Origin of the sequence: Pseudarthrobacter sp. AL07 (genome assembly GCF_029960665.1) — a bacterium.
Lineage (GTDB): Bacteria > Actinomycetota > Actinomycetes > Actinomycetales > Micrococcaceae > Arthrobacter.
On the sequence record NZ_JASBRB010000015.1, the window covers coordinates 1 to 55,888 of the forward strand.

Here is a 55,888-nt window from a genome sequence, read left to right on the forward strand (position 1 = left end):
CGAGATCGACGGCCGCACGCCCAGCGGCAAGCTGATCCGCCGCGGCGGCGTCTGAAGCGCAGCGCGATGGCCGTAAACGTCCACGCCCCCTACCCGCGGCCGCGCGCTGGCGCCCGCGTCGGCTCCAGCCCGGGACCTGGCACGGGCTATCTTCACCCTCACACGCTCAGCCGAAAAGGTGCCATCCTGAAGGCCGCCCACCATCCCATGGTGTGCAGAGGACTTCTGACATCTGGATGTCAGAAGTGCCGTGCACGGTCATCCAAATCTTCAGAAGTCCCGTGCACCAACCACAGCAGCTACGGAGTCGAAACCTTGGCCGGTCTTCGATGCCGGGACCCAGCGGTAGAGGGTAGGTACAGGGTCCAGTGCTTAAGCGAGGCCGGGGCGCGTGGCTTGGTTCCGCTGATGGTGATGACCTCGCGGTGCCCGGCACTGAGTCGGGCCAGTGCTTCTTCCATCAGCACCTTCATCAACAGCCCGTCCACGTGCTCGACCGTAACCGCCATCTGCTCCAGGTCCTCCGTCTGCGTTTGTTGGGGCCGGCGCTGCTGACGGCGGAAATTGTCGATGTCGATGTTTCTGGCCTTCCGGAAAAGGTAACCGCGCATACTGGTGGTGATTCCGGGGGCCTGCTGCCAGATGCGCAGAATCGTCTCCTGCACGACGTCTTCGGCCTGCTCCGGGCTCGATGTTATCCCGATCGCGAAGCGTCGCAGCGCCGGCGCATGCTCCCGGTAGATCTCTGCGACTATCTGCTCATCTAATGGCATGGACGCCCCTGACATCTCGATGGAACGGGCCCTACCCGCTAAGACGCCCAATGACCGGGAAAAGTTCAGCCGTAAAAAATTCTGCCCCCGGTTGAACCATTCTCACCACCTGCGCCGTCTTAAGGCATAGCGGCAAACCCGCGCCGTGCAGATCCACCGCAACGACCTGCTGAGAGCAGGCCGGGTGAATCTGTCCCAAAGATCTGTTTTTAGAGGAGTCATATTTCATGAACACGAGACTGAGCATAGCCATGGCGGCGCTGTCCCTTTCCGCTCTGGCACTGACCGGCTGCGGCGCATCGACAACGACCTCCACCGGAACCACGTCAGCCCCGGCCGCGCCCGCCACCAGTGCCGCCCCGGCAGATCTGACAACTGCGAAAACCTCCCTGGGGACCACGGTTGTCGACGGCAAGGGCATGTCCGTCTATGTTTTCGACAAGGACGTCAAAGACTCCGGGAAGAGTGCCTGCGCCGGGGCCTGCCTGTCCATCTGGTCAGCGGTGACCGCCGGATCCGGGACCCCAGTAGTGGAGGGTGTCACCGGAAAGGTCGGCGTGATCACCACCGACGCCGGGACCAGGCAAGTCACACTCAACGGGATGCCCCTGTACCTCTACACCAAAGACACCGCCCCGGGCGACGTCAAGGGCCAAGGCTTCAACAAGATCTGGTGGGTCATCAACCCCGCCGGGGAAAAGATCAGCACCCCCGCCGGATAACAGCTGCAACGCAGGGCCCCGGCCGCCGCCGGCCCATTAGCTGGCCGCCCGAGGAACGTGTGTCGGCAAGAACGGTTGCCAACAGTTACCAGACCATGGCCCCTCGGCCCCTCTGTCGGTCCGCGATACAGCGCCGCGCCAATCCCGCCCGCTTAACTCAGCAGCCGACGCGGCGAATTCCCAGCCAGCGAGGAAATAGTCCCCTACTGCTGTCGGGGGTATTGTGTTCTCTCCTCCGAACCCGTGTGCCTGCGTAGCTCCACGGGCCGCCGTGCCGGTCACGCAAAGCATTAGAATCGCGCCGGGTTTCATGCCTTCCGGCGGGTGCTGGTTCCCGGAACAGCTCTGGCGGCGATGGCTGCCAGATCCCGGGCCGGCCCCGGCGGGGGTGTTGGGCCGGTTTGCCACAGGGCGGTCAGGGTGCGGCGCAGGGGCAGCCCACGGACGGGGATGGCGATGAGCCGGTGCAGGGCGAGGTCGTCACGGACGGCCGCCGTCGTGGATAGTTCCACCAGCGGCTCTGCCAGGGGCGGGGCCACTGCGGTGGTGAGCAGGTGCTCGAGGGCGTCCCGGGTTCCGCTGCCGTGTTAGCTGGTGACCAGCGCGGTTGCTGCCAGTTCGCCGGCCGTGACCGGGGTCCGGCGCCGGGCCCAGGGATGCTCAGGTGCGACGACCAGGACCATGTCATCGTCCTGCACCGCCGCGATCCAGGTATATCAGCAGCAGTGCTGCGGCTAGGGTCCATAGGGATTCGTAGAGGACGGTGGGCTGGAAGTAGCCGAGGATTGCCGGTGTGCCGTCGGGTGCGGTCAGGGCCTTGCCGGTGGCCTGGTTCATGGCGTGGATCTGGAGTTTCCACGGCAGGTGCGTGGATTCGCCGTAGAGTTCGTTTGTTGAACCAGTTGAACCAGTTGCCCCAGCGGCCCAGGCCTTGGGCCAGGAGCAGCCCGGGGGCGGCCGCGTCGGCGAAGGCCGCGAAGGGTACCCCGGCTCGGCGGGCACCGATCCCGGAGCCGACGAGCCCGAGGGCGACGGCTCCCCAGATCCCGAGGCCGCCTTCCCATATCCGCAGTGCACCCCACGGGTCTTTTCCGGGGCCGAAGTAGAGCTGGTTGTCGGTGATGACGTGGTAGATCCGGCCGCAGACGATACCGAAGGCACCGCCCAGATCACCATGTCCAAGGTCTGGGACGTGGTACCGCCCCGGGCCCCGGAGGCGGCGGCCGTAAGCCACACGCCGACCACGATGCCGGCCAGGATGCAGAGGTCATAGAACAGCACGCTCAGCGGCCCAAGCTGGAACGCGTGTCCGCGGAGGTGCATGTGAAGCTGTATCAGGAGCATCCCACAGACCTAACAACCTAAGTAGTTTAGGTCTACACTGGGGAGGGGCTGCCGCCGGTTCCCCCAACCGGCGGCGGCCTGTCACGGCCGGACCCGGCCGATAACGGGAAAACCGCCGCTAGGCGCGCGGGCCGCGTGGCCAGCAGGAGAGGAAGCTGATGAAGCTGGACAGAGGCCGGGCTGCCAGGCGGCGCCCACGCAGGTCGCTTCTGGCCGCGATCGCTTCAGCGTCGGTGCTCGCCGTTTCGCTGGCGGCCTGCGCGGCGCCGGATTCGCTGGCCCAGCAGGCCCGTGCGGGGGATAACAAGAACTACATTGCAGGCGACGGCTCAGTCAGTGAATACACCGCAGCCGCCCGCCAGAACCCGGTGACCTTCCATGCCCAGTTGTTCGACGGCCGGACGGTGGAGTCCCGGTCATTCCCCGGCAAAGTCGTGGTGCTGAATTTCTGGTATGCAGCCTGCGGCCCGTGCAGGCTGGAGGCAGGAACGCTGCAGGAGCTCAGCCAGTCATTCCAAGGCAAGGGAGCCGAGTTCTATGGCGTGAACATCCGGGATGAGGCCCCGACGGCCGCTGCCTATGAACGTACCTTCGGAGTGACGTATCCGAGTTTCTATGACAGAGACGGCGGCATTCTTCTGGCCATGGCCAGCTTTGTGCCCCCTCAGGCCGTTCCGACCACCATCGTGCTCGACAAACAGGGCCGGGTCGCGGCCCGGATCCTGGGAGTTGCGGACAAATCCACGCTGAAATCGCTTATCAGCGATACCCTGGCCAATTGAATGGCGTGGTCCGTGGCCCAGTGAAATACAGACGGGTTCCGGCGTGCTCTACATGTTGTGGTCGTGGCCCGGTCCGTCGATGGCCGCCGGTTCCCCGCCCATCATCTGGAGCATCCCCGCACCTCCGGTGCGGATGAAGCGGATGAGGAGAAAGGCGCCGAGGATGAGGAAGGCGATGTCGGCGAAGATGAAACTGACGACCCGCCGAAGCTGATTCCGCCGTTCCACAGCACCGCCGCCAGGGGCACGTTTCCGATGGAGCAGACAAAATTGACCATGGCCAGGAGCGGCCCGATGACCGGGCCCCAGAGGCCGGAGGCGACCGGGTTGCCGGTAAGGAACAGGGCCTGCAACCAGGACTGGGGTACCCAGGCCGCGAAGGCACCGGCGAGCAGCAGGCCGCTGCCGATGTCCTTCCAGACGGAGGCTCAGTCCATGACGAAGTATTGCGCGACGGCGGTCAGCCCGTCCCGGGAGCGCAGCCGCTGCCAGAAGCTTCCCTCGCCGTGGACGGACGTGTCCATGGCTGCGTGGCCTTCCATGGATCCGGCGAGGCCTTTGTAGGCCTGGTGGCGGGCTGTCTCGAGGATGCGTCCGCGCATCCACCACCGGAAGCCGAGCGCGATGGCAATGATCATTACGGGTCGGCCGATGAATTCGGCCAGGGTGAACTGCCAGCCCATCAGCACGGTCAGGATGATGCCCAACTCGATGACGAGGTTGGCGGAGGCGATTTCAAAGGCCATCGCCGCGGTGAAATGGGCGCCCTTGCGGAACAGGGACCGCGCCAGGGCCACCGCGGCGTAGAAGCACTAGGAGGATGCCGCACCAAGTCCTGTTGCGGCACCCAGGGACCGGGGCGAGTCATCGGACACCAACGCCGCAATCCGCTCCCGGCTGACGAGAGCCTGGATGACGCCTGACAAGGCGAATCCAAGGAGCAGTGGCCACAGGATTTCCCATCCCATCCCATCGCCCCGGCCATTGCCAGCGCCCGACCCATTTCCTGGAAAACGTTCACGATGTTTCCTTACCTGGATCGGTAGGTGGGACAGGACCCGGCGGCGGGGCCGCTTGAAGGCTTGCCGCGGTGCGGGAGCCGCCCGGTGATTGTCCCGGTCCGGCTCAGGCCTCCTGAGTCCGCGTCAGGGGACCGCCCAAAACGCTATCCCAGCGTTTCGCGCCGTTTGCGGTATTCCTCGTCGTCGATTTCCCCGCGCGCGTACCGCTCATCGAGAATGCTGCGGGCAGAGCCGGACCGGCTGGCCGGGGACTGTCCACCGCCCCTGGCCAGGCGGACGATCACCCAGACGAGCGCGGCCAGAGCGGCGATGAGAAGCAGCGACCATCCCAGCATCCACAGCCACATAGGTCCCATGTCGCCGTATCCATAACCCATCATTGGTCTTGTTCCTTACCTCAGTTGTGCGGGGGCGGTTGGTGCGGGCGGCTGGTTCAGCTGCCCGTCTGGCTACTTGATCTTGCCTGGGCCGTCGAGTCCGCCGGTGCAGGGGGCGCCGGGCTCCGGGGCCGTTTTTGCGCTCCGGTATTTGGCGATGAAGTCTTTGATGCGCGGGTCATCAGCGCCCGATGCTTTCAGCTGCACGCCCCAGGCGGAGGCGACGACCGGGGAGGGAAGCCCGCTGTAAGGGGAGAGGATCGCGTAGGTCGAGGGGATGTCCTTGCGGAGCGTGTCCAGCTGCGCACCGCTGACCGCCTGCGGGTCATAGGTCACCCAGACGGCCCCGTGCTCCAGGGAGTGGACCGCGTTTTCGTTGGGCACCGGCTCGCTGTAGACGGCGCAGTTGAGCGGGACCGCCGAATGGTCCCCGCCGGCGGGCGGGGACTGGGCGTACTTGACCGGTGTCGTCACATGGTTGGAGCTCAGCCCCGAAAAGGTCTGGACGCCGTCAATGGCCGCCGGAGGGCTCTTCGGCTGGGCGCTGATCACGGCGAAGACGACCAGGCCCGCCGCCAGGGCAATGCCGACCGTCCAGGCACTAATAATGAGGATGAGGCGCTTGCGCCGGTTTTTCTGGTGTACGCGCTTGAAGCCGGCCATCTTTTGGGCGATGTCCGCGGCCCGCTGCTGCTTGAGGGTGGGATTACTCCCGGCAGCCGGCCCTGCCTCCTGCGAGTCCTTGCCGGCGGCCCGGCCCGGGTTCTTTGATCGGGGCATTCCCTGAATCCTTTGCTTGACGGGCACCGGGGATCCGGCGCTGCGGTCAACGCCGGCGGGCCGGCATTCCTGCCTCAAACCTAACTTACTTAGGTAATTAGGTGCAATGCGGGGGCCTATCTCCTATCCTTGATAGGACACCACACGGCCGAGGAGGCAGCATGCCAAAGTTTGGCGATCTGGAGAGCGCCATCATGGAGCAGATCTGGCGTGCCGACGGTCCGCTGCTGGTCCGGGAGGTCCTCGACGGTCTGGACCGGCGCCTTGCCTACAACACGGTGCACACCGTCACCGAGATTCTGCACCGCAAGGGCTGGCTGACGAAGGAGCGAGAGGGCAGGGCGTTTCGTTATGGTGCGGCTGCGGGCCGGGACAAGTACGTTGCCGGACTCGTGACAGAAGCGCTCTCACTCACCGATGACCGGACCGCGGCCCTTCTGGGCTTCGTCGAAGGGATGCGGCCCGAAGAGGCCGAGGAACTGCACCGGCTCCTCAGCGCGGCGAGGGAACAGGACGCGACCGCATGATCGTCGCGTTGTCCCTCCTCAGTTACGCCCTGACCCTTGCCGTTGCCGGCCCCCGGCTGCTGCGGGCAGGATCCTGGGCCGACAGGTCGCCCCGGCTGGCCATCGCGGCGTGGCAGGCACTCACCGTCACCGTCCTGGCCTCCGCAGCCCTCGCCGGACTGGCCCTGACCTTCCCGACCATGACCGTCAGCGCCGACCTCGCCGAACTGCTGCGGGCCTGCGTCATGGCCATCCGCGAGCAGTACGCTTCCCCCGGAGGGGCGGCGGCCGGTGCCACCGGCGCCGTCCTTTCCCTGGCCATCCTCGGCCGCACCATGTGGTGCCTCGGCTCGGGCCTGGCCGGCATGGCCCGGGAACGCACCCGCCACAGCAGGATCCTGGACGTCGTCGGCCACACCGACACACACCGCGACGTCGTTGTCCTGGACTCGGCGGAACCGGCCGTCTACTGCCTCCCCGGCCGGCGGCGGCGCACCGTCGTGACAATAGGGGCACTGCAGGCCCTGGACGAGGCACAGCTGGACGCGGTCCTGGCCCACGAACACGCCCACCTGACCGAGCGGCACGACCTGATCCTGGGCCTCGCCCGGGCCCTGGCATCGGCCTTTCCGGCTGTTGCGCTCTTCCGGACCGCCGCCGAGGAGACCGCCCGGCTGATCGAACTGCGCGCCGATGACGCCGCGGCCGCCCGATCCGGACGGCTCACCGTGGCCGCTGCGCTGCTGGCCGTCGCCACCGGCAGCATTGCGCTGGCCCCTGCCGTGGCGCTGGCGGCAGGAGGTGCCGGGGCCGCGGCCCGCGTGCGCCGGCTCATCCCCCCGCACCAGCCCCTGGGCAGCGCCAGGACCGCCGCCGGCTCCCTGGCCGTGGCCGCACTGTTCGCCCTCCCGGTGCTGCTGCTGGGAGGTCCGGCAGCGGCCGCGGCCGGACAGAACCTCTGCCCCGACGGATACGTCTCCACCAGCACTACCGCCCTCTAAAGCCGACCCCGCTAAAACCAACCGTCGGCTCCCGCCGCTGGACACCGTCCGCCTATTCTCCTAAACTCCTTAGGAGAATAGTTTTTGAAGCGTCGAGTGGTGCGAAGGGCGAACGTCCATGGAAGATCTGCTGTTCGGCGGGACGCTGCTGACCGCGTTCCTTGGCGGCCTCGTGGCCCTGCTCGCCCCGTGCTGCGTCTCGGTCATGCTCCCCGCGTACCTGGCCACCGGCTTCCGCCGCCGCACCGGCATTCTCGCCGCAACCTTCGTCTTCGCCGGAGGGGTGGCCACCGTCATCGTCCCGATCGGGCTGGGAGCAACCTTCCTTGTCAGCCTTGTCTCGGGCCAGCATGTGCTGGTGTTTTTGGCCGCCGCCACCGCGATGCTGGCCGGCGGAACAGCCATGCTGTTCGGATGGAAGCCGCGGCTGCCGATGCTGCCGGGCCGGGCCCCCACCGGGGCAGGGTTCGGTTCGGTCTACGGGCTGGGAGTGTTTTCGGGGGCGGCCAGTTCCTGTTGCGCCCCGGTGCTGGCCGGCGTCGCTGTGCTCTCCGGGGCGAGTGCTTCGTTTCCCGCGGCGCTGGCGGTGGCACTGACGTACGTTCTAGGCATGGTCGCGCGGCTGGCCGTCCTGGCCCTGGTCTGGGACCGCAGGGACTGGAGCAGGAGCCGGTGGCTGCAGGGACGGCAGGTCACCCTCCGGCTCGGCCGCCTGCGCCGCACGATGGCGTTCGGGACGGCCGCGTCAGCCTTCCTGCTCATCGCCATGGCCTTACTCACCTACGTCCAGGCCGCCCTGGGACCCGGCATGGGATCGGACGGGGTATTCCTGCAGATCACCGCCGAACTGCAGCACGCCGCCGCCGTCATCGCCGCAGCAGTGGGCTGGCTCCCCGGCTGGGTCCTAGCCGCGATCCTCACCGCCGGTCTCCTCTACCTGATCACCCAGGCCCGCCGGCATGCCGGACCCCCGGCCGTCCCGGAAAAACCCGTCAATGACGCCCCCGTCGATGACACTGCAGCCGACCCCAGAATCGGCTGCTGCGTTCCAGACACGACCGCCGAGCCCATCCCCGCAAAGGACAGCCGATCATGACCACCCCCAAAAGCCGCGACTCCAAGGCCGGCCCGGCCCGTGGAACGAATCGCCGCTGGCTCCTCTGGACCCTGGCGGCGGCAGCCCTTGTCCTCATCCTCGTCGGCCTTTACGCCATCTTCTCCGGATCCACAGCCCCGAAGAACACAGGGGCCGGGAAGAACTACGATGTCGGCCAGCCCGGTCCCGGCCAGGCCGCGCCGGCATTCACCCTCCAGGACAACAGCGGGAAGCAGGTGTCCCTGGGCGACTACAAGGGAAAGAATGTCCTCCTGTACTTCCAGGAAGGCCTGACCTGCCAGCCCTGCTGGGACCAGATGACCATCCTTGAAAAAGACAGCACCAAGGTCAAGGCCGCCGGCATCGACGCGGTCCTGTCCATCACGACCGATCCTGCCGACCTCATTGCCCGAAAAACCCGGGACATGGGCCTGAGCACCCCCGTCCTGTCCGATCCCGCGCTCACGGTGTCGGAGAAGTACAGTGCGAACCGCTACGGGATGATGGGCGCCATGAGGGACGGGCACAGCTTCATCCTCGTCGGACCGGACGGCACCATCCGGTGGCGGGCAGACTACGGCGGCGCCCCGGACTACACGATGTTCGTTCCGGTCGACAAGCTGCTCAGTGACCTCAATGACGGAATCAGGCCATGATCGCACTCACACTGCTGACCCGGACCGACTGCACTTGGTGCAGCGACGGCAAGCAGTTACTGGCAGGGCTTTCCCGCGAGTTCGGGCTCAGCGTTGACGAAGTCGACCTGAACAGCGACCAGGGACGCGTCCTCGCCGCTGAGCACCGCCTCCTCTTCGCCCCCGGACTGATCGCCGACGGCAAGCTCATCGCCCATGGCCGGCTCTCCGCACGCGCCCTCCGGCGCGACCTCACCCGGCTCCGCCCCACCCCTGACCGCTAAGGACATCCCATGGAACAGTTTTTTCTCATCCTTCCCGCCCTGGTCTGCCCCGTCGGCATGGGCCTGATGATGTGGCTCATGATGCGCGGCCGCAGCCGCAACGAACAGCCCGCCACACCCGACCAGGAACAGGAACTGGCCTCCCTGCTCGCCCAGATCCAGGCCCTCCGCCCGGCGCCGGCAGACTTCGACGGCCGCCACCCGGCACCACGTCCCGGCGGGAACCCCGCGGCGTGAACACGGTCCTGATCGCACTGGCGGGCACGGCGGCGGCCATCGCCCTGACATGGTTCTTCTGCCTGCGCCCCATGCGCCGGGCCGGCACCACGGCCGTCGGGTGCTTCGCGGCGCCGGCGCAGAACATAGATGAACGGATCCGGGCCGCCCGGGAAGAACTCGCACAACTGCAAAGCGGACACCCCGGCGCCGGCACCGACGTCATCCCGCCGCCCCGGCGTGACGCGTAGGGCCCCCCGGCGGCCGCACCGGCTCGGCCGTGCCGCCGCGCTGCTCGCAGCCACGGCGGGGCTCGTCTTTGCCGGTCTGCTGTCGGCGGTCCCTGCTTCCGCGCACGCCAACCTGCTCTTCTCCGCACCGGCCGCCGATTCGACCGCCGCCACCGCCCCCGAGACCCTGACGCTGCTTTTCGATGAGCCGGTCACCACCGCCGGGACACCGGTGACACTGGTCGGCCCCCAGGGCAGCCGGAGCCTGGGCGCGGCACGGCTCTCCCATGAGAACCGTGCCCTGGAAATACCCGTTCCCGGCCCCGGCGCCCCGGGCATCTATACCGTCCAATGGCAGGTCACCGCCGGCGACGGGGACGTCATGAGCGGGTCCTACCGCTACGCCATCGGACCCTCCGCCACGGCCCTCGGCGGGGGCCAGGCCACCGACACCCAGGGGTCGTGGCAGACAACCGTCCTTCGCCTCCTGATGTTTACCGCCCTCGCTCTGGCCCTGGGCGAGCAAGCCGGAATCCGGCTGCTGGGCCGCCTTCGGGGCGCCCTGGCCGGGCCGAGGACGGTCACCGTGTGGGCCTGCCTGCTCGGTGTGGCCGCCGCCACCGGCCTGGCCGTGTTGCTGCTGGGTAACGGCTCCCTGACAGCAGGGCTCACCCGTCCCGTCCCGGACGCCCTGACCGGCAGCCGGCCGGGAATCCTGGCCCTTGTCGAGCTCGGCGGCTTCGCCCTGGCAGCAGCGGTGGCCTTAACACGGCGCCGTGCCTGGCTGTGGCTGCCGCTGGCTGCCGTGATCGGCGCCGAGGCCCTGCGCGCGCACCCGCAGCTGGCCGACCCGGCCCTGGGCATCCCGCTGACGGTCGTGCATCTTGCCGCGGCCATCCTCTGGACCGGGATGCTCGTCCACATCCTGCGCACCCTCATCCATTGGCGCCACCACCGGGACCTGTCCCGGGAAGCCCTCCGGGCCTATTCCCGGACTGCCGTGTGGCTGTTCACCGCCGTCGTACTCACCGGCCTGGGAACGGCCCTGATACTCGTCCCGCCCGACGCCCTCCTCACCACCGACTACGGACGGGTCCTGCTGGCCAAAACCGTGCTGGTCGCCGCCGCAGCGGGCCTTGCCCTGGCCGCACGACGGCTCCTGCGCCGGGAATCTGTCTTGGAAAGAATCAGCCGCCCCGCCCGGGCCGAAGCAGCCGCCCTTTCCATCGTCCTTGTCGTCTCCGCGGTGCTGACCGTACTCCCGGTCCCCGGCAGCGCTGCCGCGCCCCTGGCGTTTCCGCCTCCCGCCACGGGCCCGGTCGTCCCGGCGGCGGCCCTGGCCGGAGAGATAGGCGTCAACGCCCGCGCCAGCTCCGGTCAGCTCGTCATCCAGCTCACGGTCCCGGAGCTCACCGACGCCTCAGGAACAATCGTCTCCACGCAGACTGGCCTCACCGGCTCCCTCGCCGGACCCGCCGGGGAGACCGCCGAGCTAACGTTTCGACGCTGCGGGGAAGGCTGCTTTTTCAGCCCCGCCACATGGACCGACGGGACCAGCCGCCTCACCCTCACCCCGACATCCGGCACCTGGAACGTCAAACCCGCCGCACTGGCCATCACCTGGCCGGCCGTTCCGGCCGAGGACCTGCTGCGCGAAGCGGTGACTGCCATGAAGGCCGTCCCGGCCTTCACCCTGCACGAACTGGTCACCAGCGACACCTCCCAAGGCCTGGGAACACCCCGGTCCTTCCAGAGCAACGGCCAGGACTTCATCCGGCGCGCCCTCTACGCCAGCGGCCGGGCCACTACGGCCACCCGGCTTGACGACGAGGACGGCAACCGCCGCCTCGTCCTGTCCTACCCGGCCGAAAACGCGGTCCTTGAACTCACCCTCGCCCCGGACGGCCGGATCCTGCGCGAGAGTCAAACCGCACCCCACCATCTGGTCACCCGCACGCTCATCTACCCCGAACCCGAGGCCCATCATGACTAAGTGCCCCGCCCCTGACAGACCTTCGCCGATACGACAGCCCAATGCAGCACGCTGCGAACCACGAACGGAGGTCCTGGCATGAGCATCGGCGGCTTTTTCGCGGAAACCGTGCAGAGCGGCATCCTGCTGATTGCGCTTCCGCTGGCCATGATCGCCGGCCTCGTATCCTTCCTGTCACCCTGCATCCTGCCCCTGGTACCCGGATACCTCGGATACGTCTCCGGCCTGACCAACCCGACCCAGCACGGCAACCGCCGCCGCGTGCTGACAGGAGTCGGGCTCTTCGTCCTCGGTTTTGCCGCCGTCTTCACCCTCTACGGGGCGGCCTTCGGCGCCATCGGCACCTGGATGGCCCGATGGCAGGACACACTGATCCGTGTCCTGGGCATCGTCGTGATCCTCATGGGCCTGGCCCTGGCCGGGAAGCTGCCCTTCCTTCAGCGCACCGCGAAGATGACATGGAAGCCCGCGTCCGGTCTGGCCGGCGCACCCGTCCTGGGAGTCGTTTTCGGCCTGGGCTGGACCCCCTGCATGGGCCCGACCCTGGCCGCGGTCCTGGCCCTGAGCACCACCACCGGCGACCCTTGGCGGGGTGCACTGCTGGCCTTCGCCTACTGCATGGGCCTGGGCATTCCCTTCGCCCTGGTCGCCCTGGGCGTCAGCTGGGTCACCCGCGCCCTGGCCTTCGTCCGGCGGCACATCCGGACGTTCAACATCGCCGGCGGCCTGCTCCTGGCACTCCTGGGCGTGCTGATGGTCCTGGGAGTGTGGACCTCATGGATCTACCAGCTGCAGAACCTGGCCGGAACCTTCAAGACACCCGTCTGAAAGACAGCCCCCTGCAGCGCACTGCCAACACACCGCCGTTTATACCCTAGGGGGGTAGGGTATAGTTGAGTGAAAAGGAGAGGTCATGAGCGAACAGACTGATGAACACCTGGGCCACGGCTACACCTCGGACAAGGAGGCGTATCAGCGCCGGCTCAAACGCATCGAAGGCCAGGTCCGCGGCATCGCCCGCATGATCGACGAGGACCAGTACTGCATCGACGTCCTTACCCAGGTCTCGGCCGTCACCAAGGCACTGCACGCGGTGAGTATCGGATTGCTTGAAGAGCACATCGGGCACTGCGTCGTCGGAGCCGCGAACGAGTCCCGGGATACCGGAAACCCCGCCATCGTTGGCGAGAAGGTCAAGGAAGCATCCGAGGCCATCGGCCGGCTGCTGCGCTGACGCCTGAACTGCCTGCACGAAGGAGGAAAGGAATGATCATGGAAACCACCGTCAACATCTCCGGCATGACCTGCGGACACTGCGTCGGCTCTGTCATCGAGGAACTCACAGCCATCGACGGGATCAACGGCGTCGACATCGCACTGAACAAGGGCGGCATCTCCCGGGCCGTCGTCACGTCCTCGGAAACTCTCGACCCTGCCGAGGTCAGCGAAGCCGTCGCCCAGGCCGGCTACACCGTCGTCTCCGCCGACGCCTGAACGAACAACCACGCACCAGGAAAGCAGCCACAGCATGGATACCCAGACCGTCTTCACCACACCGGACACCCGGATCGTGGACCTCGACGTCGAAGGCATGACCTGCGCATCCTGTGTCAGCCGTGTTGAACGCAAACTCGGCAAAATCGGCGGCGTCACCGCCACGGTGAACCTGGCGCTGGAAACCGCCCGCGTCACCGCCCCTGCCGACGTCGCCGACGAACAGATCGTCGATACGGTCAACGCCACCGGATACAAGGCAATTCTCAGGCCAACGCCGGGCCGGCCGGCCCCCGGGCCCGCACAAACCCCGGCCCCGGAAGCCACCCGCAAGGGCCAGGCCGGACGGCCAACCGGCCTGCTTCCGCGCCTTGTAGTCGCGGCAGCCCTGACCGTCCCCGTGGTGGTCATCTCCATGATCCCTGCCGCCCGGTTCCCCCACTGGGGATGGTGGGTCTTCGCACTTGCCCTGCCCGTCGTGACCTGGGCAGCCTGGCCGTTCCACCGGGCCACGGCCGTCAATGCCCGGCACTTCGCCTCGACGATGGACACCCTGGTTTCCATCGGGATCTCGGCCGCGTTCCTCTACTCGGCGTGGGAGCTCATCAACAACCCCGGGCTCACAGCAGACCCGGGAGCCCACGGTGAAGGCCCCGGACTCTACTTTGAAGTCGCCACAGTCATCGTGACGTTCCTGCTGCTGGGCCGCCATCTGGAAGCCCGCGCCAAACAGCGGGCAGGCGATGCACTGAAGGCGCTGCTGAACCTCGGCGCGAAGGATGCCACCGTCCTGCGCGGCGGGGTCGAAACGACCGTCCCCGTTGACTCCCTGGTCGCCGGAGACGTCTTCGTCGTCCGCCCCGGCGAGAAGATCGCCACCGACGGCGTCGTCACCGGCGGGCAAAGCGCCGTCGACACCTCGCTGATCACAGGCGAATCCCTGCCCGTGGAAGTCGGACCGGGCGACAAAGTCACCGGAGCCACGATCAACACCAGCGGCCGCCTGTTCGTCACCGCCACCCGCGTGGGCAGCGAGACCACCCTGGCGCAGATGGGCAGGCTCGTCAGCCAGGCTCAAAGCGGGAAGGCACCGATCGCCAGGCTCGCGGACCGGATCAGCGCCGTGTTCGTCCCCATCGTCCTGGGCATCGCCATCACCACCTACACCCTGTGGTCGGTCCTCACCGGCGACACCCAGGCGGCCTTCACCGCCGCCGTGGCCGTGCTCGTAATCGCCTGCCCCTGCGCCCTGGGCCTGGCGACCCCCGTGGGCCTGCTCACCGGCACCGGCCGCGGGGCGCAGCTGGGCATCCTGATCAAGGGCCCGCAGGTCCTCGAGGACACCCGCACCGTCGACACCATCCTGCTGGACAAGACCGGAACCGTCACCACCGGCCGGCTGTCCGTCAGCAGGGTGACACCCTTGTCCGGGCTCCCCAAGGAAGACGTGCTGGCTCTGGCCGGCGCCGTTGAAGCAGGCAGCGAACACCCGCTGGCCCGTGCCGTCGTGACCGCAGCCTCCGCCGAAGGGACGCTTGCCGAAGTGACCGCCTTCGCCAGCTCGCCCGGCGGCGGCGTACGGGGCACAGTCAACGGCCAGGTGATCACCGTCGGCCGCACCGCCTGGCTGGAAGAGAACGGCATACACCCTGCAGCGAACGAGCTGGCCCTCCTCCAGGCAGAACAGAACGCGGGAGCGACAGCGGTCTGGGTCGCCGTCGACGGCGACCCGGCCGGACTGATCAGCCTCCGCGACACAGTCAAGGACGGATCACACGCAGCCATCCGGCGCCTCAAGGAACTCGGGCTTCGTCCCATCCTGCTCACCGGAGACAATCTGCCCGTCGCGGCGCAGGTCGCCGCCGCCGTCGGCATCGACCCTGAGGATGTGATTGCCGAAGTCCTGCCGCACGAGAAGGTCGAACAGGTCAAACAGCTGCAGACCTCCGGGGCCACGGTTGCGATGGCCGGAGACGGCGTGAACGACGCCGCTGCACTGGCCCAGGCGGACCTGGGCATTGCCATGGGATCAGGCACCGACGTGGCAATCGAGGCAGCAGATCTGACCGTGATGGGAAACAGTCTGGGCCAGGTCGTCCAGGCCATCGAACTCTCCCGCCGCACCCTGGCCACGATCAAAATGAACCTGTTTTGGGCCTTCTTCTACAACGCCGTCGGCATCCCCGTGGCCGCCCTGGGACTCCTGAACCCGATGATCGCCGGCGCCGCGATGGCAGCCAGCTCAGTGCTCGTGGTGGCCAACTCGCTGCGCCTGCGCAATTTCGAACGCTGAGGTGCGTTCGACTATGGGCTGAGGCTTCAGAACCCCACTCGAAGGTAGGCTTTAACCGCCCACCCCGGCGAGCAGTCGCAGCACCCGGGACTGGTGCCGTCGACTTCTGATATTCCGTGCAGTCGAGTTCTGAAACGGACACTCGGCGTGAAACGATGGGCTCTTAGGGTTTCCCTGACACTACAGGGTGGGAAACAATGACCGGCCAGACTTTCGGCTACGTACGGGTCAGCTCGCTGGACCAGAACACGATCCGGCAACTCGACGGCGAACAGCTCGACCGGGTTTTCATGGACCGGGCGTCGGGGAAGGAGCAAAACCGCCCGCAGCTGGATGCGTTGATCGATTTCGCCCTCGACGGCGACACCGGCCTGGTGCACTCAATGGACCGCCTGGCCCGGAACCTCGATGAGCTGTGCGCCATCGTCCGCCGGCTGACCGAGAAAAAGGTGCGGGTCCGGTTCGTGAAGGAGAAGCTGACGTTCACCGGAGACGACACCGCGATGGCGACGTTCCTGCTTTCGGTGATGGGGGCGTTCGCCGAGTTCGAACGGGCCCTCATACGGGAACGGCAACGTGAAGGGATTACCCTGGCCAAAAAGGCCGGCGTCTACAAGGGCAGGGCAAGGCGCTGAACGCCGGGCAGGCGGCCGAGCTGGTACGATGTGCCGCCGGCGAGGCGAAAGCCGCACTTGCCCGGGAATTCGGGGTCAGCCGCCAAACCGTCTACCAGTACCTTCAACCAGGCCCCCAGTAGATTGCTACAGAAGAATCATGAAGGCGGGTGCTGAGCAAATGGACGCCTTGTGCAGATGAGTAAGGAAAGGCCGCCGCTCAACACTCGCCTGCACAACCTCGGAAAATCAACCCACCGGTGCAGAAGACTTTTGAAAATGACACCCGCCCGCTGAAGCAAACTTGGCGCTCACCACACCTTCCGGAGGACCGAACCCTCTAGATTGCCCCTGACGACACTCTCAGGAGTACCGGGCCTAATCGCGGTTGGTGCCGTTTGACCGATCGCCGCGGTCAGGTTCGGCAACCTAAACCACCGACGCGCGTCAGCGCACCCGGATGTTAGAAGGCTTCCCTGGAACGTCCAGGGGCTTCATGCCCGCGGCCCGAGCCTGCAGCACACACCACTTACGCAGCGGCATACCCAGCACCTTGGGCAGCGAACCGTGGTGCCGCTTCACCAGCGGCGTCCCCACGGACCCGAAAAGGGAGATGCTGATACCGGTCTCTCCATGGAGCAGCGGATCCGCAAGCACCAGCTTCCATGCTTTCGCCAGTGCCTTGGCTGCGGCGTCGGAGTTGCCGTTGACGCCTTGGAAGCTTTGCGCCAGGTGGGCGTTCATTCGCTGGTGCTCGGTCAGGGTAGGGGATACAGGCGCCGGGGCGGTCGTTGTCGCGGCAGGCCGCGGCTGGACGGTAACGGAGCCCCGGGCGATCAGTGTGAGGTCGGCGAGTTCGACGTGCAGCGCGGCGATCTGCCGGCGAATGGCGCTGATCCGTTGGACGAAGTCGGTGTCCCCACCCGCCAATGGACCTCGCAGCTTGGCTTTAACTTCGGCAGATAATGTTGTGCGGAACAGCGCACAAAGCGCGGTCGCTACGCGAAGCCGGGCGCCTTCTTCTGACATCACCAGCGGCGACCGGCTGGCCGAGTTCGAAATCACGGCAGCCAAAGCCGGAAGGCTGCCGTACACCTTGCCCCAGCGGATCCGCTCGATGGCTGTCCCCCCGTCCACCTGCGGCGAGTAGACGCTCTGCATAAGCAACAGCTGCTGCGGATCGAAGGCGGGGAAGTGCTGCGGAAGGATCTCGGCCCGCAGGACTGCGCGGACCGCATCGAGCTGCCGCGAGACCTGCTCTATCGGATTGGGGACCGCCATGCCGCCGTCAAGCCTCCACGGTTCACCCGTATCGGTTGCCGACGCCACACGTTGAGGGAAACCCTTCCACTCGCTGACCATAAGTGTTCCGTGACGCACGTTGTAGAAAAGCCAGTCAATTTCGGCAACAGGCTTGCCAGGGGCATCCACCCGGCAATTGCTGAACCCCCACACGTCATCGTCCAGCAGCCCACACAGGATTGCGACGTCGCGGTCAGAGGGACGGTGCGCCGCCGAATTGGCGGAAGGAAAATGCAGCAACGAAGGCCTTCTGGGGCGCTGGAACCGGCAGAGGGGACCCCACACCCACAGCCCGCAGCGCGACGTGCGCTACGCCATCATGACTGGGCACACGTTCCATCCGCAAGTATCTCCAGCCGGGGAGTGCGGCCCGGCGCCATGGGGCCCGGGGAGTGCGGCCCGGAGGGATGAAACCCGGAGTTACTGCGCCGGCTGGCGGGCAGGAGCGAGGCGGGCGGCCAGGCCACTGAGCAGGATGGTGATTCCCTCGTCCAGTTCTGCCATGCCGTCGTAGTCGACCAGGACGGGGGCGAGGGCGCGCAGGTGCGGGAACTCCTTTGGCGGCAACCGGTGCAGGCCGAGGCGGAGCAGGGCTTCATTTTCGTCCGGATCCACAACGAACTACTGCAGCTCGTTGAGGATGTGACCGTACAGGTATCCATAGTAGGCGCGGTAGACATGGAGGGTATCGGCCGGAGAAAAGCCGGCGTCTATCAACAGCGACAGGATCTGCTCCAAGGGCCGCGGCGTCCCCAGGGGGCCCTTGACGCCGTGTGCGCAGTCAAGCACAGGCCGCCGCAACAACGCGGAGGCATGCCCCCTCAAGCTGAAGAGACTTTCATGAAAGGGCCTGCTGCCACCGACTACATCCTGTCCACCTATCCCGAGATGGTGTGAGGCAGATGCGCTTCGCGGCAGGCGCCGCGGCATTCCTGGCATCCCGCTTAGCCCGCCGGCAGGCGGCTTAACCGGTTGGCAGGCCGCCCAGCGCCGTCCACGCGAGCCCCGCTCCCACCCCCACAACCAGGACCAGTACGGCCCCGGCAACGGCGGTCCGGCCGGCCCACCGCCGCGGGGTGAACTCTCCGGCGCCGGGGGAGTCCGGTGACGCGGCGCGGAACGCGGGGGCGAGCCAGCGCAGGTAGTAGAAGAGGCTGATCACGGTGTTGACCGCGGCCGCAAGCGTGAGCCACCAGAAGCCGCCGTCCCACGCGGCGGTGAAGACTGTCAGTTTCCCCAGGAAGACAGCGGTGGGCGGGGTCCCGACCAGGCTGAGCAGCGCCACCACCAACGCCACAGCATGCCATGGGCGGGCCGCCGCCAGGCCCTCATAAGCGCGGAGCTCTGTCCGGTCCGGGTATGCCGCGATCACGGCGAACGCGGCGAGGTTGGTGACCGCATACCCGGCCAGGAACACCACGAGCGAGGGCAGGGCAATCGGTATGGATCCGGCCACCGCAACAGGCATCAGCAAATACCCGGCCTGGCTGACGGTGGACCAGCCCAGCAGCCGCCGCGGGTTTGTCTGCGTGTACGCGGCCAGATTGCCCAGCGTCATGGTGAGCACGGACAGCAACGCGATCAGCAGCGGCCAGCGCACCGTGCCGGGCATCATCTCCAACAGCCGGTAAGCGGCCAGAAAGCCGCCGATCTTCGGCACCGTCGTAGCGAACGCCGCCACCGCAGTTCCGGACCCTTCCGCGGCGTCGGGAACCCAGAAATGACCCGGTACGGCCCCGGCCTTGAACATCAGCCCGGCGAGGACCCCCACCAGCCCCACCCCGACGACGGCGGGCGCGGCCGCTGCCAGCGCGCCGCGGAGCCCGGCGTACGACGTCGTCCCCGAGACCGCGTACAGCACGGTCACGCCGAGCAGCAGCAGGATCCCGAACAGCGCCCCGAGCAGGTAGGTCTTCAGGGCGGCCTCGGCACCGGCCTTGGTGCCGCCGATCCCGATCAGGGCGTAGAGCGGGATGCTGGCGAGCAGGAAGCCCACCGCCAGCACCAACAGGTCCGAGGCGCCGGCCAGCACCACCGCGCCGAGGGAGGCGAGCAGGATCAGCACGTACGTTTCGCTTTCCCGGGCGGTACCGCGGAGCTCGTCGACGCCGAGGGCGATCACCAGCAGCGCCGAGACCGCCACAATCAGCCGCCCGGCGGCGGTGCCGCCGTCGAGGATATAGCTGCCGTCATAGACCGACATGGACTCAGCCACCGGCCCGGCGGCGGAGGCAACAGCGGCGAAGGCCACGCCCGACGCCACGGCGCTCGCGGACAAGGCCACCACAGCGATCACCCTGCTGATCCACTGCCGCTCCCGGGCTGTGAACGATCCCGCCAAGAGCGCAAGGACAGCCCCGGCCAGCAAGAACAGTTCCGGCAGCAGGGCCAGCGCGTCGGCTCCTGAGTTCATCGACTCCACCGGCGGCTAGCCTCCTGCCACGCCGACGAGCGCCGCCGAGGCCGGGGCGATGACATCCAGCAGCGGGACAGGGAACAGCCCGATCAGCACCGAAAGCACCAGCAGGCCGCCCACGGACCACGCCTCGGCCGGGAGCAAATCCTGGAAACCTGTGGACTTACCCTTGGTGCTCCCGGTGAAGACCCGCTGCAGCGCGCGCAGGAACAGCGCCGCGGTGAGGAGGATGCCCGGCAGCGCAATCGCCGTCAACGGGACGGTACCGATGCTGCCGGCGAAGATCTGGAACTCGGCGATGAACCCGCTGAAGCCCGGGAGCCCCAGGGATGCAAACGCGCCCACGGCGAAGAACGCCGCAAACCGCGGGGCGGGCGCGGCGAGGCCTCCGAACGCTCCCATGCTGTAGGTCCCGGCGCGGCTATGCAGGACACCGGCCAGGAGGAACAGGGCCCCGGTGATCAGACCGTGGCTGACCATCTGCGTCACGGCACCGGTCATCGCCGTCTCCCGCGCCGCCGTCGCACTTTCCCCCGCGGCCCCCGCGGCACCCAGCGCGAGGACAATGTAGCCCATGTGGTTCACCGAGGTATAGGCGATCATCCGTTTCAGGTCGCTCTGCGCCAGGGCCACCAGCGCACCGTAAAGGACGGAGACCACGCCGACGGTGATCAGCACCGGCGCCCAGGCCCGCCACGCATCGGGCAGCAACGGCATCGCAATCCGGACGAAACCGTAGGTGCCCATCTTCAACAGCACCCCGGCCAGGACAGCCGAGCCGGTGGCCGGTGCGTCGGTGTGCGCGGGCGGCAGCCAGGTGTGGAACGGCACCGTGGGTGTCTTGACCGCCAGCCCCACCACGATCGCACCCAACACCCACACCCCGGCAGGGTTGTTCCGCAGCGCGTCGGCGCGGAGCAGTTCCGGAATGTCGAAGGTGTGCGGCTCGGCGCCGAGGTAAAGCCCGATGAACCCGAGCAGCAGCGCCAGCGAGCCGAGGAACGTGTAGAGGAAGAACTTCAGCGCCGATCGGGCCCGGTCCCCGTGACCCCAGCCGGCGATGACGAAGTACATCCCCACGATGGACAGGTCGAAGAACAGGAAAAACAGGATCAGGTCCTGGGCGGCGAACAGCCCCACGCTGGTGGCCTCCAGAAAGAGGAACAGCGCCGCCCGGGGCCGCGGCCGGTCCGTGGCGTTCCAGTCGTAGATGGCGCAGGCCAGGAAGATCACGGCCGTCAGGACGATCAGCGGCAGCGAGAGCCCGTCGACGCCGACGTGGTAGCTGCTGCCCACGTTCGGGATCCAGCGCAGCTGCTCCTCATAGGCCAGCCCGCCGGCACCCGGGTCACGGTACCCGGCCCAGAGCACCGCGGTGAGCGCCACCTCGACGGCGGTCACCAGGACGAAGGCCAGGCGGGCGGCCCGTTCGGCGCGGGGCAGCGCCAGGATCAGCGCCGCCGCGGCCAGGGGGAGAAGGATGACAAGACTGAGCAAGCAGGCTCACCTCACGAGGATCAGGAGGACGGCGGCGGCCACCAGGACCAGGGCCGCCTGGACGTAGTAATGATGGACTTGGCCGGTCTGCGGACGCGGGGCGGCGGAACCGGCGCGCCGGACCGCGAGGGCGAGGGTCTCGACGCCGTCGTCGATTCTCGTGTCGACGACCGCCGAGCTGCCTGCCGCCCGCGACGTCGCGGTGGCGCTCGCCTCCACGCCCCTGTCCAGGACGGCGTCCGCGGCTGCGGCACCCCCGGCGGCCCGCAGCGCCAAGACAGCGGCCCGCTCGACGCCGCGGTCCAGGACCGCATCGTCAAAACGGGCCAGGTGCTGCGCGGCGGCCAGGACCGGGCGGACGACGACGGCGTGCGCCGCGGCTTCCATGCCCAGCCACCCGGTCGCGGCGCCCAGGACGGGGAGCCGGGCGGTGAAACGCCAAACAAGGACGACGACGGCGAGGGCCAGTGCGGCGGATACGGCCAGTTCCAGCGGCCCGGACTCCACACCGTCTCCCGGGGCCCTGCGGCCGAGCGTATCCCGCAGCGCGTTGCCGCCGGGGCCGAACACCAGCAGTCCCGCCACGGCCGCGCCCGCGGCGAGGATCAGCACCGGGACTGTCTGCCCGGAGGTGATCCGGCGGCTGCCGGGCTCCTCGGCGTCGTACAGGGAGAAGGTCTCCGGCAGCACCGGCTTCCAGACGAGGGCAACGGCCTTGGCGGCGTAGGCGGCGGCGAGGACGGCGCCGGCCAGGCCCGCCACGTACAGCGGCACCGAATGCTCGAGCGCGGCGGTGAGGACGTTGTCTTTTGTGGCCCACAGGGACAGCGGAGCAATCCCGGCCAGGCTCAGGGCGCCCACGGTAAACGCGGCACCAAGGACCGGCCAGCGGCGTCCCGCCCCGCGCAGCCCGGCGAGCTTCTTGGTCCCGAGCGCGGCCAGCCAGGCCCCGGCGGCGAGGAACAGCCCGCTCTTGGTGGCGGCGTGGGCCATCAGGTGCGCCGCGCCACCGGCAACGTTCCCAACCCCGGCGGCCATCACCACATAGCCCAGCTGCGCCGCGGTGGAGGCGGCCAGAAGTTGTTTCAGGTCCGTCTGGGCAACGGCCACCACGCCAAGCACGACGGCGGTGGCGGCGCCGGCCCAGGCCGCGGCAGCCGCCGCCCACCCGGTCGCAGCAAGCAGCGGCTCGACCCGCAGCAGCAGATAGCCGCCCATCGCCACCATGGCCGCCGAGTGCAACAGGGCGCTGACCGCGCTGGGACCGTCCATGGCCCGGGACAGCCAGAAGCTGAACGGCAACTGCGCGGCTTTGCCCAGCCCGGCGGCCAGGAGCCCGGCCGCGGCGATGTCCCGCCAGGGCTCGGGCAGCCCGGCGAGTCCGGCCAGTGCCAGGGACCCGGTTCCGGCGGCTGCGCCTGACCCGGCAGTGCCTGATCCCGCTGCGCCTGACCCGGCTGCGCCTGACCCCGTCTGGGCAGCACCGGCCAGGGCCGCGCCGGCGGCGATATACAGCCCGAGGTCCGCCGTGCGGGTGGTGAGGAACGCCGTCAACCCGGAGGACATCCGGTGCTCTTCGGACCAGTGGAAGCCGATCAGAGCATAGGAGGCCGCGCCCATGATTTCCCAGGCGAAGAGCAGTGTGGGCAGGGTCGTGGCGGTCAGGGTGATCAGCACCGCCGCGGTGAAGATCAGCATGAGGCCGTGGAACCTGGCCGGATTCGTGGTTCCGGCGGCGGAGGCAAAGAGCAGGACCAGCAAGGTGACGCCGGCCACCGCAGGGAGCAGCACCGCACTCAACGCGTCGGCCTCGACGCCGAACGCTGACCCGGCCATAAACGGGGCCTGAAGCGCGGGGCCAGCGGCCGCGGCGGCCGCGGCGGCGGTCAGGCCCGCCAACGCGAGCGCCAGGACGGCGACGACGACGGCGACGGCCGGCGCCGCACGGTCGGCCCGGCGTCCGGCGGTGGCCAGGACCGTCCCGGCTACCGCCGGGAGTACGATCAGCCACAGCAGCAGCGCGCTCATCCGGAAAGCTCCGAGGCCATCTCGGTCATGTCGGTATTCCGGGCGCGGTGCAGCAGGGTTGCCACCGCGAAACCCATCGCCATTTCCACGGTCATGGCCGCGATCACCACCAGCAGCAGGACCTGGCCGTCAGGCGCAGGGGCGAGGAACCACCAGAACCCGGCCGCGGCGAGGATGACGCCGTTGATCATCAGCTCCAGGCCCATCATCACCATGACCACCACCTGCTGTGACAGCGCACCGTAGAGGCCCACGCTGAACAGCCCGGCGGCCGCGATCAACACCATTTCCAGGGTCATGAGTGGGCGCCGCCCGGGTGCTGGTGGTGGCCGTCATGGCCACCGCCCTGGTGACTGCCGCCGTCGTCGTTCTCCGGTTCAACCGGAACCACCGGGGACGGCGCGTAGCGGCCGCGGGGATTGGCGAGCACCAGCGCGGAGACCAGCGTTGCGAACAGCACCGGGCTGACGGTCAGCATCACCAGCATCTTGGGCCCCATGATCGCCTCACCCAGGGATGCCGTCAGGTCAACCGCCGGGACGCCGTGCCGGGCCGGCCAGTCCGCCAGCAGGATCCCGGCGGTCAGCAGCGCGAAGACGCCGGCGGCGATACCGGCGGAGGCTTTTTTGTTGTGGACCATGTCCATCGGCATCAGCGCCGGATTCATGCCCATGAACATGACCATGAAGATCGCCATGATGGCCATTTCCATCACCATCATCAGGATCGTGATGACGCCGATGTACTCCAGCTCGAACTGCAGCAGCATGATTCCCACGGACACGAAGGACACCGCGAGGGCGTACGTGGCCCGCGCCATCGAGTCAGTCCGGAAGACAATGACGCCGGCGGAAATGGCCACCACAGCGAGGACGACGAACAGAACGGCACTCAGCACGGCTTAACCTTTCCCAGCGACGGCGGCCACCGCGACAACGAGCACCTGCAGCAGGATCAGCGGCAAGCCGACCACCCACGCCGGCGCCATGAGCTGTTCGGGCCGGAGCGCCGGCACGCGGCGGCGGATGGTAAGTAGCAGCCAGAAAAGCACCAGCGTCTTGGCCAGAAACCAGGCCCAGCCAGGCAGGACCGGCCCGGCACCGCCGCCCAGGAACAAGGCCACTCCGAACCCGGAACCGGCGGCCAGCAGCAGGTACCGCCCGGCCAGCAGCAGGAGCCGCTCCACCCCGGAAAGCTCGGCCAGCACACCGCCGGCGATGTCAGGGGAGAGCGGCGCGGTGAACGGCCGCTGCAGGGAAAACGCCAGCACTGCGGCGCAAAATACCAGGAACGCGACCGGCATCCAGACCACAAACCACAACCCGTCCTGGGCGGCAACAATATCGGCCATCCGCAGGCTTCCCGCCGCGACCGCCGGCGCCGTCAACGCGAACATCAGCGGCAGCTCATACGCCAGTGCCAGCGCCAGGAAACGGTACCCGCCCACCAGCGAATGCACGCTGTTCGGGCCCCAGCCGGACAGCCACACCAGCGCCCAGACCATCACGTCCATCGTGTTGAACCAGACCAGCCCCACGGCCAGGTCCGAGACCACCCACGCCCCCACGGGCAGCACGGCCACCTTCAGCGCCGCGGCCACCGGAAGACCGACGACGCCGACCCTGCGCAGCAGCGTGTCCGCCGCGACCGTGCCGCGCGGCCGTTGCCGGAGCAGCCTGGCCGTTTCCGCCACCGGTGCGAAGCCGCCGCCGCGGCGCCTCTCAGCCCGGGCCGTCACGAGCCCATCCGCGGCCGCCCCGCTCAAGGCCACGAGCACCAGCACGGCGAGGGCGGCCACCGCACCCCAGGCCGGGAGCTGTTGCACCAGTGAGCCGTTCATCCGGTCACCCCAACTGTCCGCGCCGCGGGGGCCAGATCGAAGCTGGCAACGATCAGGCGCACCACCGAGAGCTCCTGGCCACGGACGAGGTCCGGGAGCTTCCTTGCCGGATCTCCCGCCCCGCGTGGTCCTGTGGTGTGGGCAGCTGCCGTGGTTCCGGTGGCCGCTGCAGTGCCGGCCGCTGCCGTCTCGAACATACCCACCAGCCTGTCCCAGACGTCGGTCCCTTCGATGCCGGGCAGTCCTGAGCCGTCCGGGATGTGGCCGATGCCGCGCAGGGTGCGGCGCAGCAGCCCATTCTTCCGGATCCGGGCCAGTTCGGACTGCAGCTCCGTTCGGCACTGGTCCAGTGCTGCGCCGTCCAGGGCGGAATCGCGGATCATGCGGGTCCGGGTGGCGCTGGCGGCGGCTCCGGCGAGGCGGAGCAGCCGCAACGCCAGATCCAGATGATGAATGACAGATGCGCGCCCATCGGGGCCGGGCGCCGGTCCGGTCTCTGGCGCCCCGAAGGGAAAATCGATGGCGGAACCGAACACGACATCGCCCTGCAGCTCACAGTGCAGCACCAGTCCCGCAGGCCAAAGCGGCAGGTAAGGGCCGAGCGGTACCTTCAGGACATCCAGGTTCAGGCCGTCGCGGTCTGTCCCTTCGCCAGCCAGCGGAATGCCGCCAGGCATGGGCATGTCCATCTGCCCGTGGTCCATCTGCCCGTGGTCCATCTGCCCGTCGTCCATCTGCCCGTCGTCCATCTGGCTGTGGTCCATCTGGCTGTGGTCCATTCCGGAGTGATCCATCCCCCCGGCGTCGCTATCGTCGTCGTCCGGCTGCACCCAACGCTCCGCTTCCTGGGCGCGTTGACCGGCGGTATCCAACAGTTCGGCGACGCAACCGTCCAGGCGGGCGCCGGCGTCGTCCGTTTGCTCAACACTCACCCGCGCCCGGGGGCCGGGGAGCTGGTCCCAAAGCCGGTGGATCGCGTCCGCCTGCCCGCCGGGGACCTCGCCACAGACGCAGAGGATGTCGGCGTCGGCCGGGGACAGGGCTTCCACCCAGCCGCGGCGCGCCAGCTCCCGCTCCACGGCCATCCGCGGCGCGGCACCGTCCAGGGCCTCCGCCAGGAAAACGTGGCAGCGGGTCACGGCGGCCCGCGCCAGGACGCCGTTCAAGCCCATTTGAACGCCCCTTCCCGCCAGGCCCACAGCACACCGGCCATCAGCACGCCGAGGAACACAAACATCTCAATCACGGCGGACGCCCCGAGCCGGGCAACCACCACGGCCCACGGGTACATAAAAAGCATCTCGACGTCGAACGCCAGGAAAATCAGCGTCACCGGATAGTAGCGGGCGTGGTAGCGGGAGAGCGCATGCTGCTCAGGGATCCAGCCGCTGGCGAAGGGCTTGCTGATCAAAGGGTTGTTGGCGACGGCATTGAGGCGGTGCAGGGCGTAGAGTCCGGCCACGCCGGCCACTGCGACGAGGAGCGACATCGCCAGGCCCAAATACGCCGACATGTGTCTCCTTCCTCCCTGGAACACCCTGCCGGTGCTCACGGTTATCAGTCTGCTTACCTTATCGGCGTTCCGTGCCGGGGTGAAGCTTGAGGACGACGATCAGTCCGTCACCACGGCCTGTTAGGCCTCAGCGCTCGTCTTGCTCCAGGGTGACGGGCCCGGGCGGGGGCACCAGTTCGTCGCCGCCCAGGTCTGCGGCTTCACGCGGCAGAGGCTCGGCGTGGCGCATGCGCTGCAACCGGACCAGAGCAGTGATGGCGATGGCGCACCAGGCAATGTTGGTGGCCACCGAAGGCCACGCGCCATGCCAGGCGCCGTTGACGAGCAGGGCCAGGGCGCCTATCAGGTTTGCGCTTTGATACGTCCTGCCGTTGGGGATCCGGCCCAGGGAAAAGAGCAGGTAGCCCGCGAGGACGGCCAGCGCACCGAACCAGCCGGACGTTTCGGCCAGATATTCCATCGCACTGAGCTCCTTTTTGCAGAGGCGGGGTGACCGGTGCCGCGGGGTGCCGGCGGCCGTGTACCGGTCCGGTGTACTGCAAGTGCGGTGTCGGGCCCCCGGGGCATGGATCAGGGTCATCGTGCGGTGAAAGCCGGTTCGGCCAGCTCCGACACTCGTAGCTCGCGTCCCCTCAGCACCACTTCGGCGAACTGCCACAGGATGGCGCCTGTTGGAGCGTGGATGACCATGCCCCGGCGCAGCGGCATCTGGAGGATCGGGCCACCGTCTGGCCGGGGGTGCCATCTCGGGACGCCGTCGGCAGTCAGCGCCTCGAGTGGCAACGGATGCAGCGAGGCCACTTCGGCCGGATGCCGGCGGGGCCGTTGCGGCTCATCAAGCAGGACAATTACAGGGGTAATGACTATGCCTCGGCTGGCCGGGAAATCGTCCAGCACACCCACCACGTCGGTGCGCGACGCCATGATCCCGGTCTCCTCGTGCAATTCGCGCAGCGCAGTGTCCACGAGGTCTTCGCCCGGATCCATGCGGCCGCCCGGCAGCGCCCACTGCCCGGCGTTGGAGCCCCTGGCTGCACGTTTAATGATGAGGACGTGCAGGGAGCCGGATTTTGCGTAAACGGTGATGGCGACCGCGGCACGACGCACTCCCGGCTGGTCTTCGCCGGCAATATGGCGGGCCCGGTGCTCCAGACGGGAACGCCACAGGGAACGAAGCTCGCTGTGCGGCCCCGCCACCTGCGCCACGGTCAGGCCACGCTTGCGGACAGGGTGAGCTCCCTGTCAACGATGGATACCAGCATGGTCCGCATGCCATCAATGGACATGTCAGGGGCTCCGGTGAGGATCTTGATGGCCGCGCCGTCAGTGGCGGAAGTCAGCAGGCGTGCGAATCCGACGGGATCGAGGTCGCGGAAGATACCTTGGCGCTGGCCGCGGCGGACGATGCTGACCACCGCGTCCATCCAGCGGGCATAAAAGTCGTTGTGGATAGGCCGAAGGGAAGGGTTAAGGCAGGTTTCGGACCAGAACTGGAGCCAGATGGACCACTCGTTGCGAACTTGGGTGCCAATGGGCAGTTGGAGTTCAATCAGTGCCAGCAGCCGCTTGTGCGCGTTATCAATCTGGCTCAGCACCGCACCCTGGCGGTCGAAGGCCTGGTCCACGCAGTAGCGCAGCGCTTCACGCAGGACATCGTCCTTGCCGGGGAAGTAGTAATGGATGGTGCCGGTACTGGTGCCGCAGATCCTGGCTATGTCCTGCACCCGGACGTGATGATATCCACGCTCAGCGATCAGCTGCCAGGCGGCTTCGAGAATGGCGTTCCTGCGTTCCTGGGATCCCTTGGCATCGCCCGAATCAGTCATGGCAGTTCCTTCCGCGGACTGGCGCATCATTTGTACCGATGACTATAGCTTAGCGGTAAAACTGACGCGCCAGTCAACTTTATCGCTCGAATTTAGGTTCTCAGGTCAGTCCGCCAGCTACCTGTGCCGGATTGTGACCGGGTCAGATTTTCCGCAATCCAGGCGTTTTTTGGGCCTTACGTGGATTGAGTCTTGACAGACTGTGATCCGAGACACGAAGCTTGGGTCAATGACCGACGCGTCAGTCAACGCGTCAAGGTCCCCATTCTTCCTTCATCGCCGCAGGAGGCACACCATGACCGCCCACCGACGTCACAAGAGTTCCCACCTCATCACCGCTTTGGCCTTGGGCTCGCTCATGGCTCTGTCCGCATGTTCTTCCGGAGCGTCAGCGGTCCAGGCCGGGGCAGACTCCGTGTCTGACCCCAAACCCGGCGGTAATCTGCGCGTGGGCATTGTGGGTGGATCGGCCAAAGATAGCCTGGATGCCCACGCCCCGGTGACCCATCCGGACCAGGCGCGTGTCATCCAGCTCTATGACACGCTCGCCAGCTACGACAACGAGCACAAGATCCAGATGGCGCTCGCCGACTCCATCACGCCGTCCGCGGATGCCACCACCTGGACCGTCCATCTTCGGGACGGGCTGAAGTTCAGCGACGGCAGGCCGCTGACGGCAGAGGACGTCATCTTTACATTTCGCCGCATCACGGATCCTGCCTCCCCGCAGAGCGGAGCTTCGGCACTGTCCACGCTCAACCGAGATGCTTTGAAGGCCACCGATTCCCAGACCGTCGTCTTTAGCTTTAACGCTCCCAACTCGACCTTCCCGGACACAGCCGCCCAATACTCGCTCGGTATTGTGCCGGCCGATTACGATCCTAAGAAACCGATCGGCGCGGGGCCGTTCATGATGGAAACTTTCACGGCGGGCCAGCAGAGCGTATTTGTGAAAAACCCGCATTACTGGCAGGCCGGGCAGCCGCTCGTGGACAAGGTCACCATCATCGACTTCCCGGACGACACCGCCCGCGTCAACGCTCTCCTGGGCGGCCAGGTCGACGCGATCGACCAGCTTCCCCTCGGCCAGGTCAACGTCGTCAAGGCCAATCCGGCCATGAAGGTCCTGGAATCGGCCACCGGGTCCTGGCTGCCGTTCACCATGCGCGTGGACCAGGAACCGTTCAACGATCCCAAGGTCCGTCAGGCCTTCCGCCTGATCGTTGACCGCCAGCAGATGGTGGATCAGGTCCTTGGTGGCCACGGCACCGTTGGCAACGACATGTACTCACCGCTGGACCCGTGCTATCCGTCGGACACCCCGCAGCGGACCCAGGACATCGAGAAGGCCAAGCAGCTTTTGGCGGAGGCCGGTAAGAGCAGCCTCACCGTTGACCTGGTCACGTCGCCAGTGGCCGCGGGACTCGTGGAGGCTGCACAGGTCTTCGCTCAGCAAGCCAAGGCCGCCGGCGTCACCGTCAATGTCAAGAAGGTTGATCCGGGAGAGTTCTACGGCGACCAGTACCTGCAGTGGACCTTCGCCCAGGACTTCTGGTTCACCCGCGACTACCTCTCGCAGGCATCGAACTCGGGATTCGCCAAGTCGCCGTACAACGAAACCCACTGGGCGGACCAGGAATGGACAGAGCTCGTCACCCGGGCACAAGCCACCACCGACTCCGAGACGCGCTGCGGACTCATCAAGAAAGCACAGCAGATCGAATTTGAGCGCGGCGGCAACATCATTTGGGGTTTCCCGAACAGCGTGGACGCTTACAGTGCCGCGGTCCAGGGCCTGACCCCGGACAAGAGTGGCATCCCGCTGACATCATTCGGGTTCCGCAACGCCTGGCTCAATAAGTGACGGCCGCACAGGGAGGGGGCATGCGCCGGCTGCTGTTCAGGCGCACCCTGTTCGGGCTCTTTACCCTCTGGGTTGTGTCGCTGGTGGTCTTCCTCGCAACGCAGGCGCTGCCGGGTGACGCTGCCCAGGCCATCCTGGGTCGCGAAGCAACTCCGGAGCGGCTGGCCGCCCTCCGCGAGCAGCTCAACCTTGGGGGTTCGCTCCCGGAACAGTACTTCGGCTGGCTCGGCCAGCTCCTTAGTTTCAATCTCGGAACCTCCCTGGCCGGGGGGACTCCGGTGGTCTCGGCCGTGGGACCCATGCTCCTGAACTCGAGCATATTGATGCTGTGCGCGGCCGTCATAGCGATCCCGCTCGCCATCGGCATCGGCACGTGGACCGCGCTGCGGAAAGACTCCGCCGTGGACCACGTAACCGGCATCATCACCCTGGTGCTAGCCTCGCTGCCGGAATTCGTGGTGGGTGTGCTGCTGGTCCTGCTTCTGGCCACAGGGGTGTTCCACCTCTTCCCGGCTGTGTTTGTCCTGGTTCCCGGAGAACAGGTATGGAGCAACCCGGCCCAGCTGGTGCTGCCCGTGCTGACCCTGGTGCTGGCCGTGTCCCCGTACATCATCCGCATCATGCGGGCCACCATGCTCGAGGTGCTGGAGAGCCAGTACGTACAGCAGGCCCGGCTCAAGGGTCTGCCGGAGCGCACCGTGGTCCTGCGCCACGCCTTGCCGAACGCCATCGGCCCGGTAGCCCAGGTGATCGCCCTGCAGCTCGCCTGGCTGATCGGCGGCGTGGTGATTGTGGAGTTCCTCTTCCGGTTCCCGGGAGTCGGCTTCCAGCTCATTGACGCCGTCACCAACAGGGACCTGCCCGTGGTGCAGGCACTGGTGATCGTCATCGCCATCTTCTACGTAGCGGTGAACCTTCTTGCAGACGTGGTCACCCTCGCCGCCAACCCTAAAGTAAGGACGGCATCATGAGCATCGGCATGAGCACCCGGCCAGCCGGAAACTCCGCCCGGGCAGGCCGCACCCCCCGGAAGCAGGGGCTCCTCCGGCGGGCACTTCAGTCCAAACGCACCGTTGTGGGCCTGGTGCTGACCCTGGCCGTCCTGACCGTGGCATTCCTCGGCCCCTACCTGGCACCACATTCCGCCACGGAATTTGTGGCGGCACCCTTTTCGCCAGCTGGTATCGGTGGGCCGTTCGGCACCGACAACCTCGGACGGGACGTACTTTCCCGCTTCCTTGCCGGCGGGCAGACCCTGATGATCCTCGCGATCATCGCCACCGCCCTCGGCGTGGGCCTGGGCGCCCTGGTGGGAGTGCTGGCCGCGTACCGGCGGGGTTGGCTGGATGAATTGCTGATGCGTGCCGGCGATGTGGCACTGGCATTTCCCCAAATTGTGCTGGCTCTCCTGTTCCTGTCCATCATCGGTCCGGAGCTGTGGCTGCTGGTACTGATGGTGGGTTTCGGCCACCTTCCCCGGGTTGCCCGGGTTGTCCGGGGAGCCGCGTTGTCGGTGGTGGAGCGGGACTTCGTCAAGGCCGCCGAATCTGTCGGAATTCCCCGTTGGCGCATCATGATCGGCGAAATAGTCCCCAATATCAGCAGCACACTGGCGGTGGAATTCGGTCTGCGCCTGACGTACTCGATCGGGCTGGTTGCAGGTCTGAGCTTCCTGGGACTCGGAATGCAGCCGCCCGCCGCGGACTGGGGCCTGATGATCAATGAAAACCGGATTGCTTTGACAATTTCCCCGTGGTCCGTTGCATTACCCGTGATCGCGATCGCCCTCCTGACAGTCGGCACCAACCTGGTGACCGATGGCCTCGCCAAGGCATCCATTGGCAGCGACAAAGGAGTCACGGTATGAGCACCGCCGCGCCCACCCTGGAAGTGGAGGATCTGAAAATCATCGGCATCCCGTCGATGGCCGCCATCGTCGAGGAACTCTCCCTTGAAGTCCGTCCCGGCGAGATATTGGGGGTGGTGGGAGAATCGGGATCCGGTAAGACCACACTTGGGCTGGCCCTGCTGAATTACTGCAAGGAAGGCACCCGGCTCGGCGGTGGCAAGGTGAGCGTCGCCGGCCAGCAGTTGGCCGGATTGAACTGGCGGCAGGTGCGTCAGCTCCGTGGGCGCACCGTTGCCTACATCCCGCAGTCGCCGGCGTCGGCGCTGAACCCCGCCCTTCGCATCAGCACCCAGCTGAAGGAATGCCTTTCAGGCCCCGCGGCCCAGGTGCTGGAACGGGTCCGGCAGGTGCTGCGGGAGGTGGCATTGCCCGACGACGATGCCTTCCTGGCGCGATACCCGCACCAGCTTTCCGGCGGCCAGCAACAGCGGGTGGCCATCGCCATGGCATTCACCGCGCGGCCGGCCCTGATTGTGATGGACGAACCCACGACCGGTCTGGACGTCAGTACCCAGGCCCATGTGCTGGCCACAGTACGCTCCATGTGCAGGACCTATGATTGCGCCGCGGTCTACATCAGCCACGACATGGCCGTTGTGGCCGAGCTTGCTGACCGGATTGCCGTGATGTACTCAGGCCGTATCGTGGAAATGGGCGGCACAGCTGAGGTATTGTCCAATTCACGGCACCCATACACCCGGCGCCTGCTGCTGGCGGTACCGGATCTTCTGGCCAAGCGCCCCATGATCGGTATTCCCGGCCACGCCCCATCACCGCTGGCCCGGCCGCAAGGCTGCGCCTTCGCGCCACGCTGCCCGCTCGCGGACGCCGGCTGCGGCACGGTTGCCCCCGCTGCTACCGAGGTTGGTCCCCGGCACACTGTGCGGTGCTTCAAATCCGAGCAGCCCCTACCTCCTCTGCAGCTCCGGAACCCATCCATTTCGTCGGCCCCGGCCGCCGGACGGAAACCGGTGATAAAGATCGAGGGGCTGACCGCCGGCTACGGCAGCAAAACTGTCCTGGAAGGCATAAACCTGCAGGCGTATGCCGGAGAATGCCTGGCGCTGCTGGGAGAATCCGGATCCGGGAAGACCACCTTGAGCCGGTGCATCGCAGGGTTGCATCATAACTACACCGGCGACATCTCACTGGACAACAGCACCCTGGCACCGAGCAGCTTCAAGCGCACCAAGGATCAGCGACGCCGCGTCCAATACATCTTCCAGAACCCCTACGAGTCACTGAACCCGCGGCGAACGGTGGAGGAACTGATCCTCCAGCCCGTCACCGCCGTACGCGGCAAGGTCAGCAATGCCCGCGAGATCGTGGCCACGGCTCTGGAACGTGCATCGCTGCGGCCGGACCACGCCAGACGCTATCCGGACCAGCTTAGCGGCGGGGAACGCCAGCGCGTGGCGATCGCCCGCTCCCTGGCCACCGAACCCGAGGTCCTCATCTGCGACGAAATAACCTCGGCCCTGGACGTGTCGGTGCAGTCCACGCTGGTGGATCTGCTGCGCGGGCTGCAGGCCGAAATGGGGCTCACTCTGGTCTTTATCACCCACAACATTGCCCTGGTGCGCAACATCGCGCAGCAGGTGGCCGTCCTTGAGCGCGGCCGGATCGTCGAATTCGGAGAGGTGGAACGCGTGTTCGCAGACCCCCAGCATCACTACACACAATCACTGCTCACCGCGACGCCCAACTTCCAGCTTCCCGACCGTCTGAGCACCCCGTGAACGGGGCACCGGTACCCGGACCCAGCTTCCACCCAGAAGCACTGGCAGGACAGGTTGTCCTGATCACCGGCGGCGGCACCGGCATCGGCCGGGCCACGGCCCTCGCCATGGCCGGGTGCGGCGCGAAACTCGTGCTCGCCGGCAGGCGGGAGGTCCTCCTCAAGGAAACCGCCGAGCTGGTCCGCCGGTCCGGCAGCGAGGCCATCGCCGTCGCAGGTGATATCCGCGAGCCGGAGCACGCCACTGAACTTGTGGACGCCGCGCTCGCCGCCTTCGGCCGGATCGATGTCCTGGTCAATAACGCAGGAGGCCAGTTCCAGTCCCCGGCGGAGGACATCTCGCTCAACGGCTGGCGCGCCGTGCACCGGCTCTCGGTGGACTCTGTCTGGAACCTCACCCGCGAAGTGGCCACGCGGACCATGATTCCCAACCGCTCGGGCCTGCTGGTCTTTATGGCTTTCTCGCCACGGCGCGGTATCCCGGGCATGGTCCATGCGACGGCCGCACGTGCCGCCGTCGAGAATCTCGCCTCCGGGCTGGCGCTGGAGTGGAGCCGGTTTGGCATCCGCTCGGTGGCCGTCGCCCCGGGCAGCATCCTGAGCGAAGGCCTGGAGCAGTACTCCGCCGAGGCACGTTCCGAATGGGAACAGGGAGTTCCGCTTGGACGTCTCGGCCGTCCGGAAGACGTGGCAGACGTTATTACATTCCTGGCCACCGACGCTGCGCGCTACATCACCGGAACCACCATCACCATCGACGGCGGGGCGGACGCCTGGGGCTCAGGCCGTCCCGTCCCCGCAAAGGAGCTCTCATGACCTCAACCACGGACCTGCCGGTCCTCCCCGCCGCCGAGGCCTGCGACCTTGCCGCGCTGTTCGCCCCCAACGCCGTGGCCATCATCGGTGCCAGCGATGACACCCGCAAATACGGAAACTGGATCGCCGTCCAGGCGCTCAAAGGCGGCATCCCGGTCCATTTGGTGAACCGGACCAGGTCCACAGTGCTGGGCCGAACCGCCGTCCCCAGTGTCACTTCGATCGGCAGCCCCGTCGAACTGGCGGTCATCGCCGTTCCGGCAGCCGGATTCGAGGATGCCGTGGACGACGCCCTGGCCGGAGGCGCCAAGGCCATCGTGGGAATCAGCGCGGGCCTGGGCGAGGCCGGGGGAGATGGCCTGCTGCTGCAGGAGCGCATCACGGCCAAAATCCGTGCCGCAGGCGCCCGGCTCCTGGGTCCTAACTGTCTGGGAGTGCTGGATCACAGCAGCTCGCTGATGCTCGCCTCCAACGAGTTCCCGGTCGGCAACATCGGCGTCATCTCCCAGAGCGGAAACCTGGCCCTGGAACTGGCCACCCTCCTGGTGGACCATGGGCTGGGCGTTTCCCGTTTCGCGTCGCTGGGCAATCAGGCGGACCTCGACGCCGCAGATCTGATCGACGCCTTCGTGAAGCATGAGGGCACCGCGGCCATCGCCGTGTACTGCGAGGATTTCCGCGACGGCCGCCGTTTCGCCCGAGCAGCCCAGCGCGCCGCCGAGGCCGGCAAACCGGTTGTCCTGCTGACCGTCGGAGCCACGGATGCCTCGGTCCGCAACGCGAAGTCCCACACGGGCGCCATGGTGTCCTCCGGGATTGTCGTTGAGGCTGCGTGCCGAGCCTCCGGGATCGAACAGGTCTCCTCGCCTGCCCAGATGGCGCATCTGCTCCAGGCCCTCGTCCGCAGCCGGGTACCCTCCGGCGCCCGCACCGCCGTGTTCGCCGACGGCGGCGGGCAGGCATCCGTAGCCAGCGACAACGCAGCCGAACAGGGCCTCGACGTGGTCGAGTTCGGCGCCGCCCTGCAGTCGGCTATCGCAGCGGAACTGCCGCCGACCGCGGCGGTCAGTAATCCGGTGGACGTCGCCGGCGGCGGTGAGCAGGACATCATGTGCTTCCAACGGGTCCTGGGTCACCTAATGGCAAGCGACGACGTCGATGCCACCCTCATGAGCGGCTACTTCGGCGGATACGGAAGCTACGGGCCCGAACTCGCGGCACGTGAAATAGAGACCGCCCGACGGATGGCCGCGGAGACGGCCGCGGGCGGCGGCACGGTACTCGTACAGACGATGAACTGGCAGTCAGCGGCGGCCTCCGCCCTCCGCGATGGGGGCATCCCCGTCTACCGCGGCATTGAGGAGGCCGCATGGGTGCTCGGACGGCTCGCACGCCGCCGCACCGAACCGGCCACCGGCATTCCTGCCCTGCCACCTCCGGCGAAGCCCGTTGAAGATACGGGCTACTACGCCTCACGCCAGCTCCTGGCCGACGCCGGCATCCCCTTCGTAGGGGCAGCCGAGGTGTCCGGCGAGGCCCAGCTCCTGGCCGCGGCGGCCACACTGCGCTACCCGCTCGTCCTCAAGGCCCTTGGGGACGAACACAAATCCGACCGCGGCGGTGTCATCCTCAACATTGCCGACGAGGCAGCCCTGCTCGCGGCCTGGCGGGACGTCGACGCGAGGCTCGCGCCGCCGTCGTGCTCCATCGAAGAGATGGCGGACCTCGCCGCGGCGGTGGAACTGCTGGTGGGGGTCCGGCGCGATCCGCGCTTCGGGCCGCTGGTGCTGGTGGGCCTGGGCGGGGTCTTTGCCGAAATCCTCCGTGACGTGCGCTGCGCCCTCGGCCCGGTGACCGCCGCTCAGGCCAAGGACATGCTGCTGTCGTTGCGCGGCGCGGCGCTCCTGACAGGAGCCCGGGGACGGACGCCGGTGGATATCGACGCGGCGGCGGACATCGTCGCCCGGCTTTCGGCGGTAGCCGCCGCCCACCCGGAGATCGCTGAAATCGAATGCAACCCGGTGGCCGCCATGCCCGCCGGTGCCATCGCGCTGGATGCCCGGATCGTACTCGACTGAACCGTTCCGCCAAGAACCAAGCAGCACCAACATACTCAAGAAAGAGGACCCGTGGACTTTCGCATGACTTCCCGCCAGATCGAAATCAAGCAGCGTGCAATCGCCTGGACAAACGAGATGTACCAGTACGAGCTCGACTGTGAAATGAATAACGGGCTCACGGCTGATCAGCACGCCAAGGTCAGGCAGCTGGTCATCAACCACGGGCTCGCCGCCATCAACATGCCGGCCGAGTGGGGCGGCGCAGGGCTCAGCGTGCTGGAGCACGCGATCGTCTCAGAAGAAGTGGGAAAACTGACCGGAGCACTGTGGGACACGCTGTGGCGTCCGGCCAACGCGCTGAAGGCCTGCACCCCGGCCCAGCGCGAGGAATACCTGCTCCCCGAGATCCGCGGTGAGCGCCGCGACGCCGTGGCCATCACCGAGCCGGAGGCCGGCTCGGACCCGCAGAACATCCAGACCACCGCGGTCAAGGATGGCGAGCACTACATCATCAATGGTGAAAAGCTCTTCGTAACCGTGGGGGATGCAGCGGACTTCATCCTGGTGCTCGCCAGCGTGGAGGGTGCCCCCACCATGTTCCTGGTGGACAAGGACCTACCGGGTGTCTCCGTCACCCGCACTCCGCGCTACACGCACACCTTCGTCTACGAGCACCCCGAGTTCCTTTTTGAGGACGTGCGCGTGGGGGCAGACAAGATCCTGGGCGAGATCGGCCAGGGCTACGAACTGACGCGAGACTGGTTCGTGGAGGAACGCCTCATGATTGCCGCCCGCACCATCGGCGCCGCTGAACGGGCTACCTTGCTCGCAGCCGAGTTCGCGAAATCCCGTGTGCAGTTCGGCAAGCCCATCCTGGAATTCCAGCTCATCCAGAACATGCTCGCCAAGAACACCGTGGACATCATGACCAACCGTGTCCTGACGTATCAGGTGGCGTGGGAAGCGGACCAGGGAATGGACCGCAAGCTCCTCAACGCCAAGGCCGCCGTCATCAAGCTGGGCGCCTCCGAGGCTTCCAACCGCTGCGTTGACAACGCACTGCAGATCTTCGGGGGCCGCGGCTACATGCGGGAAAACCCGGTGGAACGCCTGTGGCGCGAGCTCCGCGTGGACCGCATCTGGGAAGGCACCTCGGAAATCCAGACGGTCATCATCGGCAACGAAATCAACAAACGAGGCGCCGAGGGGCTGCTGGGCTACGCCGGCGCGGTGGCCCGGTGACGTCACAGGCACAAACTGCACCGCACTCAGCCGTGACCGGCCCTGCAGCCCAGGATTCCGGGCCTGAACCCCTCGTCAAAGTCCGGCGCCAGGGCAAAGTGGCGGTGGTGCAGCTCAACCGTCCCGGCAAACTCAATGCCCTGTCCACCGCGCTGGAGCAGGCTTTGCTGGACGCCCTGCAGTCGCCGGAAGTGGCGGGTGCTTCGGCGATCGTCTTCGCGGGATCGGACCGGGCCTTTTCGGCCGGTGCTGATACGTCCGAGCTGCCGGAGATGACCCCGCAGAGGATAGCGGCCTACTACCGTGGCACCGGATCGCTGTATGAGGTCGTCTCCCGGTTGCCGCAGCCCACCGTAGCCGCGGTGTCGGGCTACTGCCTTGGCGCCGGCTTCGAGCTGGCGCTGGCCTGCGACATCCGGATCGCGGACCAGACCGCCAGCTTCGGCCTGCCTGAGGTGGGGCTCGGGATCCTGCCCAGCTCCGGCGGGCTGACCCGGCTGGTCCGTGCGGCCGGCCCGGCCATTGCCCGGGAGATCATCCTGTTCGGCGAGCGGTTCCCGGCGGCCGAGGCTCACCGCCTGGGCCTGGTCCGTGAGGTGGCGCCGGCGGGTGATGCGCTGACCGTCGCCCTTGCACGGGCTGAGTTCCTGGCGGGTCAGCCGGCCATGGCAGTGGCCTGGACCAAAGCAGCCATCGACGCCGCCGCGGAGTCTTCTGCCTCGGCGTCGATGCTCATCGAACAGCTCGCCTACGCCGCGCTCAACCGCCCCGCAGGGAATCCCGAATGAGCGTGGGCGAATTTGAGCGGGTAGGGGTGCTCGGGTGCGGCCTCATGGGTTCAGGCATCGCGGAGGTCTGCGCCCGGGCCGGTTCCGGCGTTGTGGTTGTTGAAGCCAACGACGCCGCCGTGGCCGCCGGGCGCAAGCGCCTCACAGCGTCCATGGACAAGGCGGTGGCCTCCGGTCGTCTGGACGCCGCGGACAGGGACGAGGCGCTGGCCCGGATCAGTTTTGGCACCGACATCGAGGCGTTCGCGGACCGCCTCCTGGTCATCGAGGCCGTCCCGGAAATCATGGACCTCAAACTCGACGCGTTCCGGCGCATCGACGCCGTCATCCAGGATCCCGAGACGATCCTGGCCTCCAACACCTCCTCCATGCCCATCGGCCGCATCGCCGCGGCAACCCGGCGGCCGGAAAACGTCCTGGGAGTGCACTTTTTCAACCCGGCACCCGTCCAGTCCCTGGTGGAACTGGTCACCGGCCTGCAAACAAGCAGCAGGACCCTGGCGCGGGCCAGCGCTTTCGCGGCAGGTCTCGGCAAGGAAGTCATTGTGGCCAAGGACCGGGCAGGGTTCGTGGTCAATGCCCTCCTGATCCCCTATCTGCTGTCCGCCATCCGCATGGTGGAGGCAGGCCACGCCAGCGCTGCCGACATTGATACCGGCATGGTGGCCGGCTGCGCACATCCAATGGGTCCCCTGAAACTGACGGACCTGGTGGGGCTGGACACGACGCTGCACGTGGCCGCTGCACTGTACGAGGAATTCAAGGAACCGCACTACGCCCCGCCGCCGCTGCTCCTGCGCATGGTGGAGGCAGGCATGCTGGGCCGCAAGAGCGGGCGCGGTTTCTATGACTACGGGTGAGGGAGCAACATCCGTGAAGGCCGTGAGGGACGCCAGTGAAGCGTTCCAGGTCCGGAACACCGGCTTCGATCCGATGGGCCCTGTGGTGTGCTCCAAAGTTGTGGGGTCCGGCCGCACGGTGAACTACATCGACGACGGCGGCGCCGGGGCTGTCCCGCTGCTTTTCCTCGGCGGCGCAGGAACAACCGTCAGGGCCTTCAGGCTCCTGGAGTTCGCCCGGTCCTTCCGGCACGAATTGGGGATCCGAGTGGTGTCTGTAGAGCGCAATGGGCTGGGGCAGAGCGTGTTCGATCCCGCCGTCGGATTGGATGAGTACGCCGCGGACGTGTGGTCCCTGCTGGACACCCTGGGCATCGGGCAAGTCTCCGTCCTCGCGATTTCCGGTGGCGGACCCTACGCCGCCGCGATCATCGCGGCGCGCCCGGCGCAGGTCCGGTCCCTGCATCTGGCCTGCGCCTTCGCTGAGAGGCCCGAGCGCACGGACGCGCTGATGGAGGCGGACACTGTTGCTGCGGACCCGGTGGCCTGGTGGAGGTTCCCGGCCGACAGTTCTGTCCACTCCATTCCCGGTTTCGTTGACTCGGTGATCGAGGAAGCCACACGGGGACTCTTCGCGAAGGGGCGCGACGTTCCGCCCGACGGGCTGAGCCAGGCCTTTCGCCTGTACGAATCCGAGCCGCTTCGGGACCTGACCTCGGTCCAGGCCCCGGCGTTCCTGTATTGGGGGAGTGCAGACGAGCTGGTCCCGCTGGAACAGATGGGGCGCTGGACAGCTGCCCTTGCCGGGACCGCAATGGTGGAACGGGTCTACCTGGACGAGGGCCACGATGTGCAGTACCGCCACTGGGACCAGATCCTGGCCGATGTGAAGTTCCTCGGTGGGCGCATCGTGGCCAGCCGCGGCGGGCGGACCCAGCTGATCGTGCCCGAGGAGGAAGCAGAATTCCTCGCAGCGGGTGGCATTCTTGGCATCGCCGCCTGGCAAAGGCCCACGGACGCGCCGCCTGAGCCCTTCCGGGGTCCGACGCTTCGCTGACCCAGATCGTACCTTCACTGGCGCTCCGGTCCGGTGCCTCTCCATAACAAGTGTTTGTAAAGGGTTTCAGGTTCGGGACGGACTGCATTACCTTTCTCCTATGGCCATGGGCAGGCAACGGTGCTCTGACCCCTTACAGGAATTTCTGCTCAGAAGGAGTGGGATAGGTCATGAATCAACGAACCAAAATATTCCTTGCCCTGATCGTCGTGTTGCTGATAGCTGGCGGGGCGGCATTTCTGGTCTCCGAGAACACCAAAAGGAGTAGGGCCGGGGAGTACAGTCCGCTGATCAACCCTGCCGACTTCAGCACCAAAATCACCAATAACTACTTCTCCCTCCCCGCCGGCAAAAAAATGACTTACGAGACCACCACCGCGCAGGGAAACGTCACCGAAAGGATTGAAGTCGAAATCCTGCAGGAAACCAAAACCATAGAGGGCGTTGAGGCGGTCATCTATCTGGACAGGGAATACAAAAACGGGCAGTTGGTCGAGGAAACCCGGGATTACCTGGCACAACATAAAAACGGTGACGTGTGGTACTTCGGCGAGGACGTGAACAACTACTGGAATGGGATGCTGATGGACCACTCCGGCAGCTTTATCCACGGAAAAGACGGGGCAAAAGCCGGTATCTGGATGAAGGCCGAACAACGGGTTGGCGACTCCTATCGGCAGGAATTTTACATTGGCAATGCAGAAGATATCCGGGACACCGTCGCTACCGGCGAGACCGTCACCACGAAAACCCGCGTCTACTCCGACTGCGTCAAGGTTTACGACTGGACGCCGCTTGAAAAGAATGCGCGGGAGCATAAGTATTACTGCCCCGAGGTCGGTGCACTGGTCCTTACCGAGGACCTGCAGTCAGGACAACGGTCAGAACTCGTGAAGGTTGTCCAGCCGTAGCCAAAGAGGTCGCGTCGGGCCACCCCGGGACTTCGCGATTGAAGCCTGCCGTGGCGGCCTTGACCTGCTCACTGGTGATGGCAGCGGCCACGGTCACGGGCACCGATTCGCCGTCGTCCGCACCTCCCACCCACGCGTTGGTCACGAACGACCCTTCGACAGGCCCGACCACCGGGCTTGCTGCCATGGGGGAGGCTCTACCGCGCCACCAGCCCCGGCACCCCGTCCTGGACCGCGAAGGTGGCCTTCGTGGAAACCGGTGCGCCCGGCGTCGTGACGTGATCGAGCACCCGGAAGTCCGCCGTGAGGGCGTCCTTGGTGATCTTCGTGTTCACGTAGCCGCGGTTGTCGTTGTAGAACTTCAGATGCGGGTTCCAGGCCTGAACCGGGTCCGCCGTCGAGCCTGACCCGTCGCCGGTGGAGGAGATGGAGGTGCAGACGAGTTCCGAGCCCACCACGGGGGAGGCGGGGTCCTTGTAGTCGACCTTGATGTCGTTGGCCCAGTTGCGGTGCACGTCGCCGGTGAGGACCACGGCGTTTCGGACGTTGGCGTCCACCCACCCCTGGGTGATGCGGCGGCGTGAGGCGGCGTAGCCGTCCCAGCCGTCCATGGAGACGTCGTCGATCTCGGGCGCGGCGTTCCGGTCCCTTTCGGCGAAAAACACCTGCTGGCCCAGGATGTCCCAGCGCTGGGTGGAGTCCCGGAAACCGTCCAGCAGCCACTTTTCCTGGTCGGCGCCGGTGATGGTGCGGTCCTCGGCGAGGCGTTCGGTGACGTTTTTCTTCCAGCCGTCGCCGGCGAGCTGGTCGTCGCGGTACTGCCGGGTGTCCATCATGTGGAAGTTGGCGAGCTGGCCCCATTGGATGGTGCGGTAGATCTTCATATCGAACCCGGCCGGCACGGAGGACGCCCGCAGCGGCATGTTCTCGTAGTAGGCCTGGAATGCGGCGGTTCGGCGCTGCCGGAACCGCTCGGTGGTGTCGTTGAGCTGGTTGGTGTCCTTGTTCTCGGGGATGTCGTCCGCCCAATTGTTGTCCACCTCGTGGTCATCCCAGACCACCAGCCATGGTGCGACGGCGTGCGCGGCCTGCAGGTCGGCGTCGGACTTGTACTGTGCGTGCCGCTGCCGGTACCCGGCCAGGCTGACGGTCTCGGGTCCCTGGTGGTCGCGCGGGTTGCCGCCGCCGATCACGTAGCTGTCCTTCTTGTACTCGTAGATGTAGTCACCCAGGTGCAGGACCAGGTCCGGGTGGTCCTGGGCCAGCCGCGAGTAGGCAGTGAAGTAGCCGTGCTCAAACTGCGAGCAGCTCGCGAACGCCATGGCCAGAGCCGCGGGCGTCTCATGCGGCGCCGGGCTGGTGAGTGTGCGGCCCACCACGCTGACGTGCTTGCCAGTGCGGAAACGGTAGAAGTACTCTCGCCCCGGCCGCAGGCCTTTGAGTTCGACGTGGACAGAGTGCGCGGTTTCGATCCCGGCGTGCTCGACGCCGCGGGCCACCACCATGCGCATGCTCGCGTCCTCCGCGACTTCCCACGCCACGGCGACGTTGCGGGAGGGCATGCCACCCAGGCCGTCCTCGGCAATCGGGTCCACCGCGAGGCGGGTCCAGATCACGAAGCCGTCCGGCCACGGCTCGCCGGAGGCGATGCCCAGCAGGAACGGATCGGCGCGGAGGCCGGCGTCGTCCGCTGTAGAAACGGCGACGGCGGCACCCGGCCAGGCCGCGACGAGCCCGGCCCCGAGGCCAGCGGAAAGGAGGGATCTGCGCGAAATGTTGTCCATGGCTCCGACAATATTGAGGCCGGTTGGACGGGCTGTGATGACGGTGTGAATGGGTGATTAACTGCGTGACAAGAACTGTTGACTCGGGCCCGGTTTCCGCGGACTCGGCGTCGACAGGCTCAACCAGCGGGCCGTATGGCGGCCACCACAACCTCAACCCCCGCGTCCCGGAACTTCTGCACCTGCCCCGGGTCGGTGCCGATGAACACCCGGTCAAAGCTCATCCACTCCAGGGGCTGCCTCGGCCAGCGGGCCTATGAGGCTCCGGCTCAGGCTCCGCAGCCGTACGTGCGCGCCAGCCGGCCCTGAGGGGAAACCGGTCGGCTGGGCGCTCGCCAATGGAGGATGGCTGAGGGCGGCGCGCCGGAGCAGGCAGACTTGCGGCGCGCCGTCGTCGGACCTTGTGGCACCGGGCACGGTTCAGCCGTTCACGCCGCCGGTGCATAGGGCCCCGGGCTCCGGAGCGTTGGGGGACTGGGCGTAGGCGCGGATGAAAGTGGCAATGCGCGGATCGGCGGCATCGGTCACTGTCAGCTGGGCACCCCAGGCCGTGGCCGTGATTTCGGTCCCGGATTCCGTACCGGGGCTGAGTAGAACGTAGGGCTTGTCCTTGGCTATCACGGTCAGCGCGGTGACATCGGAAGCGGCCAGGCCGGAGCCGTACGTGATGCTGACGGCGCCGTGCTCCAAGGAGTGGACGGCGCGCTCTTTGTTGACGGGTTCGGTGTAGATCCCGCAATTGGTCCAGGTGGCCGCATGGTCACCACCGACGCCGGGCGGATGAGGGTAGTCCACGGGTCCTTCGACGTGGTTCCGGGACAGGTCGGTGAAGGTCTGGATGCCCTCGATGGGTTGCTTGGCGGCCTCGGCTGCGGCGTTTTTTTCCTGCACGGACCCGACGATGGTCAGGGTGACGGCGGTAATGATGCCCGTCAGGAGCAGTCCGAATCCGCCGAAGAGGAGGATCTTGCGGCGGCGCTGTTTCGCCTGCTGCTGGTTGCGGATACCGGCGACGGTCTGGTGGTTTTCGGCGCGTCGTTGGTCTGCGTTACTCATGCGGAGTTTCCTTTACTGGCGGGGCGGGTTCCGTGGCGTCGTGGAGTGCGACTGGTCCGCCGGGGGCGGGTTCTTTCGGGCCGGGCGGGACGGCGGAGCGGGGTCGGGTCCTGAGCCGCTGGAAGAGGACAAGCCCGGCCAGGAAGAGCAGGCCGGCCACCCAAGTGTTTACGCGCAGGCCCAGAATGAGGTTGGCCGGGTCCGAGCGCATCAGCTCGAAAGCGAAGCGACCGGCGGTGTAAAACACGATGTACAGGGCGAACACAGAACCGGAACCAAGAGTGTACCGGCGGTCCAGGAAGATCAGCAGCAAAGCCGCAGCCAGGACCCAGAGGGATTCGTAGAGGAAGGTCGGCTGAAAATAGCCCAGAACCTCAGGGCCGCCGTCGGCGCTGGTCAGGGCTTGGCCGGTGACCGGGTCCATGGCATGGATCTGAAGTTTCCAGGGCAGATCCGTCGGTTCGCCGTAGAGCTCGTTGTTGAACCAGTTGCCCCAGCGGCCCAGGCCTTGGGCGATCAGCAGGCCCGGTGCCGCCGCGTCCACGAACGCAGGGAACGGAACCCCGGCGCGGCGGGCCCCGATCAGGGCTCCAACGAGTCCGAGGGCAACGGCGCCCCAGATCCCGAGGCCGCCTTCCCAGATCCGGAATGCACCCCAGGGGTCACGGCCGGGGCCGAAGTAGAGCTGGTTGTCCGTGATGACGTGGTAGATCCGGCCGCCGACGATGCCGAATGGCACTGCCCAGGTCACAATGTCGAGGGTCTGGGAGGTGGTGCCGCCGCGGGCCCTGAGCCGGCGGGCGGTAAGCCAGACGCCAACGACGATGCCGGCCAGGATGGCGAGGGCGTAGAAGCGGATGGTCAACGGCCCGAGCTGGAAGGCACTGAACGTGGGGGAGGGAAAGAAGAGCTCTGTCGCGACAGGTATGTTCATGGTCCGGCTCCGTTATTTGATGTAGGAGAAGACGCCAATCATGCCGCGTTCGGCATGGTAGGCGTTGTGGCAGTGCGTGAGCCATTGGCCGGGGTTGTCGGCGTCAAAGATCACCGTAACCGTTTGTTTGGGCCGGACGATGACGGTGTCCTTCCGGGCGCCGTCCGCCCCAACCTGGAAGGTGTGCCCGTGCAGGTGCATCGGGTGCCACATGTCCGTTTCGTTGACGAATCTCACCTCAACGCGCTCGCCGGCTTTGATCTCGAAGGCATTCCGGAACGGGTCGTTCATGTCGAAGCGGCCATTGTTGATGCCCCAGTCGTACTGCATCATGCCGCCGGTGAGCCGGAGCTCGTGGGTCCGGTCCGGGGTTTTCGGGGCAAAGCTGACACTGGGGTCCGCCTTGAGCTGGCCGCCGTCGACGACGGTGCCGTCCAGAGTGAACGGCAGGGTCGCAGCGGGCGGCTGCTTGCCGGAGCCGGTGCTGATGAATCCCAAGGCCTGCCCGGTCTTGCCCTCGGGCAGTGCAAGTACCGGAGTGAACCCCTCAGGGACCGTCAGCAGGGCGTCGATGCGTTCGCCCATGCCGAGCACGACGGCGTCGACGTCCTGGTGCTGCACCGGGAATCCGTCGGTGTGCGTGAGAGTGAGGGTACGCCCGGGGACGCCGACGCGGTAGGCGGTATCGCCGGCGGCGTTGATGATCCGGAGCCGGATGACATCCCCGGCCTTGGCGGCAAGGACGTCGGCTTCGTCCGGCGCCTTGGAATTGAAGAGGTGGACCGGGAATCGGACGTCACCGGCGTCGCCGCCGAGGAAGTCGCTGCGGGCACCCATCAGCATGTGGCTCATTCCCGTGCCGGATTGTCCGCTGCTGGTGGAGGGTTCCGGGGTAGAGCCCATGGAGCCGTGGTCCATGCCGGGCATCGAGTTGCCGGACATCCCGTCGTCGCCCATGGACATTCCGCCGGAGAGTTCTTCCATGACTTCGTCCGGGGTGCCGGTGATGCCGTCCAGCCAGTCGTCCAGCACGATCACCCAGTCCTGGTCATAGACGAGTTTTTCGGCAGGATCCTCGATAATGAGCGCACCGTAGAGGGCCCGTTCGCGCTGCATCTCGACGTGGGAGTGATACCAGTAGGTGCCGGGGTGTGGCAGCAGGAATTCATAGTCGAACCCGGCCCCGGCTGCGGTCGGGGCCTGGGTGACGTGTGGGACGCCGTCCTGGTCGTTCCGCAGCGCCAGGCCGTGCCAATGGATGCTGGTCGGATCCTTCAGGCCGTTGGCCAGTCCGACCTGGAGCCGGTCACCTGCCACGGCGCGGATGGTGGGGGCGCTGAGTCCGCCGTTATAGCCCCAGGTCGTGACGGGCTTCCCTGCAACTGTGGTTTGGAATGCTGCCGCTTTCAAATCCTGTGTCACGGTTGTTCCGCTGAACGCCCGTCGGGCCTCGTAATCGGCGACGGCAGCATCCGTGGGCAGGACCCGGTCCGGCAGGCCTGCCGGGGGCTGGATGTTTGTGCAGGCTGCGAGGGCCGCGGCGGCGGCCGTGGCGGCGGACAGGCCCATAAAACGGCGCCGGTCCAGGTGGTAATCGGTGTGAATGCTCATGTGAAGTCCTTCGTGGTTTCTGGAGACGCCGGTGCGCACCGGATCAGTCCGCGTTGGAGGGCCTGAATGACGCCCCGCCGTCCTTCGACACGATCACACCCTTTGAGGTGGCGGCCCAGATCCACGGCTTTCCGTCCGTGCCTTCCGTTGCGGCAATGGCCTGAACCTCACCGCTGACGGCGCCCGTCTGTTCCCAGGACACGCCGGCATCGGGGGAGTAGTACACGGTCCCGTCCGGTGCGACGCCGACGGCCTTGCCGGCGCTCGCAAACGAGGCGAATTGAATCACAGGTGCCGCCTCGTTCAGCGTCCAGGTGGTTCCGCCATCGGTCGAGCGCTGCACGCCCTGCTGGGTAGTGGCGAGGACGGCGTTGCCGGCGGGATGAGCGGCCAGCACAGCGGGCACGAAGTCGACGGCGGCCGTCTGCCACGTTTCGCCGTCGACACTGGTCCGGAGTGTCCCGTCGAAGGCCACGATGCCGGATTTTGTGGCGGCCAGGGCGTGGAAGTCGGATTGCTTCTGCCGTGAGAGTTGCTGCCAGGTCCTGCCGCCGTCAGTGCTCTTGATCAGGCCGAGCGGGTTGGGCAAGTCCGAGCCTGCGCCAGGGTGCCCCGAAGCGTAGAACACGTCCGGGTCACCGGCTGCGGTGAATCCCATGTAGTCATTGGTTGGTCCGATCTTGACGGCAGGGTTCCGGGACATGTCGAACAGGCCCTCGTGGGTGGCCAGGAGCACCTGACCGGTTTCGCCGTTAACGCTCAGCCCATGGACGTGGGCGCTCGGCAGTCCGGACGCCGCGCCGGCTGCTGGGGCTGTTGCTGATCCACCTCCGGAGGGCGAATCGGTGGCTGCCGGGGTGCAGGCGGAGAGAGCAACAATCAGGGCTGCTGCCGCGGCTGTCATTGCGGAGACGGGCGGCCGCTGGCGGGAGGGAAAAAACATAGGGGGCTCCAAACGAAGACGGGAAAAGTCAGGGAATACATGCGCCGGTCCGCTGCGAAACCGGCGCGTCTGCAGCGCTGGCTAGAGGGCGCCGAGCAGAATCTGCATTTCCTCGATTTCTGCCTGCTGGGCCGCGATGATCTCCTTGCCCAGCGCCAGCGCGTCGGCATGCTGGCCGTCGGCCTCCTCAGTCCTGGCCATCATCACGGCCCCCTGGTGGTGCGCGATCATCTGGGTCAGGAACAACCTGGCCGCGTCCGCGCCCCGTGCCGCCTGGAGCTTGGCCATGCCTTCCCCGTCCACCATCCCGGACATGCTGTGACCGGCGGCCATCTGTTCGGGCTCATTCCAGGACTTTAGCCACCCGGTCATGGTGCTGATCTCCGGGGCCTGGGCGGCCTTGATTTTGGTGGCAAGGGCCGTGACCTGCGGATCAATGTCCGGCTTCTGGAGGATGATGTCGCTCATCTCCACAGCCTGGCTGTGGTGCGGGATCATGCCCTGAACGAACATGATGTCGGCCGCGTTCGGAGTCACTGTGTCGAGCGGGGCGGCGGTCGCCGGCATGCTGGAACTGCCGTGGTCCATGCCGGGCATGCTGCTGCCGGAAGTTCCGGTCCCGGCCGAGCAGCCGGCAAGGGCCAAAGTGGCTGCGAGGACGGTGGCGGAAATTGTCAGGGTTTTCGTCATGGGAATCTGGATCCTTCAAGGTGATTGCGGAAACAACGCTGGGCGGGAACGGTCACCGTCCAGCGACTCAAGCCCTGGCAAAGAGGGCGACTTATAAAGGGCTGCGCGCCGGTGAACGGTGGCGCGGCACACACCTTTACGTTCGGCTGATGCAGAGGTCGCCCGGCGAGGGAGTCGGGGGCAGGAATGAATAGGCAGCGTGGCCGGACGGTTGTCCGGCGCCGGAGACATTCCCAAAGGGTGTGCTGCCGGGCAGCGGGGCTAACAGCGATCCGGTTCCCGGCGACGGGACGCAGCCGGCATCCATGCCCGCCATCTCGGCGCACCCGCCGGATCCGGTGCATGAAGCGGCAGGGCCCGGCGGGGTTGGAGCCGACGGTGTTCCGGCGACGTGGTGGCTGGTGTGGCCATCCGGTGCACGCACAACGGAGTAGGTTCCGGAGGCGTGCACGGCTCCGGTAGCGTCCATGGAATGGGTGCCCGGCATGAAGTGCATCCCGAAGATCCCGGAGATGAGGGCGAATAGCCCAGCCAGGAGGCCCGCACGGCGGAGGAGGACCGGGAAGCGGCGTAGCAGTGTTGTTAGCATGCAAGTTCCTCCTTTCGCGCGGGATCAACTCAATAAGGGTACTCGTGACGTGCTTCCACACTCCCCATGTCACTAACGTAGCTGGAGGCTGATCAGTTCCGACCGGTCGACGCACCTCGCGGCGGGAGTGGTCCCGTAGAGACGACTGGTAATACCCCCGACGGCCAGTCTCCTCGGCCTATTGCCGGGGCCGTGTTGCAAGCGGAGAATGGCCTTACTGGCGGGGTCCCATATCTCTCCGCCGTGGGTATAGGGGCTTCGTCGTAGCCCTATTCCAGGAGGAACCCATGAACGTCAAACGCACCTCTGCCGCAGTGAGTGCCGCCGTACTGGTTGCGCTCTTCACAGGCGCCGTCCCCGCATCCGCCGAGATTGCCAACAGTCACGCTGCCTGCACCGGACTTGGCATCTCGGATCATGCCGTCACGGACGGCCCAGGTGCCGTTCCCGAGATTATCAAAGAAATAAAGGGGGCGGCCGCCTACTATGGCTTCGCTAACTCGGGCCAGGTTGTGAGCAGGTTCTCGAAGGTCCATGCAGGCACGCATGCGCCGGGCTGCGAGGAAGCCATTGTGGAAATCCTTGTCGCCGGACCATAACGTGTGGTTCATGCCCTGAGCCGCGCTGACCGGGCTGGAAACGGGAATGGCCCCGCCAGCAGCGCGATGCTGCGGACGGGGCCATTACCGCGGTTGCCTGATGGTTCAGATGGTCGCTTAGGCGCGGACCTTGGTGTGTCCCTTGCTGAGGACCATGGCCAAGGCGATCATGCCGACGCCGAGCAGCAGGTGCAGAACGTTGTCGAAGCCGTTCAGCGGCACGAAGTTCCCAGCCGATTCCTGGGGGACCACCAGGCCGTAGACGAACAGAACCAGATAGATGGCGCCGCCATAGAGGAGGAACGAGCGGGCGCCGGTGGCGGACTTGGCCAAGGCGATGCCCGCTGCGCCGAAGAGCAGGTGGACCACGTTGTGCAGGACAGATACCTGGAACAGGCCCAGCAGCATTGCCTCGGACTCGTGTCCCGCGAAGTGCAGCTCGCCGAAGTTGGCCGTCAGGCCCGGCACGAAGCCGAGGACGCCGACCAGCAGGAACACGGCGCCGACGACCATGGATGCCTTCTGGACGTTGGTGCGGGCTACTGTGCCGGTGTGGGTATGTGTGGCCATGATGATCTCCTGATGCGATATGGGTTTGCGGTCAGCGGGTTGTGCCTATATGCCAAACCGTTGGGTTATGCCTGCAATTCGGGGCAGGCATGCAGCCCGGATGGCTCATTCGCAAAAATTTGTGTAGTCGGCCGGGGCACCAGCGGACTTCGACGACGCCCATCGTTCCCGTCCCCATCCCCAATCCGCCACCGTTCGCGCTCGCCCGGCCTGGCTGAGAGTTTCGGGTAGCTGTGACCGTTGATCAGGACCAGGCGGCCTTCGCCCGATCATCCGGTCCATGGGCGAGGCGCCAGCGACTGAACCGGACCCGTTCACGGTGATGTCGGAAATGACGAAAATGCGTTCCCGGCTGGTGGCAGGGGGATCTGTCCAGGAGTGCGCTCCGGCGGCTGATGGGGCGCGCTACTGGTCTTCCCCGAGGACCTTCAGCTGCTCGCGGTATTGGTCCGCAGACAGTTCGCCGTTGGCAAAGCGCTCATCGAGGATCTGCCGGGCGCGGCTCCTGCCGGGGTAGGGCCCCGGCGGTCCCTGCATGCCGCCCGGACCTCTGCCCGCGCCAAACAGGCGCACCGCAACCAGTACAAGCAGGGCTATCCCGACGAGCAGGAGTATGCCCCACAGCCACATCGTCCAGCCCATATTCATGCCGTAATCCCACATCATGAGGGCGCCTTTCGCTGGGAGCCACTGATGCTGCGATTCTCCGGCAGTTTCCCGCCAGCCGGAAGGGTTCGAAGGCCCTTAGCTCAAAGAACTTTTTTGGGCGACGTTTCGACCGGGCTCACCTTCCGTGGACTTCGTACCGGGCCTTGCCGCCGTGCTTGGCCCGGTACATGGCCGAATCGGCCTGCCGCAGCAGCTCCGTCACGTCCGCCGTGTCCGCGGTGCGCTGGGCGACGCCCATGCTCAGCGACACCCGCAGTGACCGGTCACCGATCATGAACGGTTCGCTCAGAGCCTCGTAGATCCGCTCGGCAACAGGCCCCGTGGCCGGAGTGCCGTCGTCGTTATCCAGAACGACGACGGCGAACTCGTCGCCGCCCAGCCGTGCCACCAGGTCGTGGCTGCGGACGCTGGCCCGCAGCCGCTCGGCCAGCTGGGCGAGCAGCGCGTCGCCGCCTTCATGGCCGAGGGAATCGTTGACGTCCTTGAAATCGTCGATGTCGATGAACAGCAGGCCCTCGTGCCGGGTCCGGCGGTCGCTGTCCGGCTCGAAGGATGCCAGGAGTCGCTCCGCCAAGGCCGCACGGTTCGCGAGCCCGGTGAGGTCATCGTGTGTTGCCCGATAGGTCAATGCCTTGTGGCTGTCCTGGAGCGCCGCGGCCATGCCGTTGAAGGCCACCGACACCTCGCCGAGTTCGTCCCGCCGGGCCACGTCCAGGCGGTGGCCGTAATCGCCGGACTGCAGCTTCAGGACGCCCCGGCGCAGGCTGTTGACGGGCCGCATCAGGTCCTTGACCATTCGGCGCCGGAAGTACAGGGTGGCGGCGATGGCCACAACGAAGAGACCGAACCGGCCAATCACCAGAAATCCCTGGAGCTCGCGCGTGTCCACGAGCCCCCGGTTCAGTGCCTGGAGGGAGGCCTGCTGGACGGCGGCCAGCTGCGTACGCACGCTCGAGCTTGCCGCGGCAAAGGCAGGCGCGTCAGCGACGTTGGTTCCTGTGAGGTTAAGTACCTGGTCGCCCCAGAGACCTGCATTCTCCAGTCCGGCCTGCCAGTCCTGCCGTGCCGCGGACAGGGCCTCGGACCGGCCTTCGTCCACAGCTTTGACCGCGGCAGCTGCCCGGTAGAGCTCCTCAATGTCCTGCTGTTCCCGGAAAAAGGCCTCCCTGTTCACGGGAGCCGCAGCAATTAACTGGTGCCCCAGTTGCTCATGCGCGTCAAGGGCTGCGGCCAGGTCCGCGACGCTGCCGTACTCGGCCTGGAGCCGTCCGTTCGCAGCTTCCATCTCGTTCACCACGAACCGGACGCCGACAACGGTGACCGCTGCGCCGATGAACAGGGCCAGCAGCATGAGCGTGAATGCCCCGGACCATTCACGCTGCAGGCTGTACGAGCGCGGCGGGGCAGAGGCCTTAGCCACGGGTGGGTTTCGGCGGGCCCGACCACAGGAAGGCATGGTTCTCAGGCGGTGCAGTCATAGCGCAGGAATCCATGGTGTCCTCGGGCCGGGGTGATGTTATGCCAAACGTACACGGAGCCACAGACAAATTCGTTGGCGTATTGCGGGACGGGCCGGATAATTACGGGCGCCTCCAATCAAGGTCGAACCAGCTGGGCTGCTCAACAGCGTGCCAACGGGCCACCGAACAGGTCCGTGGCGGACCAGGCGGCCGCGGCAGTGCCGTCCGAATCACGTACGAGTGCCCGAGGCCCGTTGTGATTCCCGGCGGTGCTTTACTTCTCGTTTTGACCTTCCACCCTTCATGGGGTGGGGGCCGGTCCCCTTGGTCGGGAACGGGTTAAACCCCCGTCCCTACTCACGAGATTATTCCTGTCATCCGCAGCACCGCCAGCAGTCCCGGCTGGTCCTTCCGAGGCCTTGCTTTCGGACGCCGGCCGGTCCTTACTAATGGAAGGAGCCCGGGCCATCCGGCAGAAATCTGCTGCTTGGCTGCACCAGGTTCCTGCCGCACGGACTGGTTCCCTGTGTCGCAACGGGGAGCCGGCCAGCGGTTCCGCGCAATGACTACGGGAGGAAAAACCGATGTTCGCTAGAGTCAGCACGTACAAGACCGGCCCCGAGACGGTCTCAGACACCCCTACGGAAGACATCGTCAGCAGGGTGCGCCAGATCCCCGGGTGCAAGGGGATCTACTACCTGAGCGGGAAAGAGACAGACAAGGCCATCTCCATCACCCTTTGGGATACCGAGGAAGCCATGACCGCAAGCCGCCAAGAAGCAAACAAAATCCGCAAAGAGAACAGTGATGAGGAAAAAACGGAGATCGTCGCAGTGGAAGAATTCGAAGTCACCGTGAGCAGCCTCAACGACTGACCGAGAACCGTTCCAGCGCCCAGTCCCAGCGAATCAGCTCCTGCTCCAGCCTGACAGCGGTCCCGAAGGCGTCATCGCGGAGTCCTTCATAGAGTGCGGATTCGTCAGGAGTCAGCCGGCTCAACACAGCCTTCGACGGCGACGGCTCGCTGGCCCAGGCATCGCGGTGGGCCAGCAGCGTGGCCTCGTCCATCATTACGCTGGCCACGTGCGGGTGGACGGCGCGGAGCTGGTCCAGGATCCGGAACCCATGCGTGTCCAGGTCGCCCCAGTACAGGACCTCGCAGTTCCGCAGCCACCCGGCGTCCCGCAGCGACGAGAAACCATACCCGGCACCATAGATGGCCAGCGTGTCCGGGCGTTCCGGGAGGGCCAGGAAGTTGACCAGGTTCTCGGTGATCATCACCGTGCGGGCGGGCAGCTGCAGGGTGCTGAACGCCTCCGCGGTGACGGTCAGGTCACGCGCACGGCCAAGCAGCGCCATGCCGGGATCCAGCAGGCGGAACCTGACCAGCTCGGGCGGGTGCAGGAAGCCATGGGCTGCGGCGAAGCGCGCCGCCGGGGTACGTGCGGCGCTCTGGCCCAGCAGGGATCCGGGGGAGGCCTGGGCGTCGGCCAGCGGCCCGCCGTCACCGGCATCAGCTTGCGGGTCGGGTTCCGCACGCAGCTCCGTCACGAGCTCATCGATGACCTTCCTGTGGTTCTCGATGAACTTGGTGTGCACGCCGGGAACGCTCAGCTGCCGCACGTAGATGCCTGGCCCGGGATTGTCCTGCAGCCACAGGGCCACGCGGGCAGCGGTCAACGCGTCGGCCCCGAGTTCCAGCAGCTTGAGCGGCCGCTTCAGCGCCCACCCGCGGAACAACGAGTGCAGCGAGGCCAGACTCCCGGCGAGCTCCACGAACCGGGCTGCGTCCTTCGCCTTACCGATAAAGCCGATCTCGTCCTCCACAGCGGCAAATACCGCCGCCGCCGGCAGGTGGTTGGCCCCCACCGTGGTGCGCCCCACTTCCGCGGTTTCCAGGCTGAACGGACCCACTGCGCCGAACAACTCCGCCGCCCATGCGCTCGCCGCAGCATAGTCACTCCGGAGCGTCCCCGCCGTCGGACGTTTCAACGGACGACGGCGGGGGTACAGTACGCCCGGTTCCAGCACCTCGCGGAGTAACGCCCCGCTGCCCCAGGACTTCAGCGATTGCGCCCGCAGGTCAGCCACCGTGGTCCAACCCTGTGCAGGCTGTTTAGGCACGCCGGGCCCGCTCGTCGCGGTACTCCTGGATGGTCATGTTCCGCAGCTGCGAATCGTCGCCGTTGGTGTTGGCCACGAACCCCACATGGGACACAAAGGGTTCGATCACGTGGATCTTCTGCAGCGGCGTGACGATCAGCAGCTGCAGCTTCATCCGCTGGAACAGCTCCAGTCCATAGCGCGCGGACTCGTCGGAGCCGCGGCCGAACGCCTCATCGATCACCACAAACCGGAAGCTGCGCCCACTGCCGGCATTCTTCCCGGCGCTCTTGCCGGAGGCCAGCCCAAACTGGAATGCCAGGGCAGCCGCGAGAATCGTGTAGGCGAGCTTTTCCTTCTGGCCGCCGGACTTGCCCCCCGAATCCGTGAAGTGTTCAAATTCCTCGCCCGTCTCGGTCCACTTCTCCGAGGCGGAAAACGTGAACCAGTTCCGGACATCCGTGACCTTGGCGGTCCAGCGCTCGTCGAGGGTGGTGTAGCCGTCCCGGCCCCGGAACCGCTCGATCAGGCGCGCCACCTGAAGGTACTTCTGCTCGGAGTACTGGTCATCGTCGCCGATGGTGCCCTCCGAACAGGCCCGCAGGTCCAGGCCGAACTGCCGCACGTCCAGGTCGGTGCTGTTCTGGTGCTCCAGCTGGATGTGCCGGCCGGTGTTGTACTCAATCCCGGCCAGTGACAGGTTGATTTCGCCGATCCGGTTCACGATGTCCTGCCGGCGGCTGTCCAGGAACGCGTTGAACGCCACCACCTCGTGGATGGTGTTCTGGTTCAGGGACTCCTTGAAATGCGCCTCGAAGCGCGGCAGATCGTTGCTGACCAGCTGCTCCAGCAGCTTGCCGAACTCGCCGGCGGACTCGAGAGCGGCGTCGATCTCCGTGGTCTCGTTCGGGTACTTGTTCCGGAACTCGGCCATCAGCCGGACAGTCTTCTCGGCGGCCCGGGCGATCTGCCTGGACAGTGCGTCGATGCGGTCGGTCAGCCCGGACCGGGCGGCACTTTCCACGGTACCCGTGTTTTTGTAGGTGAGCGGTTTGCCGGCGAGTTCCGCGGC

58 protein-coding genes and 4 pseudogenes (1 of these 62 cut by a window edge) are annotated in these 55,888 nt (G+C 66.7%); 28 read left to right on the forward strand and 34 right to left on the reverse strand.

What is annotated here, in order from left to right; translation table 11 throughout:
- Positions 1-299 precede the first annotated feature (299 nt).
- Positions 300-773 (reverse strand): sigma-70 family RNA polymerase sigma factor, encoded by a 474-nt coding sequence (locus QK290_RS12440; RefSeq protein WP_282330946.1) that lies wholly within the window; start codon positions 771-773, stop codon positions 300-302.
- 227 nt (positions 774-1,000) lie between these two features.
- Between QK290_RS12440 and QK290_RS12445 the strand changes: the two genes are divergently transcribed.
- On the forward strand, positions 1,001-1,495 hold the full coding sequence (locus QK290_RS12445; RefSeq protein WP_282330947.1) for a hypothetical protein: 495 nt from the start codon (positions 1,001-1,003) through the stop codon (positions 1,493-1,495).
- Positions 1,496-1,803: 308 nt separating this feature from the next.
- Here the strand turns inward: QK290_RS12445 and QK290_RS12450 are convergent, their stop codons facing one another.
- The 3 genes and pseudogenes from QK290_RS12450 to QK290_RS12460 form a co-directional block, all read right to left on the reverse strand.
- Complete coding sequence (locus QK290_RS12450) at positions 1,804-2,034, reverse strand: hypothetical protein (protein ID WP_282331016.1); 231 nt, start codon at positions 2,032-2,034, stop codon at positions 1,804-1,806.
- A 145-nt stretch (positions 2,035-2,179) separates the two neighbouring features.
- The gene (locus tag QK290_RS18670) at positions 2,180-2,572 is read right to left on the reverse strand and encodes a prolipoprotein diacylglyceryl transferase family protein (RefSeq protein WP_348994467.1); all 393 of its coding nucleotides are present in this window, start codon (positions 2,570-2,572) and stop codon (positions 2,180-2,182) included.
- A pseudogene (locus tag QK290_RS12460) lies at positions 2,457-2,729 on the reverse strand (prolipoprotein diacylglyceryl transferase family protein); the annotation flags it as partial. The pseudogene QK290_RS12460 and the gene QK290_RS18670, both read right to left, overlap by 116 nt.
- A 268-nt stretch (positions 2,730-2,997) precedes the next feature.
- Between QK290_RS12460 and QK290_RS12465 the strand changes: the two are divergent.
- On the forward strand, positions 2,998-3,621 hold the full coding sequence (locus QK290_RS12465; RefSeq protein ID WP_282330948.1) for a TlpA disulfide reductase family protein: 624 nt from the start codon (positions 2,998-3,000) through the stop codon (positions 3,619-3,621).
- A gap of 48 nt (positions 3,622-3,669) precedes the next feature.
- On the opposite strand, the gene QK290_RS12470 is transcribed toward QK290_RS12465, so the two are convergent.
- From QK290_RS12470 to QK290_RS12490, 5 genes and pseudogenes are all read right to left on the reverse strand, one after another.
- The gene (locus tag QK290_RS12470) at positions 3,670-3,849 is read right to left on the reverse strand and encodes a hypothetical protein (protein ID WP_282331019.1); all 180 of its coding nucleotides are present in this window, start codon (positions 3,847-3,849) and stop codon (positions 3,670-3,672) included.
- Positions 3,850-3,881: 32 nt separating this feature from the next.
- Positions 3,882-4,418: pseudogene (locus tag QK290_RS12475) on the reverse strand (permease); the annotation flags it as partial.
- A gap of 15 nt (positions 4,419-4,433) precedes the next feature.
- On the reverse strand, positions 4,434-4,589 hold the full coding sequence (locus QK290_RS12480; RefSeq protein ID WP_282330949.1) for a hypothetical protein: 156 nt from the start codon (positions 4,587-4,589) through the stop codon (positions 4,434-4,436).
- A 197-nt stretch (positions 4,590-4,786) separates the two neighbouring features.
- Positions 4,787-5,023 (reverse strand): SHOCT domain-containing protein, encoded by a 237-nt coding sequence (locus QK290_RS12485; protein ID WP_282330950.1) that lies wholly within the window; start codon positions 5,021-5,023, stop codon positions 4,787-4,789.
- Positions 5,024-5,092: 69 nt separating this feature from the next.
- Entirely contained in the window at positions 5,093-5,800 is a 708-nt protein-coding gene (locus QK290_RS12490) for a DUF3105 domain-containing protein (protein WP_282330951.1), read from the reverse strand.
- A 161-nt stretch (positions 5,801-5,961) separates the two neighbouring features.
- On the opposite strand from QK290_RS12490, the gene QK290_RS12495 reads away from it, so the two are divergent.
- The 13 genes and pseudogenes from QK290_RS12495 to QK290_RS12555 all read left to right on the forward strand — a co-directional run bounded on the left by QK290_RS12495 (position 5,962) and on the right by QK290_RS12555 (position 16,305).
- Positions 5,962-6,327 (forward strand): BlaI/MecI/CopY family transcriptional regulator, encoded by a 366-nt coding sequence (locus tag QK290_RS12495; protein ID WP_282330952.1) that lies wholly within the window; start codon positions 5,962-5,964, stop codon positions 6,325-6,327.
- Positions 6,324-7,307 carry a M56 family metallopeptidase gene (locus QK290_RS12500; protein ID WP_282330953.1) on the forward strand — a complete coding sequence of 328 codons (984 nt, stop codon included), beginning with the start codon at positions 6,324-6,326 and terminating at the stop codon, positions 7,305-7,307. The genes QK290_RS12495 and QK290_RS12500 overlap by 4 nt, the downstream gene beginning before the upstream one ends.
- A gap of 118 nt (positions 7,308-7,425) precedes the next feature.
- Positions 7,426-8,403 carry a cytochrome c biogenesis protein CcdA gene (locus QK290_RS12505; protein WP_282330954.1) on the forward strand — a complete coding sequence of 326 codons (978 nt, stop codon included), beginning with the start codon at positions 7,426-7,428 and terminating at the stop codon, positions 8,401-8,403.
- Positions 8,400-9,059 (forward strand): peroxiredoxin family protein, encoded by a 660-nt coding sequence (locus QK290_RS12510; RefSeq protein ID WP_282330955.1) that lies wholly within the window; start codon positions 8,400-8,402, stop codon positions 9,057-9,059. Before QK290_RS12505 ends, QK290_RS12510 begins: the two co-directional genes overlap by 4 nt.
- A complete protein-coding gene (locus tag QK290_RS12515; RefSeq protein ID WP_282330956.1) occupies positions 9,056-9,322 on the forward strand; it encodes a hypothetical protein in 267 nt (88 codons plus the stop codon). Before QK290_RS12510 ends, QK290_RS12515 begins: the two co-directional genes overlap by 4 nt.
- Positions 9,323-9,331: 9 nt before the next feature.
- Positions 9,332-9,559, forward strand: coding sequence for a hypothetical protein (locus QK290_RS12520; protein ID WP_282330957.1), 228 nt, complete (start codon positions 9,332-9,334; stop codon positions 9,557-9,559).
- A complete protein-coding gene (locus QK290_RS12525; RefSeq protein ID WP_282330958.1) occupies positions 9,556-9,789 on the forward strand; it encodes a hypothetical protein in 234 nt (77 codons plus the stop codon). Before QK290_RS12520 ends, QK290_RS12525 begins: the two co-directional genes overlap by 4 nt.
- Positions 9,779-11,761 (forward strand): copper resistance protein CopC, encoded by a 1,983-nt coding sequence (locus QK290_RS12530; protein ID WP_282330959.1) that lies wholly within the window; start codon positions 9,779-9,781, stop codon positions 11,759-11,761. Before QK290_RS12525 ends, QK290_RS12530 begins: the two co-directional genes overlap by 11 nt.
- 78 nt (positions 11,762-11,839) lie before the next feature.
- Complete coding sequence (locus QK290_RS12535) at positions 11,840-12,589, forward strand: cytochrome c biogenesis protein CcdA (protein WP_282330960.1); 750 nt, start codon at positions 11,840-11,842, stop codon at positions 12,587-12,589.
- A gap of 85 nt (positions 12,590-12,674) precedes the next feature.
- The gene (locus QK290_RS12540; protein ID WP_282330961.1) at positions 12,675-12,995 is read left to right on the forward strand and encodes a metal-sensitive transcriptional regulator; all 321 of its coding nucleotides are present in this window, start codon (positions 12,675-12,677) and stop codon (positions 12,993-12,995) included.
- A gap of 32 nt (positions 12,996-13,027) precedes the next feature.
- The gene (locus tag QK290_RS12545; protein WP_282330963.1) at positions 13,028-13,255 is read left to right on the forward strand and encodes a heavy-metal-associated domain-containing protein; all 228 of its coding nucleotides are present in this window, start codon (positions 13,028-13,030) and stop codon (positions 13,253-13,255) included.
- Between the two features lie 34 nt (positions 13,256-13,289).
- Positions 13,290-15,548 (forward strand): heavy metal translocating P-type ATPase, encoded by a 2,259-nt coding sequence (locus QK290_RS12550; RefSeq protein ID WP_282330965.1) that lies wholly within the window; start codon positions 13,290-13,292, stop codon positions 15,546-15,548.
- 197 nt (positions 15,549-15,745) lie between these two features.
- A pseudogene (locus tag QK290_RS12555) lies at positions 15,746-16,305 on the forward strand (recombinase family protein).
- Positions 16,306-16,609: 304 nt separating this feature from the next.
- Here the strand turns inward: QK290_RS12555 and QK290_RS12560 are convergent.
- From QK290_RS12560 to QK290_RS12620, 13 genes and pseudogenes are all read right to left on the reverse strand, one after another.
- On the reverse strand, positions 16,610-17,704 hold the full coding sequence (locus QK290_RS12560; RefSeq protein WP_282330966.1) for a hypothetical protein: 1,095 nt from the start codon (positions 17,702-17,704) through the stop codon (positions 16,610-16,612).
- 180 nt (positions 17,705-17,884) lie between these two features.
- Positions 17,885-18,235, reverse strand: a pseudogene (locus QK290_RS12565) (TetR/AcrR family transcriptional regulator C-terminal domain-containing protein); the annotation flags it as partial.
- A gap of 193 nt (positions 18,236-18,428) precedes the next feature.
- Complete coding sequence (locus QK290_RS12570) at positions 18,429-19,877, reverse strand: NADH-quinone oxidoreductase subunit N (protein WP_282330967.1); 1,449 nt, start codon at positions 19,875-19,877, stop codon at positions 18,429-18,431.
- A gap of 15 nt (positions 19,878-19,892) precedes the next feature.
- Positions 19,893-21,377 (reverse strand): NADH-quinone oxidoreductase subunit M, encoded by a 1,485-nt coding sequence (locus QK290_RS12575; RefSeq protein WP_282330968.1) that lies wholly within the window; start codon positions 21,375-21,377, stop codon positions 19,893-19,895.
- Between the two features lie 6 nt (positions 21,378-21,383).
- Positions 21,384-23,405: a proton-conducting transporter membrane subunit gene (locus QK290_RS12580; RefSeq protein ID WP_282330969.1), complete on the reverse strand. Its 2,022-nt coding sequence runs from the start codon at positions 23,403-23,405 to the stop codon at positions 21,384-21,386.
- A complete protein-coding gene (locus tag QK290_RS12585; protein ID WP_282330970.1) occupies positions 23,402-23,704 on the reverse strand; it encodes an NADH-quinone oxidoreductase subunit K in 303 nt (100 codons plus the stop codon). Before QK290_RS12585 ends, QK290_RS12580 begins: the two co-directional genes overlap by 4 nt.
- Positions 23,701-24,303, reverse strand: coding sequence for an NADH-quinone oxidoreductase subunit J (locus tag QK290_RS12590; RefSeq protein WP_282330971.1), 603 nt, complete (start codon positions 24,301-24,303; stop codon positions 23,701-23,703). Before QK290_RS12590 ends, QK290_RS12585 begins: the two co-directional genes overlap by 4 nt.
- A 3-nt stretch (positions 24,304-24,306) precedes the next feature.
- Entirely contained in the window at positions 24,307-25,245 is a 939-nt protein-coding gene (locus tag QK290_RS12595; RefSeq protein ID WP_282330972.1) for a complex I subunit 1 family protein, read from the reverse strand.
- The gene (locus tag QK290_RS12600) at positions 25,242-26,417 is read right to left on the reverse strand and encodes a hypothetical protein (protein WP_282330973.1); all 1,176 of its coding nucleotides are present in this window, start codon (positions 26,415-26,417) and stop codon (positions 25,242-25,244) included. Before QK290_RS12600 ends, QK290_RS12595 begins: the two co-directional genes overlap by 4 nt.
- Complete coding sequence (locus QK290_RS12605; protein WP_193341037.1) at positions 26,408-26,758, reverse strand: NADH-quinone oxidoreductase subunit A; 351 nt, start codon at positions 26,756-26,758, stop codon at positions 26,408-26,410. The genes QK290_RS12600 and QK290_RS12605 overlap by 10 nt, the downstream gene beginning before the upstream one ends.
- Positions 26,759-26,885: 127 nt before the next feature.
- Positions 26,886-27,218, reverse strand: a complete 333-nt coding sequence (locus QK290_RS12610) for a hypothetical protein (protein WP_282330974.1) — start codon at positions 27,216-27,218, stop codon at positions 26,886-26,888.
- A 116-nt stretch (positions 27,219-27,334) separates the two neighbouring features.
- Entirely contained in the window at positions 27,335-27,964 is a 630-nt protein-coding gene (locus QK290_RS12615) for a CoA pyrophosphatase (RefSeq protein WP_282330975.1), read from the reverse strand.
- 2 nt (positions 27,965-27,966) lie between these two features.
- Positions 27,967-28,584, reverse strand: coding sequence for a TetR/AcrR family transcriptional regulator (locus QK290_RS12620; RefSeq protein ID WP_282330977.1), 618 nt, complete (start codon positions 28,582-28,584; stop codon positions 27,967-27,969).
- A gap of 295 nt (positions 28,585-28,879) precedes the next feature.
- On the opposite strand from QK290_RS12620, the gene QK290_RS12625 reads away from it, so the two are divergent.
- The 11 genes from QK290_RS12625 to QK290_RS12675 all read left to right on the forward strand — a co-directional run bounded on the left by QK290_RS12625 (position 28,880) and on the right by QK290_RS12675 (position 41,808).
- A complete protein-coding gene (locus QK290_RS12625) occupies positions 28,880-30,448 on the forward strand; it encodes an ABC transporter substrate-binding protein (protein ID WP_282330978.1) in 1,569 nt (522 codons plus the stop codon).
- The gene (locus tag QK290_RS12630; RefSeq protein ID WP_348994660.1) at positions 30,445-31,419 is read left to right on the forward strand and encodes an ABC transporter permease; all 975 of its coding nucleotides are present in this window, start codon (positions 30,445-30,447) and stop codon (positions 31,417-31,419) included. Before QK290_RS12625 ends, QK290_RS12630 begins: the two co-directional genes overlap by 4 nt.
- A complete protein-coding gene (locus QK290_RS12635) occupies positions 31,416-32,315 on the forward strand; it encodes an ABC transporter permease (RefSeq protein ID WP_282330979.1) in 900 nt (299 codons plus the stop codon). The genes QK290_RS12630 and QK290_RS12635 overlap by 4 nt, the downstream gene beginning before the upstream one ends.
- A complete protein-coding gene (locus tag QK290_RS12640) occupies positions 32,312-34,096 on the forward strand; it encodes an ABC transporter ATP-binding protein (protein ID WP_282330980.1) in 1,785 nt (594 codons plus the stop codon). The genes QK290_RS12635 and QK290_RS12640 overlap by 4 nt, the downstream gene beginning before the upstream one ends.
- A complete protein-coding gene (locus QK290_RS12645) occupies positions 34,093-34,911 on the forward strand; it encodes an SDR family oxidoreductase (RefSeq protein WP_282330981.1) in 819 nt (272 codons plus the stop codon). Before QK290_RS12640 ends, QK290_RS12645 begins: the two co-directional genes overlap by 4 nt.
- Complete coding sequence (locus QK290_RS12650) at positions 34,908-36,989, forward strand: acetate--CoA ligase (RefSeq protein WP_282330982.1); 2,082 nt, start codon at positions 34,908-34,910, stop codon at positions 36,987-36,989. The genes QK290_RS12645 and QK290_RS12650 overlap by 4 nt, the downstream gene beginning before the upstream one ends.
- Positions 36,990-37,052: 63 nt before the next feature.
- Entirely contained in the window at positions 37,053-38,213 is a 1,161-nt protein-coding gene (locus QK290_RS12655) for an acyl-CoA dehydrogenase family protein (protein WP_219729685.1), read from the forward strand.
- A 32-nt stretch (positions 38,214-38,245) separates the two neighbouring features.
- Positions 38,246-39,001, forward strand: a complete 756-nt coding sequence (locus QK290_RS12660; RefSeq protein ID WP_282330983.1) for an enoyl-CoA hydratase/isomerase family protein — start codon at positions 38,246-38,248, stop codon at positions 38,999-39,001.
- A complete protein-coding gene (locus tag QK290_RS12665; protein WP_282330984.1) occupies positions 38,998-39,861 on the forward strand; it encodes a 3-hydroxybutyryl-CoA dehydrogenase in 864 nt (287 codons plus the stop codon). Before QK290_RS12660 ends, QK290_RS12665 begins: the two co-directional genes overlap by 4 nt.
- A 13-nt stretch (positions 39,862-39,874) precedes the next feature.
- The gene (locus tag QK290_RS12670) at positions 39,875-40,897 is read left to right on the forward strand and encodes an alpha/beta hydrolase (RefSeq protein ID WP_282330985.1); all 1,023 of its coding nucleotides are present in this window, start codon (positions 39,875-39,877) and stop codon (positions 40,895-40,897) included.
- Between the two features lie 170 nt (positions 40,898-41,067).
- Positions 41,068-41,808: a hypothetical protein gene (locus QK290_RS12675; RefSeq protein ID WP_282330986.1), complete on the forward strand. Its 741-nt coding sequence runs from the start codon at positions 41,068-41,070 to the stop codon at positions 41,806-41,808.
- Between the two features lie 197 nt (positions 41,809-42,005).
- On the opposite strand, the gene QK290_RS12680 is transcribed toward QK290_RS12675, so the two are convergent.
- The 7 genes from QK290_RS12680 to QK290_RS12710 form a co-directional block, all read right to left on the reverse strand.
- Positions 42,006-43,592 carry an alkaline phosphatase D family protein gene (locus QK290_RS12680; RefSeq protein ID WP_282330988.1) on the reverse strand — a complete coding sequence of 529 codons (1,587 nt, stop codon included), beginning with the start codon at positions 43,590-43,592 and terminating at the stop codon, positions 42,006-42,008.
- Between the two features lie 420 nt (positions 43,593-44,012).
- Positions 44,013-44,648: a DUF3105 domain-containing protein gene (locus tag QK290_RS12685; protein WP_282330989.1), complete on the reverse strand. Its 636-nt coding sequence runs from the start codon at positions 44,646-44,648 to the stop codon at positions 44,013-44,015.
- A complete protein-coding gene (lgt, locus tag QK290_RS12690; RefSeq protein WP_282330990.1) occupies positions 44,641-45,582 on the reverse strand; it encodes a prolipoprotein diacylglyceryl transferase in 942 nt (313 codons plus the stop codon). The genes QK290_RS12685 and lgt overlap by 8 nt, the downstream gene beginning before the upstream one ends.
- Positions 45,583-45,594: 12 nt before the next feature.
- Positions 45,595-47,193: a multicopper oxidase family protein gene (locus QK290_RS12695; protein WP_282330992.1), complete on the reverse strand. Its 1,599-nt coding sequence runs from the start codon at positions 47,191-47,193 to the stop codon at positions 45,595-45,597.
- A gap of 43 nt (positions 47,194-47,236) precedes the next feature.
- Positions 47,237-48,136 (reverse strand): F510_1955 family glycosylhydrolase, encoded by a 900-nt coding sequence (locus tag QK290_RS12700; protein WP_282330993.1) that lies wholly within the window; start codon positions 48,134-48,136, stop codon positions 47,237-47,239.
- Between the two features lie 81 nt (positions 48,137-48,217).
- Entirely contained in the window at positions 48,218-48,826 is a 609-nt protein-coding gene (locus QK290_RS12705) for a DUF305 domain-containing protein (protein ID WP_282330994.1), read from the reverse strand.
- A 136-nt stretch (positions 48,827-48,962) separates the two neighbouring features.
- Entirely contained in the window at positions 48,963-49,415 is a 453-nt protein-coding gene (locus QK290_RS12710) for a hypothetical protein (RefSeq protein ID WP_282330995.1), read from the reverse strand.
- 287 nt (positions 49,416-49,702) lie between these two features.
- Between QK290_RS12710 and QK290_RS12715 the strand changes: the two genes are divergently transcribed.
- Positions 49,703-50,014 carry a hypothetical protein gene (locus QK290_RS12715; RefSeq protein WP_282330996.1) on the forward strand — a complete coding sequence of 104 codons (312 nt, stop codon included), beginning with the start codon at positions 49,703-49,705 and terminating at the stop codon, positions 50,012-50,014.
- Between the two features lie 117 nt (positions 50,015-50,131).
- On the opposite strand, the gene QK290_RS12720 is transcribed toward QK290_RS12715, so the two are convergent.
- The 3 genes from QK290_RS12720 to QK290_RS12730 all read right to left on the reverse strand — a co-directional run bounded on the left by QK290_RS12720 (position 50,132) and on the right by QK290_RS12730 (position 52,673).
- A complete protein-coding gene (locus QK290_RS12720) occupies positions 50,132-50,584 on the reverse strand; it encodes a DUF4383 domain-containing protein (RefSeq protein WP_282330997.1) in 453 nt (150 codons plus the stop codon).
- A 405-nt stretch (positions 50,585-50,989) separates the two neighbouring features.
- Positions 50,990-51,250: an SHOCT domain-containing protein gene (locus QK290_RS12725; protein ID WP_282330999.1), complete on the reverse strand. Its 261-nt coding sequence runs from the start codon at positions 51,248-51,250 to the stop codon at positions 50,990-50,992.
- Between the two features lie 118 nt (positions 51,251-51,368).
- The gene (locus tag QK290_RS12730; RefSeq protein ID WP_282331000.1) at positions 51,369-52,673 is read right to left on the reverse strand and encodes a diguanylate cyclase; all 1,305 of its coding nucleotides are present in this window, start codon (positions 52,671-52,673) and stop codon (positions 51,369-51,371) included.
- Between the two features lie 624 nt (positions 52,674-53,297).
- On the opposite strand from QK290_RS12730, the gene QK290_RS12735 reads away from it, so the two are divergent.
- Entirely contained in the window at positions 53,298-53,588 is a 291-nt protein-coding gene (locus QK290_RS12735; RefSeq protein ID WP_282331002.1) for an antibiotic biosynthesis monooxygenase, read from the forward strand.
- Here QK290_RS12735 and QK290_RS12740 read toward each other — a convergent pair.
- A complete protein-coding gene (locus tag QK290_RS12740) occupies positions 53,578-54,837 on the reverse strand; it encodes a DUF3322 and DUF2220 domain-containing protein (RefSeq protein WP_282331003.1) in 1,260 nt (419 codons plus the stop codon). The two genes, QK290_RS12735 and QK290_RS12740, sit on opposite strands and share 11 nt — an antisense overlap.
- A protein-coding gene (locus tag QK290_RS12745) for an ATP-binding protein (RefSeq protein WP_282331005.1) crosses the window boundary here: on the reverse strand, positions 54,830-55,888 show its final stretch. It continues 2,364 nt past the right edge of the window; 1,059 of the gene's 3,423 nt are visible here — the last part of the coding sequence; its start codon lies beyond the right edge, outside the window; it ends in the stop codon at positions 54,830-54,832. The genes QK290_RS12740 and QK290_RS12745 overlap by 8 nt, the downstream gene beginning before the upstream one ends.

Excerpts from the sequence above, each read along its gene's own strand:
- QK290_RS12440 (WP_282330946.1), bottom strand. The coding sequence starts at position 773 with ATGCCATTAGATGAGCAGATAGTCGCAGAGATCTACCGGGAGCATGCG.
- QK290_RS12445 (WP_282330947.1), top strand. The coding sequence starts at position 1,001 with ATGAACACGAGACTGAGCATAGCCATGGCGGCGCTGTCCCTTTCCGCT.
- QK290_RS12465 (WP_282330948.1), top strand. The coding sequence starts at position 2,998 with ATGAAGCTGGACAGAGGCCGGGCTGCCAGGCGGCGCCCACGCAGGTCG.
- QK290_RS12480 (WP_282330949.1), bottom strand. The coding sequence starts at position 4,589 with ATGGGATGGGAAATCCTGTGGCCACTGCTCCTTGGATTCGCCTTGTCA.
- QK290_RS12485 (WP_282330950.1), bottom strand. The coding sequence starts at position 5,023 with ATGATGGGTTATGGATACGGCGACATGGGACCTATGTGGCTGTGGATG.
- QK290_RS12490 (WP_282330951.1), bottom strand. The coding sequence starts at position 5,800 with ATGCCCCGATCAAAGAACCCGGGCCGGGCCGCCGGCAAGGACTCGCAG.
- QK290_RS12495 (WP_282330952.1), top strand. The coding sequence starts at position 5,962 with ATGCCAAAGTTTGGCGATCTGGAGAGCGCCATCATGGAGCAGATCTGG.
- QK290_RS12500 (WP_282330953.1), top strand. The coding sequence starts at position 6,324 with ATGATCGTCGCGTTGTCCCTCCTCAGTTACGCCCTGACCCTTGCCGTT.
- QK290_RS12505 (WP_282330954.1), top strand. The coding sequence starts at position 7,426 with ATGGAAGATCTGCTGTTCGGCGGGACGCTGCTGACCGCGTTCCTTGGC.
- QK290_RS12510 (WP_282330955.1), top strand. The coding sequence starts at position 8,400 with ATGACCACCCCCAAAAGCCGCGACTCCAAGGCCGGCCCGGCCCGTGGA.
- QK290_RS12515 (WP_282330956.1), top strand. The coding sequence starts at position 9,056 with ATGATCGCACTCACACTGCTGACCCGGACCGACTGCACTTGGTGCAGC.
- QK290_RS12520 (WP_282330957.1), top strand. The coding sequence starts at position 9,332 with ATGGAACAGTTTTTTCTCATCCTTCCCGCCCTGGTCTGCCCCGTCGGC.
- QK290_RS12535 (WP_282330960.1), top strand. The coding sequence starts at position 11,840 with ATGAGCATCGGCGGCTTTTTCGCGGAAACCGTGCAGAGCGGCATCCTG.
- QK290_RS12540 (WP_282330961.1), top strand. The coding sequence starts at position 12,675 with ATGAGCGAACAGACTGATGAACACCTGGGCCACGGCTACACCTCGGAC.
- QK290_RS12545 (WP_282330963.1), top strand. The coding sequence starts at position 13,028 with ATGATCATGGAAACCACCGTCAACATCTCCGGCATGACCTGCGGACAC.
- QK290_RS12550 (WP_282330965.1), top strand. The coding sequence starts at position 13,290 with ATGGATACCCAGACCGTCTTCACCACACCGGACACCCGGATCGTGGAC.
- QK290_RS12570 (WP_282330967.1), bottom strand. The coding sequence starts at position 19,877 with ATGAACTCAGGAGCCGACGCGCTGGCCCTGCTGCCGGAACTGTTCTTG.
- QK290_RS12580 (WP_282330969.1), bottom strand. The coding sequence starts at position 23,405 with ATGAGCGCGCTGCTGCTGTGGCTGATCGTACTCCCGGCGGTAGCCGGG.
- QK290_RS12585 (WP_282330970.1), bottom strand. The coding sequence starts at position 23,704 with ATGACCCTGGAAATGGTGTTGATCGCGGCCGCCGGGCTGTTCAGCGTG.
- QK290_RS12595 (WP_282330972.1), bottom strand. The coding sequence starts at position 25,245 with ATGAACGGCTCACTGGTGCAACAGCTCCCGGCCTGGGGTGCGGTGGCC.
- QK290_RS12600 (WP_282330973.1), bottom strand. The coding sequence starts at position 26,417 with ATGGGCTTGAACGGCGTCCTGGCGCGGGCCGCCGTGACCCGCTGCCAC.
- QK290_RS12605 (WP_193341037.1), bottom strand. The coding sequence starts at position 26,758 with ATGTCGGCGTATTTGGGCCTGGCGATGTCGCTCCTCGTCGCAGTGGCC.
- QK290_RS12610 (WP_282330974.1), bottom strand. The coding sequence starts at position 27,218 with ATGGAATATCTGGCCGAAACGTCCGGCTGGTTCGGTGCGCTGGCCGTC.
- QK290_RS12620 (WP_282330977.1), bottom strand. The coding sequence starts at position 28,584 with ATGACTGATTCGGGCGATGCCAAGGGATCCCAGGAACGCAGGAACGCC.
- QK290_RS12625 (WP_282330978.1), top strand. The coding sequence starts at position 28,880 with ATGACCGCCCACCGACGTCACAAGAGTTCCCACCTCATCACCGCTTTG.
- QK290_RS12635 (WP_282330979.1), top strand. The coding sequence starts at position 31,416 with ATGAGCATCGGCATGAGCACCCGGCCAGCCGGAAACTCCGCCCGGGCA.
- QK290_RS12640 (WP_282330980.1), top strand. The coding sequence starts at position 32,312 with ATGAGCACCGCCGCGCCCACCCTGGAAGTGGAGGATCTGAAAATCATC.
- QK290_RS12650 (WP_282330982.1), top strand. The coding sequence starts at position 34,908 with ATGACCTCAACCACGGACCTGCCGGTCCTCCCCGCCGCCGAGGCCTGC.
- QK290_RS12655 (WP_219729685.1), top strand. The coding sequence starts at position 37,053 with ATGACTTCCCGCCAGATCGAAATCAAGCAGCGTGCAATCGCCTGGACA.
- QK290_RS12665 (WP_282330984.1), top strand. The coding sequence starts at position 38,998 with ATGAGCGTGGGCGAATTTGAGCGGGTAGGGGTGCTCGGGTGCGGCCTC.
- QK290_RS12675 (WP_282330986.1), top strand. The coding sequence starts at position 41,068 with ATGAATCAACGAACCAAAATATTCCTTGCCCTGATCGTCGTGTTGCTG.
- QK290_RS12680 (WP_282330988.1), bottom strand. The coding sequence starts at position 43,592 with ATGGACAACATTTCGCGCAGATCCCTCCTTTCCGCTGGCCTCGGGGCC.
- QK290_RS12685 (WP_282330989.1), bottom strand. The coding sequence starts at position 44,648 with ATGAGTAACGCAGACCAACGACGCGCCGAAAACCACCAGACCGTCGCC.
- lgt (WP_282330990.1), bottom strand. The coding sequence starts at position 45,582 with ATGAACATACCTGTCGCGACAGAGCTCTTCTTTCCCTCCCCCACGTTC.
- QK290_RS12695 (WP_282330992.1), bottom strand. The coding sequence starts at position 47,193 with ATGAGCATTCACACCGATTACCACCTGGACCGGCGCCGTTTTATGGGC.
- QK290_RS12700 (WP_282330993.1), bottom strand. The coding sequence starts at position 48,136 with ATGTTTTTTCCCTCCCGCCAGCGGCCGCCCGTCTCCGCAATGACAGCC.
- QK290_RS12705 (WP_282330994.1), bottom strand. The coding sequence starts at position 48,826 with ATGACGAAAACCCTGACAATTTCCGCCACCGTCCTCGCAGCCACTTTG.
- QK290_RS12710 (WP_282330995.1), bottom strand. The coding sequence starts at position 49,415 with ATGCTAACAACACTGCTACGCCGCTTCCCGGTCCTCCTCCGCCGTGCG.
- QK290_RS12715 (WP_282330996.1), top strand. The coding sequence starts at position 49,703 with ATGAACGTCAAACGCACCTCTGCCGCAGTGAGTGCCGCCGTACTGGTT.
- QK290_RS12720 (WP_282330997.1), bottom strand. The coding sequence starts at position 50,584 with ATGGCCACACATACCCACACCGGCACAGTAGCCCGCACCAACGTCCAG.
- QK290_RS12725 (WP_282330999.1), bottom strand. The coding sequence starts at position 51,250 with ATGATGTGGGATTACGGCATGAATATGGGCTGGACGATGTGGCTGTGG.
- QK290_RS12735 (WP_282331002.1), top strand. The coding sequence starts at position 53,298 with ATGTTCGCTAGAGTCAGCACGTACAAGACCGGCCCCGAGACGGTCTCA.